General features: G+C 60.1%; 48 protein-coding genes, 1 tRNA gene and 4 pseudogenes (2 of these 53 only partly in view). 33 read left to right on the forward strand and 20 right to left on the reverse strand.

What is annotated here, in order from left to right; translation table 11 throughout:
- Together F3W81_RS16725 and F3W81_RS16730 are read left to right on the forward strand one after the other, a co-directional pair.
- Nucleotides 1-109, forward strand: partial view of a xanthine dehydrogenase family protein molybdopterin-binding subunit gene (locus F3W81_RS16725; RefSeq protein ID WP_193080393.1) — the end only. Its footprint begins 2,258 nt before the window's first position; only the last 109 of its 2,367 coding nucleotides appear in the window; its start codon lies off the left edge, out of view; it ends in the stop codon at nucleotides 107-109.
- 55 nt (nucleotides 110-164) lie between these two features.
- On the forward strand, nucleotides 165-950 hold the full coding sequence (locus F3W81_RS16730; protein WP_193080394.1) for an FAD binding domain-containing protein: 786 nt from the start codon (nucleotides 165-167) through the stop codon (nucleotides 948-950).
- A gap of 35 nt (nucleotides 951-985) precedes the next feature.
- Here F3W81_RS16730 and F3W81_RS16735 read toward each other — a convergent pair whose 3' ends face one another.
- The 3 genes from F3W81_RS16735 to F3W81_RS16745 form a co-directional block, all read right to left on the reverse strand.
- Nucleotides 986-2,194, reverse strand: coding sequence for a winged helix-turn-helix domain-containing protein (locus F3W81_RS16735; protein WP_193080396.1), 1,209 nt, complete (start codon nucleotides 2,192-2,194; stop codon nucleotides 986-988).
- Between the two features lie 8 nt (nucleotides 2,195-2,202).
- Entirely contained in the window at nucleotides 2,203-3,162 is a 960-nt protein-coding gene (locus tag F3W81_RS16740; RefSeq protein WP_264298921.1) for a LacI family DNA-binding transcriptional regulator, read from the reverse strand.
- Between the two features lie 249 nt (nucleotides 3,163-3,411).
- Entirely contained in the window at nucleotides 3,412-5,790 is a 2,379-nt protein-coding gene (locus F3W81_RS16745) for a methyl-accepting chemotaxis protein (protein ID WP_193080400.1), read from the reverse strand.
- 259 nt (nucleotides 5,791-6,049) lie between these two features.
- On the opposite strand from F3W81_RS16745, the gene F3W81_RS16750 reads away from it, so the two are divergent.
- Nucleotides 6,050-6,126: transfer RNA gene (locus F3W81_RS16750), tRNA-Arg, on the forward strand.
- Between the two features lie 307 nt (nucleotides 6,127-6,433).
- Nucleotides 6,434-7,531, forward strand: a complete 1,098-nt coding sequence (locus F3W81_RS16755) for an AAA family ATPase (protein ID WP_193080401.1) — start codon at nucleotides 6,434-6,436, stop codon at nucleotides 7,529-7,531.
- A 7-nt stretch (nucleotides 7,532-7,538) separates the two neighbouring features.
- On the opposite strand, the pseudogene F3W81_RS21170 reads toward F3W81_RS16755, so the two are convergent.
- The 4 genes and pseudogenes from F3W81_RS21170 to F3W81_RS16770 all read right to left on the reverse strand — a co-directional run.
- A pseudogene (locus F3W81_RS21170) lies at nucleotides 7,539-7,871 on the reverse strand (IS110 family transposase); the annotation flags it as partial.
- Between the two features lie 56 nt (nucleotides 7,872-7,927).
- A pseudogene (locus F3W81_RS21175) lies at nucleotides 7,928-8,104 on the reverse strand (hypothetical protein); the annotation flags it as partial.
- 212 nt (nucleotides 8,105-8,316) lie between these two features.
- Nucleotides 8,317-8,976: an RraA family protein gene (locus F3W81_RS16765; RefSeq protein WP_193080403.1), complete on the reverse strand. Its 660-nt coding sequence runs from the start codon at nucleotides 8,974-8,976 to the stop codon at nucleotides 8,317-8,319.
- Nucleotides 8,969-9,715, reverse strand: a complete 747-nt coding sequence (locus F3W81_RS16770; protein ID WP_193080405.1) for a FadR/GntR family transcriptional regulator — start codon at nucleotides 9,713-9,715, stop codon at nucleotides 8,969-8,971. Before F3W81_RS16770 ends, F3W81_RS16765 begins: the two co-directional genes overlap by 8 nt.
- Nucleotides 9,716-9,881: 166 nt before the next feature.
- Here F3W81_RS16770 and F3W81_RS16775 point away from each other — a divergent pair, with 166 nt between their 5' ends.
- The 6 genes from F3W81_RS16775 (at nucleotide 9,882) to F3W81_RS16800 (ending at nucleotide 17,053) form a co-directional block, all read left to right on the forward strand.
- Complete coding sequence (locus F3W81_RS16775; protein WP_193080407.1) at nucleotides 9,882-10,865, forward strand: Bug family tripartite tricarboxylate transporter substrate binding protein; 984 nt, start codon at nucleotides 9,882-9,884, stop codon at nucleotides 10,863-10,865.
- Between the two features lie 102 nt (nucleotides 10,866-10,967).
- The gene (locus F3W81_RS16780; RefSeq protein ID WP_193080409.1) at nucleotides 10,968-11,435 is read left to right on the forward strand and encodes a tripartite tricarboxylate transporter TctB family protein; all 468 of its coding nucleotides are present in this window, start codon (nucleotides 10,968-10,970) and stop codon (nucleotides 11,433-11,435) included.
- On the forward strand, nucleotides 11,432-12,976 hold the full coding sequence (locus tag F3W81_RS16785; RefSeq protein WP_193080411.1) for a tripartite tricarboxylate transporter permease: 1,545 nt from the start codon (nucleotides 11,432-11,434) through the stop codon (nucleotides 12,974-12,976). The genes F3W81_RS16780 and F3W81_RS16785 overlap by 4 nt, the downstream gene beginning before the upstream one ends.
- Before the next feature lie 12 nt (nucleotides 12,977-12,988).
- The gene (locus tag F3W81_RS16790) at nucleotides 12,989-13,807 is read left to right on the forward strand and encodes an SDR family oxidoreductase (RefSeq protein WP_193080412.1); all 819 of its coding nucleotides are present in this window, start codon (nucleotides 12,989-12,991) and stop codon (nucleotides 13,805-13,807) included.
- A 4-nt stretch (nucleotides 13,808-13,811) separates the two neighbouring features.
- Entirely contained in the window at nucleotides 13,812-15,476 is a 1,665-nt protein-coding gene (locus F3W81_RS16795) for an FGGY-family carbohydrate kinase (RefSeq protein ID WP_193080414.1), read from the forward strand.
- Nucleotides 15,473-17,053: a fucose isomerase gene (locus tag F3W81_RS16800; RefSeq protein ID WP_193080415.1), complete on the forward strand. Its 1,581-nt coding sequence runs from the start codon at nucleotides 15,473-15,475 to the stop codon at nucleotides 17,051-17,053. The genes F3W81_RS16795 and F3W81_RS16800 overlap by 4 nt, the downstream gene beginning before the upstream one ends.
- Nucleotides 17,054-17,354: 301 nt before the next feature.
- Here the strand turns inward: F3W81_RS16800 and F3W81_RS20910 are convergent, their stop codons facing one another.
- Entirely contained in the window at nucleotides 17,355-17,834 is a 480-nt protein-coding gene (locus tag F3W81_RS20910; RefSeq protein WP_226941989.1) for an Ada metal-binding domain-containing protein, read from the reverse strand.
- Between the two features lie 96 nt (nucleotides 17,835-17,930).
- On the opposite strand from F3W81_RS20910, the pseudogene F3W81_RS20915 reads away from it, so the two are divergent.
- Nucleotides 17,931-18,275: pseudogene (locus F3W81_RS20915) on the forward strand (ATP-binding protein); the annotation flags it as partial.
- A 956-nt stretch (nucleotides 18,276-19,231) separates the two neighbouring features.
- On the forward strand, nucleotides 19,232-19,798 hold the full coding sequence (locus F3W81_RS16810; RefSeq protein ID WP_193080417.1) for a hypothetical protein: 567 nt from the start codon (nucleotides 19,232-19,234) through the stop codon (nucleotides 19,796-19,798).
- 70 nt (nucleotides 19,799-19,868) lie between these two features.
- On the opposite strand, the gene F3W81_RS16815 is transcribed toward F3W81_RS16810, so the two are convergent.
- Both F3W81_RS16815 and F3W81_RS21085 read right to left on the reverse strand, forming a co-directional pair.
- Nucleotides 19,869-21,626, reverse strand: a complete 1,758-nt coding sequence (locus F3W81_RS16815) for a TniQ family protein (RefSeq protein WP_264298874.1) — start codon at nucleotides 21,624-21,626, stop codon at nucleotides 19,869-19,871.
- A gap of 379 nt (nucleotides 21,627-22,005) precedes the next feature.
- Complete coding sequence (locus tag F3W81_RS21085) at nucleotides 22,006-22,293, reverse strand: hypothetical protein (protein WP_319022268.1); 288 nt, start codon at nucleotides 22,291-22,293, stop codon at nucleotides 22,006-22,008.
- Between F3W81_RS21085 and F3W81_RS16825 the strand changes: the two genes are divergently transcribed.
- The 9 genes from F3W81_RS16825 (at nucleotide 22,274) to F3W81_RS16865 (ending at nucleotide 36,296) form a co-directional block, all read left to right on the forward strand.
- Nucleotides 22,274-23,821, forward strand: coding sequence for a DNA cytosine methyltransferase (locus F3W81_RS16825; RefSeq protein WP_193080421.1), 1,548 nt, complete (start codon nucleotides 22,274-22,276; stop codon nucleotides 23,819-23,821). The two genes, F3W81_RS21085 and F3W81_RS16825, sit on opposite strands and share 20 nt — an antisense overlap.
- 69 nt (nucleotides 23,822-23,890) lie before the next feature.
- Nucleotides 23,891-25,384 (forward strand): ATP-binding protein, encoded by a 1,494-nt coding sequence (locus F3W81_RS16830; RefSeq protein ID WP_193080423.1) that lies wholly within the window; start codon nucleotides 23,891-23,893, stop codon nucleotides 25,382-25,384.
- Nucleotides 25,381-28,113 (forward strand): Z1 domain-containing protein, encoded by a 2,733-nt coding sequence (locus F3W81_RS16835; protein ID WP_193080424.1) that lies wholly within the window; start codon nucleotides 25,381-25,383, stop codon nucleotides 28,111-28,113. Before F3W81_RS16830 ends, F3W81_RS16835 begins: the two co-directional genes overlap by 4 nt.
- A complete protein-coding gene (locus F3W81_RS16840) occupies nucleotides 28,100-29,074 on the forward strand; it encodes a PD-(D/E)XK motif protein (RefSeq protein ID WP_226941720.1) in 975 nt (324 codons plus the stop codon). The genes F3W81_RS16835 and F3W81_RS16840 overlap by 14 nt, the downstream gene beginning before the upstream one ends.
- The gene (locus tag F3W81_RS16845; protein ID WP_193080426.1) at nucleotides 29,071-31,143 is read left to right on the forward strand and encodes an AIPR family protein; all 2,073 of its coding nucleotides are present in this window, start codon (nucleotides 29,071-29,073) and stop codon (nucleotides 31,141-31,143) included. The genes F3W81_RS16840 and F3W81_RS16845 overlap by 4 nt, the downstream gene beginning before the upstream one ends.
- 185 nt (nucleotides 31,144-31,328) lie before the next feature.
- On the forward strand, nucleotides 31,329-31,919 hold the full coding sequence (locus F3W81_RS16850; RefSeq protein ID WP_193080427.1) for a transposase: 591 nt from the start codon (nucleotides 31,329-31,331) through the stop codon (nucleotides 31,917-31,919).
- A 434-nt stretch (nucleotides 31,920-32,353) separates the two neighbouring features.
- Complete coding sequence (locus tag F3W81_RS16855) at nucleotides 32,354-33,085, forward strand: hypothetical protein (RefSeq protein WP_193080428.1); 732 nt, start codon at nucleotides 32,354-32,356, stop codon at nucleotides 33,083-33,085.
- Complete coding sequence (locus F3W81_RS16860; protein ID WP_193080429.1) at nucleotides 33,085-35,334, forward strand: DDE-type integrase/transposase/recombinase; 2,250 nt, start codon at nucleotides 33,085-33,087, stop codon at nucleotides 35,332-35,334. Before F3W81_RS16855 ends, F3W81_RS16860 begins: the two co-directional genes overlap by 1 nt.
- Complete coding sequence (locus tag F3W81_RS16865) at nucleotides 35,331-36,296, forward strand: ATP-binding protein (RefSeq protein WP_193080431.1); 966 nt, start codon at nucleotides 35,331-35,333, stop codon at nucleotides 36,294-36,296. Before F3W81_RS16860 ends, F3W81_RS16865 begins: the two co-directional genes overlap by 4 nt.
- Before the next feature lie 189 nt (nucleotides 36,297-36,485).
- On the opposite strand, the gene F3W81_RS21250 is transcribed toward F3W81_RS16865, so the two are convergent.
- The 6 genes and pseudogenes from F3W81_RS21250 to F3W81_RS16895 all read right to left on the reverse strand — a co-directional run bounded on the left by F3W81_RS21250 (nucleotide 36,486) and on the right by F3W81_RS16895 (nucleotide 40,743).
- Nucleotides 36,486-37,583 (reverse strand): tyrosine-type recombinase/integrase, encoded by a 1,098-nt coding sequence (locus tag F3W81_RS21250; protein WP_456107208.1) that lies wholly within the window; start codon nucleotides 37,581-37,583, stop codon nucleotides 36,486-36,488.
- 2 nt (nucleotides 37,584-37,585) lie between these two features.
- Nucleotides 37,586-37,738, reverse strand: coding sequence for an excisionase family DNA-binding protein (locus F3W81_RS21180; RefSeq protein WP_193080432.1), 153 nt, complete (start codon nucleotides 37,736-37,738; stop codon nucleotides 37,586-37,588).
- On the reverse strand, nucleotides 37,735-38,388 hold the full coding sequence (locus F3W81_RS16880) for a hypothetical protein (RefSeq protein WP_319022269.1): 654 nt from the start codon (nucleotides 38,386-38,388) through the stop codon (nucleotides 37,735-37,737). The genes F3W81_RS21180 and F3W81_RS16880 overlap by 4 nt, the downstream gene beginning before the upstream one ends.
- Before the next feature lie 28 nt (nucleotides 38,389-38,416).
- Nucleotides 38,417-38,542 (reverse strand): annotated as a pseudogene (locus tag F3W81_RS16885) (GapR family DNA-binding domain-containing protein); the annotation flags it as partial.
- A 462-nt stretch (nucleotides 38,543-39,004) separates the two neighbouring features.
- The gene (locus F3W81_RS16890; protein WP_193080434.1) at nucleotides 39,005-39,943 is read right to left on the reverse strand and encodes an alpha/beta hydrolase family protein; all 939 of its coding nucleotides are present in this window, start codon (nucleotides 39,941-39,943) and stop codon (nucleotides 39,005-39,007) included.
- Between the two features lie 41 nt (nucleotides 39,944-39,984).
- A complete protein-coding gene (locus F3W81_RS16895; protein WP_193080436.1) occupies nucleotides 39,985-40,743 on the reverse strand; it encodes an SDR family oxidoreductase in 759 nt (252 codons plus the stop codon).
- Between the two features lie 97 nt (nucleotides 40,744-40,840).
- Between F3W81_RS16895 and F3W81_RS16900 the strand changes: the two genes are divergently transcribed.
- From F3W81_RS16900 to F3W81_RS16910, 3 genes are all read left to right on the forward strand, one after another.
- Entirely contained in the window at nucleotides 40,841-41,752 is a 912-nt protein-coding gene (locus F3W81_RS16900) for an AraC family transcriptional regulator (RefSeq protein ID WP_193080438.1), read from the forward strand.
- Between the two features lie 283 nt (nucleotides 41,753-42,035).
- Nucleotides 42,036-42,503, forward strand: a complete 468-nt coding sequence (locus F3W81_RS16905) for a GNAT family N-acetyltransferase (protein ID WP_193080440.1) — start codon at nucleotides 42,036-42,038, stop codon at nucleotides 42,501-42,503.
- A 201-nt stretch (nucleotides 42,504-42,704) separates the two neighbouring features.
- Nucleotides 42,705-43,010, forward strand: coding sequence for a hypothetical protein (locus F3W81_RS16910; RefSeq protein ID WP_226941721.1), 306 nt, complete (start codon nucleotides 42,705-42,707; stop codon nucleotides 43,008-43,010).
- An 818-nt stretch (nucleotides 43,011-43,828) separates the two neighbouring features.
- Here F3W81_RS16910 and F3W81_RS16915 read toward each other — a convergent pair.
- Entirely contained in the window at nucleotides 43,829-44,443 is a 615-nt protein-coding gene (locus tag F3W81_RS16915; protein ID WP_193080444.1) for a hypothetical protein, read from the reverse strand.
- A gap of 647 nt (nucleotides 44,444-45,090) precedes the next feature.
- On the opposite strand from F3W81_RS16915, the gene F3W81_RS16920 reads away from it, so the two are divergent.
- The gene (locus F3W81_RS16920) at nucleotides 45,091-45,825 is read left to right on the forward strand and encodes a pseudouridine synthase (RefSeq protein WP_193080446.1); all 735 of its coding nucleotides are present in this window, start codon (nucleotides 45,091-45,093) and stop codon (nucleotides 45,823-45,825) included.
- Nucleotides 45,826-46,386: 561 nt separating this feature from the next.
- On the opposite strand, the gene F3W81_RS16925 is transcribed toward F3W81_RS16920, so the two are convergent.
- The 3 genes from F3W81_RS16925 to uxuA are packed head-to-tail and all read right to left on the reverse strand — an operon-like array spanning nucleotide 46,387 to nucleotide 49,956.
- Nucleotides 46,387-47,292: a sugar kinase gene (locus tag F3W81_RS16925; RefSeq protein ID WP_193080447.1), complete on the reverse strand. Its 906-nt coding sequence runs from the start codon at nucleotides 47,290-47,292 to the stop codon at nucleotides 46,387-46,389.
- Complete coding sequence (locus tag F3W81_RS16930; RefSeq protein WP_193080449.1) at nucleotides 47,289-48,740, reverse strand: mannitol dehydrogenase family protein; 1,452 nt, start codon at nucleotides 48,738-48,740, stop codon at nucleotides 47,289-47,291. The genes F3W81_RS16925 and F3W81_RS16930 overlap by 4 nt, the downstream gene beginning before the upstream one ends.
- A gap of 1 nt (nucleotide 48,741) precedes the next feature.
- A complete protein-coding gene (uxuA, locus tag F3W81_RS16935) occupies nucleotides 48,742-49,956 on the reverse strand; it encodes a mannonate dehydratase (RefSeq protein WP_193080450.1) in 1,215 nt (404 codons plus the stop codon).
- A gap of 147 nt (nucleotides 49,957-50,103) precedes the next feature.
- Between uxuA and F3W81_RS16940 the strand changes: the two genes are divergently transcribed.
- The 8 genes from F3W81_RS16940 to minE all read left to right on the forward strand — a co-directional run.
- Entirely contained in the window at nucleotides 50,104-50,802 is a 699-nt protein-coding gene (locus F3W81_RS16940) for a GntR family transcriptional regulator (protein ID WP_193080452.1), read from the forward strand.
- Nucleotides 50,803-50,836: 34 nt separating this feature from the next.
- Nucleotides 50,837-51,814, forward strand: coding sequence for a TRAP transporter substrate-binding protein (locus F3W81_RS16945; protein ID WP_193080454.1), 978 nt, complete (start codon nucleotides 50,837-50,839; stop codon nucleotides 51,812-51,814).
- A 105-nt stretch (nucleotides 51,815-51,919) separates the two neighbouring features.
- On the forward strand, nucleotides 51,920-52,420 hold the full coding sequence (locus F3W81_RS16950) for a TRAP transporter small permease (protein ID WP_193080455.1): 501 nt from the start codon (nucleotides 51,920-51,922) through the stop codon (nucleotides 52,418-52,420).
- A gap of 1 nt (nucleotide 52,421) precedes the next feature.
- The gene (locus F3W81_RS16955; protein WP_193080457.1) at nucleotides 52,422-53,696 is read left to right on the forward strand and encodes a TRAP transporter large permease; all 1,275 of its coding nucleotides are present in this window, start codon (nucleotides 52,422-52,424) and stop codon (nucleotides 53,694-53,696) included.
- 11 nt (nucleotides 53,697-53,707) lie between these two features.
- Nucleotides 53,708-54,763 carry an L-idonate 5-dehydrogenase gene (locus F3W81_RS16960; RefSeq protein WP_193080459.1) on the forward strand — a complete coding sequence of 352 codons (1,056 nt, stop codon included), beginning with the start codon at nucleotides 53,708-53,710 and terminating at the stop codon, nucleotides 54,761-54,763.
- Nucleotides 54,764-55,509: 746 nt separating this feature from the next.
- Nucleotides 55,510-56,283: a septum site-determining protein MinC gene (minC, locus tag F3W81_RS16965; RefSeq protein ID WP_193080461.1), complete on the forward strand. Its 774-nt coding sequence runs from the start codon at nucleotides 55,510-55,512 to the stop codon at nucleotides 56,281-56,283.
- Nucleotides 56,280-57,137: a septum site-determining protein MinD gene (gene minD / locus F3W81_RS16970; RefSeq protein WP_193080463.1), complete on the forward strand. Its 858-nt coding sequence runs from the start codon at nucleotides 56,280-56,282 to the stop codon at nucleotides 57,135-57,137. The genes minC and minD overlap by 4 nt, the downstream gene beginning before the upstream one ends.
- Nucleotides 57,134-57,235 carry the 5' end (the start) of a cell division topological specificity factor MinE gene (gene minE, locus F3W81_RS16975; RefSeq protein ID WP_193080465.1) on the forward strand. It continues 201 nt past the right edge of the window, so the window shows 102 of its 303 coding nt (coding positions 1-102); the start codon lies at nucleotides 57,134-57,136; its stop codon lies off the right edge, out of view. The genes minD and minE overlap by 4 nt, the downstream gene beginning before the upstream one ends.

Here is a 57,235-nt window from a genome sequence, read left to right on the forward strand (position 1 = left end):
CGCCGTGATCAATGCGGTGCTGGATGCGATGCACAGGGCCGGGAAACCGGTCGCGCATATTGACATGCCGGTCACACCGGCCAAAGTCTGGGCCGCGATGAACCACTGAACCGTCAGGGTGGCGGGCCGAAATAAAGCCCGTCCCCTACTTAGGGAGAAGACCCATGTATAATTTCGACTTCGTCAAACCCTCGACGGTGGAAGAGGCGGTTGCCGCACTTCAAGATGATGAGGCGCAGCCGCTGTCCGGTGGCCAGACCCTCATTCCGTCGATGAAACAACGCCTGAATGCTCCGGGTACGCTGGTCAGCCTGCTCGGGATCGAGGCGCTCAAAGGCATCTCCAGCGCCGATGGCGTACTGACGATCGGCGGCGTGACCAACCACGCAACCGTCGCGGCAGAGGCGGGCGCCTATCCTGCGCTCGCGGCTTTGGCGGCGCAGATCGGTGACCCTGCCGTGCGCAACCGTGGCACCATTGGCGGCAGCCTTGCCAACAACGACCCTGCCGCCTGTTACCCAGCGGCGGCGCTGGCTTCGGGCGCGACCATCGTGACCAATTCGCGCGAAATCGCGGTGGATGACTTCTTTCAGGGCATGTTCACCACCGATCTGGAGGAGGGCGAGATCATCACCTCCGTCAAATTCCCGATCCCCGAGGTTGCAAGCTATCAAAAGTTTGAACAACCAGCCTCGCGCTTTGCCCTGACTGGCGTTTTCGTGACGAAATATGCCGACGGTGTGCGTGTCGCGATCACGGGCGCCTCTGAAGAAGGCGTTTTCCGCTGGGCGGAAGCGGAGGAGGCGCTGACAGCGAACTTTTCTGCAGATGCGCTCGCAGCCCTCGCGGTCCCGTCCAACGCCATGATCACCGATTTGCACGGAACAGCCGAATATCGCGCGCATCTGTGCAAGGTGATGACCGGTCGTGCCGTAGCTGCCGCACATTAAAGTACTTTGCGCGTGGCCTGGCGACTGGCCACGCGTTACTTCGGCTCGGCCAGCCAATCTGGGCCGAAGGCTACGCGCTCGACCCCGGCAAAGCGCGCGACCCGGTCCAGCTCAGCCTCAAGTCTTTGCCGTCGCCCTGCGCCAAACGCGACGCCGCGCTCTGGCCAGAGGCGGGTAATGTTCAGCACTCCTGCCGCACGATCCGCCTTCATGTCGATACGCCCGACCAACCGGTCACGCTCCAACAGGGGAAAGACGTAATAGCCATATTCGCGCTTGGACTCGGGCACGAAAATCTCGATTCTATAGCGAAATCCGAACAGCCGCTCTGCCCGGTTGCGGTCGCGAAGTGCCGGGTCAAAGGGGCTCAATACGCGCAATCTCGCGGGTACTTCCGACAGGGTAGCGGCCTCTTGCGCTACGCAGGGGCGAGCGAAAGCACGGCGGATACTGCCATCAGCGTTTTCCACGTCAATCTCTTCCAGCCTCCCTGCCGCAGATTCGCTCTGGCACCATTGCCTAGCCTCGGTGGGGGTGGCGATGTCCCAAAAGGCAGCGATTTCGCCGCTGGTGGCGAAGCCGAGGCGCTCCAACGCAGCACTGTTCAACCAGTTCAGGCAAGTCTCGTCAGGCAAGATTTCCGGGTGGCCATGGACCCGCTCAACCAGATTGTAATACTTGCGGAAATTCTGGCGACGCGAAATCGCCATTTCGCCGCTGCGCCAGAGATACTCCAGCGCAGCTTTTGAGGGATGCCAGTCCCACCAGCCAGTCGACTTTTCCGCCTCCGCTGACTTTAAATCCGCTGAACAAACATCCCCTCTTTCGGTCACATGAGCGCGCACCTGCTGAAGTTCGGCGAGGAAGGCCTCTCCTTGCCAGCGTGGCCAGCGCGCCTGCATCCGCGCGGCATCTCGGACGAACCGCAGGCGGATATAGGGCAGGAAATCGATGGGAATGATCGCGGCGTCGTGGGTCCAATGTTCGAAAAGGTGGCGATCACGCTCGATCAAGGGCGCAAGATGACTGGGCCTGTAGGCAGGGCGGCGCGCAAACAGGATCATGTCATGCGCCCGTGCCAAGGTATTGACGGAATCCACCTGGATGAAACCCAGACGGCGGATCAGATCAAGAAGATCCTCCCCTCTGCCGTGGCCCTTTGGGTGCGTGCCGAGTTCGTGACGATGCAGAAACAGCCGTCGGGCATGCGTGTTTTCCAGCAAGGGCCGTGCAAGAGGGGGCACCACCGTATTCAGCCCATCCGCAGAGTATCGCCAAAATTGATCCGGGGGGTCAACTCAACCTTTCCGCGCGGTGGGGTGTCGGGGGCTTCGACACGTTCGAGAATGATTTCAGCGGCCTGACGTCCGATCTCAGATCGGCAAGAATCCATGGTCGCCAATTTACGCGGCAAACCTTGCAATAATTCGACATCGTTGAAGCCGGCCAGCCCGATGCTTCCGGGGATATCATAACCTTGCTCCATCATCCAAAGCAGCCCACCAGCGCCGACGATGTCATTGGAATAATAAAGACAATCGAGTTCTGGGCTGCGGGCGAGGATCTGCTGCGTCATCTCGCGTCCTTTGCCCAAAGCGGATCCACGTGTGTAGAATTCGGTATCCGCTATCTCGACGCCGCCCTTTGCCAAGGCTTCGGTAAAACCTTCAAAGCGTTTTCGGGCCCGATGGTCAGCACCCAGTCTCGTGCCGAGGAAGCCAATCTTGCGATATCCCGCGCGCAAAATGGATTTACCCATTTCGCGCCCTGCGCGCCTGTGTGAAATTCCGACCGCAGCGTCGATTGGAGTGCCATCCGTGTCCATGATCTCAACCACTGGGATACCAGAGGCTTTGAGCATTGCGCGTGAGGCATCTGAATGCTCAAGCCCGGCAATGATCACGCCAGAGGGCCGCCATGACAGCATCTCATAGAGGACCTTCTCTTCTTTTTCCGGTTGGTAGTCGGTAATTCCAACCACGGGTTGCAGCGGAGAGGTTTCCAGAACGCGCGAAATGCCGGTCATTACCTCTGGAAAGACCATATTCGACATGGATGGGATGATGACTGCGACCAGATTCACACGCTGGCTGGCCAGCGCCCCTGCGATCTTGTTGGGTACGTAACCCATGCGTTTGGCGGCTAGGAGGACTTTTTGACGCGTCGCTTCGGAGACATCTCCGCGGTTGCGCAACACACGGCTGACCGTCATCTCCGAAACGCCCGATGCTTCTGATACGTCGCGCAGGGTCAGGGGGCGGATTGGCGGTTTTGACAAGGGGCAATTCCTGCTGATTTTTCACGATGCTATCCCGCGCCGTGCCTCCTCTTCAAGTTGCCATTGCCTACAGGCGCACCAAGAGGTGTGATCTGCTCCTCAATCAACCCTAGTAACTTCGGACAAGACACTCAGACAGATCTCTCGGTCCTGGTTCTTTCACTTGTATCTTTGGTCGTGCGGTCAAAATTCGTTCCAGTCGTCACCAGCCGCCGATCGTGGACTCGCGGCAGGAGCGCTGTTCACCACCGCACTTGCTTTGGCAGTTACTGCGGGAGAGGCGCTGGATTGAACAGTCCGTCTTACAATGGAGGTGTCACAGTGAAATGACTGGGAAATTCTGTTCAGTTTGGCGGCTTCCGTGACCATTACGCGGCCAGTGCCATGTACTTGTGAGGCAACCGCAGCGTTCTTTTGTGTGACACCGTCGAGCTGATCGACGGCAGTGTTTATCTCGTCCAGACCGACGGACTGTTCGCGTGCAGCTGTTGCGATGGAGGAGATTGAGACAGATACCTTGTCGAATTCACCGATCAGACTTTCGAAAGACTTGCCGGCGCGGTCAACCATTTCGACGCCGCCTGTGACATTTTCCGCAGATTCTTGGATCAGCGTGTTGATCTCCTTTGCAGCGTCGGAACTGCGTTGTGCGAGAGCACGAACTTCGGAAGCAACGACGGCAAACCCCCGACCAGCCTCGCCTGCGCGCGCGGCCTCGACCCCTGCGTTCAGCGCCAGAAGGTTGGTCTGAAATGCCAAGTCTTCAATAACCGACGTGACCTGAGAGATTTTTTTGGAGGACGATGCGATCTTGTCCATGGCTCCCATCGCTTGTGTGACCACCGCTCCGCTGGTCTTGGCGTTTTCCTTGGCCCTGCGCATCACATTATCGGCCTCGGTCGCGGATTCCGCCGTCATCTTCACCGAGGCTGACAGTTGGGTGATGGCCGCAGCCGTTTGTTCAAGGTTGGCCGCCTGTTCAATCGCCCTTTGGCTCAGGTCGTTGGACGCGGTTTCGACATCATGCGCATTGCTGTCGATCTCCCGCGCGGCTCCGACCAGCTCTGAAATAGTTTCATTCAGTTTTTGCAGGGCAGCATTGAAGCCACGGCGCAGACTTTCATACTCGGCCGCAAATTCTGTGTTGATCGGGTTGGTCAGGTTGCCATCCGCAAGCATCGCAATCGCGCTGCTCAGGTGCTCAACCACTTCTCGCTGTTGTTCCGTCTGATGCTCCTGCAGGCGTTGCTGATCCTTGGCGAGCGCGAGTTTGCCGCGAAGATTTTCAAGGTTTCGTGCCAGATTGCCGACATCTTCGCGGCGCTCGGTCATGGGAATCGGGCTCGTGAGGTCGCCATCTGCGACGCCGCGGATTGAGTCCCCGATTATAACGAACGGCCGCGCGATCGAACGGCCGACCAAGAGACCGATCAGACTGATCATTAGGACAAGACCACCGACCTGCATCATCAGTGCTTGGCGAAGATCTTTGATCGGGCGCAATACCTCGTCGGAATCCTGTTCAATCAGGACAGCCCATGATGCACCATTATAAGTCAGCGGTGCGATGATCGTGTGCACCATATTTCCACTCAACCCCAGCATTTCGAAAAAACTTTTCCGATTCTCGTCAAGAGCAGCCTTGATCGGCTCTGCATTAGGGATAACGCTTAGAAGATCGGGGCCATCTTCCATCCTTGGCGTGCTGCGCAGTCGCATATCCGTGCCGAGCAAAACGGCCTCGCCCGTTTTGCCCAAGCCGGACGGGGCGTTCATCACGTTGGAAATATTGCTCACCGACATCTGGAAGATCAAGGCACCGATGGGCTCATTATCACGACCGACGATCGGCGTTGAGATGAAGCTGGCGGGGTCATCGTGACTGGGTGGGTAGGCCGCGAAATCCCGGAAGGACAGCGTGCCGGGGCTGCTGTTGATCGCTGCACGATAGGCGTTTGCCAGATCCGTATCGCGCCAGGGCCCATTCTCAAGGTTTGTAGCGAAGTCGACCTCTTTGGTTGTGCCGTAGAGGACGTTACCCTCCAAGTCGACTAGGAAGATATCCTTCAGGCCGAGGGCCGTCATAAACCGCATGAAATAGGGGTGATACTTGCTGTGAACCTTGTCGTATTGGCTGTTGTCGCCTGCAGTCTCTAGCTTTTCGCGTTCGCCTGCCGGAAAAGGATTGTTCTCGATATAGGTCAACTGAAGCAGGCTGGTCTGATTTTCCCTCAAGGCCGCCCAAGACAATTTGAAGCTGTTCAAAGCGGCGACCACGACCGGGTTTTCGGCCTGTGTCAGAAGAGACTGATCAACAGTGTGAAGCAGATTTTCAACGCCGCTTCGACGTGTTTCAATCGTCAGCTCAAAGTTGCTTTGCAGTTGCTCTTCCATGATCGTCTTGGCGTCTTGATACGCAGTGAAGGTCAGGATGATCCCTAGGGTCAGGCTGACAACTGTCACCAAAAGCGGCAGTTTGATCGCCAATTTCGTGTTGCCAAGTATCCTGAAGCCTGATCCCTTTGCCTGCACCGATCCGCCAGATCCCGCTAGTGCCTTCATATCATCAAACCTCTTGGACATAGTCGGCCGGAGCACGGCCACGCGTGTGCATGAAAGACCCGGCGAGAGAAGCGCCGAACCCTTGTCTTTGTAAGCAGGGATGACATGGACGTTTTAAAGACAGCTTAAACTCTAAGCAGGTCACGCCTGAGAAGTGATTGCCAATTTAGCTAACCTTCGACCGACCGAGGCTGGCATTCGACCGATGACAAGTCGATTTTCACCCGTTAAGAGAGGATTGCTGGCCGATCTCGGTTCAGGCCCCGTGGCTCAACTGGATAGAGCAGCCCCCTCCTAAGGGGCAGGTTACTGGTTCGAATCCAGTCGGGGTCACCAATTAAATCAATGACTTGCCAACGAAAGGGAATGTCTGCGCAAAAGCAAGCAGAAGTCTGCGCATGACGAAGCCCAAGCAGCGACAAAAATCTGATTTTATCTATTGATTTCAGACCTTTAAGCCTTGTGTTGGCCGGTAAAAGACTTCGCCCGTACCGGCCTCTTTTGCGCCGATTTGACAGGCAGATCCATTTCCTTTCACTGAGTGGCACCAAGGTTCCGGAACCTTTCATCCCCCGTCTTTCAGGCCTGGCCGGCCCGAGAGCACCGCCGCGGCGTTGGTCCGGCGTATTGAAAGGACTAAGCCATGACCCGTGCGACCACCACGATCCCGTTCAGCACAATCAAATTCATCGACAAGATCCCGCGCCTGTCTGATCTGGCCGAACGGCTCACACAGAAGCTCCGCGAGATCCGAATGGAGCTGAACCAGAGTGAACCTGACAGAATGAGCGCGGGAGGAGCGCAGAGCAGATATGATCTAATCACCGACGTCGATACCATCAGGATCAAGCGTCGGGCCATGCGGTATCTTGAGCGCCTGCACAACTCGACAGGGACTCAGCATCTGCCTCAGCGTGACCAGGCATTATTGACGCCGTTGCGCGGCGGTCTGCCGGTTGCCCGGATCGTGACCGAACATGAGGCGGACGAGATCGCGGCGGCGCTTCACGCAGAGATGCCTTGGATGGCCCCGGCGACGGAAGCGGTCTGGCATGGCCTGAGAGCTTCCGCCCGCAATGGGCTGCCCGGCCTGCGGTTCGACCCGCTGCTCCTGGTCGGCTCTCCAGGGATCGGGAAGAGCTTCTGGGCGCGCCGCCTTGCGCATCATCTCGAGGTGCCCACAACGTCCATTGATGCCACGGGTGAGCCAGCGGCCTTCTCCCTGGTCGGCGCGCAACGTGGCTGGGGCAGCGCGGCCCCTGGCAAGCTGATGCTGACCGCTCTGCGCGAGAGGCATGCAGGGCCCATTGTGATCATCGACGAAGTGGAGAAATCCGGGAATGTCCAATCGACTGAGGGATCCCGTCACACTCTGACCGATGCCTTGCTACCGCTTCTGGAGCGGATGACAGCCGAAACCTGGGAATGTCCCTACTATCAAATCCGTGCCGACATGTCCTGGGCGAACTGGGTCATGACGGCCAACAGCAGGTGGGGGTTGCCCGCACCGCTGCTCAGCCGCTGCATTGTACTTGATATGCCGGACCTGACAGGATCGCAGCTGCAGGTCTTTGTCGAAGAGCAGGGCGCAAAGCGGAGCCTCCCGCGACCCGCGATCGACGCTACTTTGGAAGCCATCCAGCGCAGGATGGCCGCTGCTGGTCACACACCCAGCCTGCGGACTGTCAGCCGCATGTTGGATCGCGTCGTATTTATGGCGCAGAGGCCGGTGCTCCAATAATGTCCCTAATCTCTTCGATCTCGCCAGAGACATCCTCAATCCGTTTGTCCAGCCAGAGCCGGTCGCCATAGAGCCCGATCAGAATGCCGTGCATTCGAGACGATATCTCATCCCTTCGCTGGTCGAGGATCGTCTCGAAGGAATTCTTCAGCGCCCGCAGCCCCGACCTGACGTTGATACCCTGTTCGATCAGAAAGGCCCGGATCTGGTTGATGGTGGCGGTGCGCCGCGAAACCAGTCGTGCCCGAACCCGATGCAGGGCCTGAAGGTCGAGCTGATCCTGATTTTTCTCCGAGACGGTCTGAAGATTGGGCCGCAGCGCGGCTTCTGCGATCGCCTCAGGCCAAAGCTCAGCACCTGGCCCACCTCAGGCTGGGCGGTGCCCGGCAGTTGCAGTCGCAGGGTCTCTCCGCTTTCCGCGACCGTTACATCGGTGAAACCGCCCTGAAAGGCGGTTGCTGTGACCCGGCCCGACAGGCTACCCTGAGGTTGCGCCGTCTCCGGCCGCCAGCAGATTGCGGCGTTTGCGGCATCGGGGCCCGCCACTGGGATCGCGCCGAAAGGCGTCTCCATGCAACCGCTGCGCGCTGCGCCATCGTGGATATTCGCTGCGCCGATGACCGTGCTGTCCAGCGACCGCTTACGGCTGAGTGTCGGGAAATCGGATCTGAATCTGCAAGTGGCGGGGCAGTGCCTCGCCACAAGGTCTGTATCGCAGAAAACGACATGGTCTTTGCCGGAGTCCGGCCAAATCGTTGGCGCGGGACGTCCGGTAGAAGACTGGATCACACCGGCCAAACCGCCTGAAGCTTCTCTCCGTCAAGGATGCGATCACGCGCGCTAGCTTCGTCAGCGCCGAGGTGGTCGGCCTGATCCGCGACAGCGATCAGGTGTTCGCGTGGAATAGCAACGACGCCGTCGATGTCACCGAAAATGATGTCGCCCGGCTTCACCGTCGTTTTGCCGAATGTGACGGGTACCTGGCTTTTCTTCGGTTCTTTCTTGCCAGTTATCCCGACTGGGCTGGGGTGCGTGCCGAACAGAGGGTAGCCAAGCTCTCGTACTTGGGCGATGTCACGCACGGTCGAGTTGACCACCGTGGCCGCTAGGCCGGCCGTCTTGGCGCCTGTGCTCATCAGCTCACCCGAGCAACTTCCGTCGGCGCAGGCGGCATCCACCACCATGACCGACCCTGCCGGAGCGTTGTCGATGGCGTTGTGGTAGACGTCCTGCGGTTCACCCTTGCGATCCGAGGGTTCGAAGAGAACGGTAACGGCAGGACCCACCACCACGGCACCCGGTGCCAGCGTTCCGAAAAGCGAGATGCCTTCCAGAAAACCCCAAAGTCCAAGCGCTTCCATACTGTCATGAACATCGCCCGAATACCATTTCTTCAGGCGTTCGATGGCGCTCTCTTCGTCCTGACTATAGCTATAATCAAACATTTTTGTCCTCCATTTCTTTCTCAATAGCGATGCGAAGATATTCTCCGGATCGTGCGATCTGGTCGCGCATGAGATCCTTGGCGCCCGGCCCGTTATGGTCGCGAATGCGGGCGAAGATCTCCTCGTGCTCCGTATAGGCCTCGTCCAGCGATTTGGTGGGTACACGGCTGGACACCTGGATCATGTCGCTGATCAGGTTGGCAAAATTCTCGTACATGATGGCCAGGATGCGATTTCCCGAGCAGCGCACCAAGGCCAGGTGAAAGGCGGCGTCAGCATTGACGAACCCGTCGAAATCGCCCTCGTCGCGCGCGGTGCGCATCCCGGCGAGCGCCGTCTCAACATCTGCATTCACCGGTGTCTCGCTTGCGACGAGCAGGTCGATCACCTCGGTCTCGATCATCTGTCGGGCCTGTATCAGCTCGCGCAGGTAGGCGGGATCACCTGCCAGCTGTTGGCGTACCGTGACGGCCAGAGACCCGATGAATTCGTTTACGTCCCGCCTCACGACAGTCGTGTTGCCGCCGTGGCGTCGCTGGACAAGACCCTTCGTCTCCAGCGCCTGAATGGCTTCTCGGACCGAGCGGGTGGAGACGCCGAACTCCTGTGCGATCCGACTTTCGGACGCCAGTTTGTCGCCTACCTTCAGATCTCCTCCGAGGATGCGTTCTTCCAGGGTCGCCTGCACTGTCACGTGGAGACGTTCGCGATTGCCGTTGGGCGGTGGAGTCAAGCTCATGTCCGATTGTCCTTGTTTTGCGGCCAGTTTGGATGAGCCGAGGGAATTTCGACAAGAGCGGTTGACGCGTCGCTCCAATATTGACTACGATACTCATGACATAAGTCATATGTCAACTGTGAGTCTGCTCGGGAGAGGCGCTCACCGGAGTTAACGGGAGGAAACCATGCTTAAAGATGTCATCAAGACCGGTCGCCGGGTCTTCTGCGCCACGGGCCTTGCCCTGGTCGCTACTGCAGGGGCTGCCATGGCCGACTGGCCAGAGAAGGCAGTGACGCTGATCGTGCCATGGTCCGCAGGCGGCGGTACCGATGCAACGGCCCGCGCCGTGGCGTCTGAGCTGGAGGAGGCCTTTGGGCAGCCCTTCAACGTGGTAAACCGTACCGGTGGTGGCGGGCTGGTGGGCCATTCGGCCATCGCCAATGCCAAAGCGGATGGCTACACGCTTGGCATCATCACGATCGAGAGCACCATGTATGCGGCGCAAGGTCTCTCGGGGGTCACGCCTGACGATTTCACCTATATCGGCCGCTTCAACGCGGATCCCATTGGCATCAACATCGCGGCCGATGCACCTTATGGTGATGCGAAGGGTCTGATCGGTGCCATGGAAGAGGACCCGATGTCGATCGCGGCATCCGGCGCAAACCGGGGCGGGTTGTCACATCTGGCCTGGGTCGGCCTGCTGGACAAGCTGGGGATCCCGGCGGATCAGGTGAACTGGGTCGCGTCGGACGGGTCGGCACCGGCGTTGCAGCAGCTTGCTTCGGGCGCCATCGACGTGGTCTCGACCTCGCCAGCCGAGGCGCAGTCTCTGGTAGATGCGGGCGAGGCCAAGACCGTTGCCCTGATCTCCTCCGAGCGCAGCTCTCTCTATCCGGATCTACCGACCACCTCCGAGATCTTCGGCACCGACTGGTCGCCGCTGCCCTTCCGCGCCGTCGCCGGACCCAAGGGTATCCCGGACGAGGTCGTGAGCAAGGTCGAAGCGGCCCTGAAGGACATCACGGAGGATCCCGAGTTCATCTCGCTGATGTCCTCGCGCGGGTTCTCGGTTGCTTATCAGGATGCGGCCACCTTCGAGCAGACCGTCAAGTCCTCGGCCGAGGGGCTGACCGCCGCGATGAAAAGTGCCGGTCTGACCCAGTAAGCACGCACCCTTCGGGCACGACCTGTCCCGAAAGCCTGCCGGCGCACGACCCGGCAGGCTGCACCAGCCCAAATCTCGCACGCCTAGGAAAGGATCCTGAACATGAGGATCGGAGACCGTCTCTTCGGCCCGCTGCTGGCCGTCTTCGGATTGCTGGTCATCTGGGGGGCCAATGGCCTGCCCAAAGTGCCGGGAGTCCGCTTCGGCGCCGACCTGCTGCCCATGGGTATCGGGATCGCGCTGGTTCTCTTCGGCGTGCTGATCCTGGTCGCCGGGTTGCGGGTTCCGGCGGCATTTCTCGACCTTGACGACTGGCAGGGTCGGGGGCGCGACGGCTTTGCTGCGCTCTGGGCTTTCGTCGGCCTTCTTCTCGGGATTGTTCTGTTCGACCCCCTGGGCTTTCCGCTGTTCGGTATCCTGTTCATGGCGATGATGATGGCGCTGATGGGCGCCCGCTGGCCGGTGATCGCGGTGGTCGCGCCCGGCTTCATCCTGCTGCTCTACTATGTTTTCTCCGGCTTGCTGCGCGTCGCGCTGCCCGCCGGACCGCTGGGGGCGATCCTACCATGACATTCGCAACCCTTGCCGAAGCCCTGACGCTTGTCTTTCAGCTTCAGGTGCTGCTGGCCATCCTTGGCGGCGCCGTCTACGGCCTGTTCATTGGCGCGCTGCCGGGCCTCACCGCTACCATGGCCACGGCCCTGCTGGTGCCGCTGACTTTCTATATGGCGCCTCTGCCGGCAATCGCGCTGATCGTGTCCTCCACGGCCATGGCGATCACCGCGGGCGACATCCCCGGTGCCCTGCTGCGTATCCCCGGCACGCCCGCCTCGGCCGCCTATACCGAGGAAAGCTATGCCATGACCCGCAATGGCGATGCCGTGCGGGCGCTGTCCATCGGCTTCTTCTTCTCGGCCACCGGTGGGTTGATCGGGGCCCTGGTACTGCTGATCACCGGGCCAGCTCTGGCACGCCTGTCGCTCAATTTCTCGAGCTTCGAGTTCTTCTGGCTCGCGCTTCTGGGCCTGCTGACCTGCGCGCTGGTCTCGGGGGCGAACCCTGTGAAGGGAGCCGTTTCGCTGGCGATCGGGCTGCTGATCGCGACCGTGGGCCTTGACGTGACCAGCGGCCAACCCCGGTTCACCTTCGGCTCTATCGAGCTTTCGGGCGGTATCAGCTTCATACCGGTGATGATCGGCATGTTCGCCTTTTCCGAGATCCTGCGCGGCCTCTCCAACGCCAGCACGGGCGACCTGCCCAAGGCCAGCGCCGAGAGCGGTAAACAGAGACCTTATCAGGGCATCTGGCCCCTGCTGAAGACATACCCCTTCAGCCTGCTGCGCGGCACCGCCATCGGTTCATCCCTCGGGGCGCTGCCCGGCGTGGGCGGAGACCTTGCGGCCTGGATCGCCTATGGCATCTCGGCGCGCTTTTCTAAGACGCCAGAGAAGTTCGGCAAGGGCCACCCCGAAGGCCTGATCGAGGCGACATCGGCCAATAACGCCGGTTTATCCTCGGCCTGGATCCCGGCGCTGGTCTTCGGCATCCCCGGTGACGCCGTTACGGCCATTGCGGTCGGTGTGCTCTACATGAAGGGTGTGGCCCCCGGTCCGCGGCTTTTCGTTGAGAACCCGACGATGCCGACCGCGATCATCATGAGCTTCTTCGTCGCCAACCTGCTGCTGTTCCCGCTCGGCTACGTGGCGATCCGCTGTGCCCGGATGGTGCTGGCCGTGCCGCGCAACGTCATCGTACCGATGATCCTCGTCTGCTGCTTCCTTGGCTCCTATGCAATCAACAACACGCTGTTCGGGGTCGGCATCATGCTGGTCGCGGGGCTCATCGGCTACGTGATGGAGCGCAACGATTTTCCCATCGCCCCTGTGATCCTGGGGCTGGTTCTGGGCCCGGTACTGGAGCGGAATTTCATCATGTCGATGCAGATCTCGCGCGGCAACCTGATGGGCTTTTTCGACCGGCCTGTGGCCTGCGTCCTTGGCATCTTCGTGATCGGAATGATCGCGCTGACCATCTTCAACTCCCTGCGCAAGCTGGCACGCTCCTCCGATGGTGGTGGTGGCGGCGACGCGCAGAATGCATTCAAACCGTAAGAGGACCCTATCATGATCGATTTCTTCTCCGTCGAGGGCAAGGTGGCTATCGTCACGGGCGGCCTGGGACAGCTTGGCAGCCAGTTCACCAAGCAACTGGCCGAGAACGGCGCCAAGGTTGCGATCTTCGCGCGGCGCGACCGCACGAAGGACGAGGTCGAGGCTCAGTTTCCCGGCCTGTCCGACCGGATCCGCGTTTACAGGTCCGATGTCCGCGACAAGGACAGCCTGATCGAGGCCACCGACCGCGTGATTGCCGACTGGGACACGCCGCACATCCTGATCAACAACGCCGGTATTGATTCCAAACCCGATGGCGACGCGGACCAGAATGCGCCGTTCGAGGTCTACCCGAAGAAATACTGGGACGATGTGATCGAGACGAACCTGACCGGCTGCATGCTGTGCTCGCAGGTGATCGGAACGAAGATGTCCGAGGCCGGGCGCGGCTCGATCATCATGGTCGGCTCGATGTACGGCATGGTCTCGCCCAATCAGGCGCTTTATTCCTACCGCGAGGAACGCGACGGCAAGCCCTTCATCAAGGCGATTTCCTACGCGGCGTCGAAGTCCGGCCTGCTGAACATGACCCGTTATCTGGCTACCTATTGGGCCAAGAAGGGCGTGCGGGTGAACCTTGTCACCTTCGGCGGCGTCAAGACCGGCTCCTTCGACAAGGAATTCATCGAGGCCTTCCTAGAACGCGTTCCCATGGGCCGTCAGGCGGAGCTCGAGGAGTTCGGTCCCATCGTGCAGTTCCTCGGCTCTGATGCCTCGAGCTACATGACCGGGGCGAACCTCGTGCTCGACGGCGGCTTTACCAGTTGGTGATGCGATGACCCATTACATAGGCATCGATGTCGGAACCGGATCGGCGCGCGCTGGCGTCTTCGACGGCGTGGGGACCCTTCTGGGTGCCTGCAGCGCCGAGATATCTACCGTCCGGCCGCAGCCCGATTTCGCGCAGCAATCCAGCGCGGAGATATGGGTCGCCGTCTGTAGCTCTGTCCGCGCCGCATTGGCACAGGCGGAGGTCTCTGCGTCGTCTGTGCGCGGCCTTGGCTTCGACGCCACATGCTCGCTTGTGGTGAGTGACGCGCAAGGCGGTCCTGTTTCCATCGATACCCAAGGGAGGGCGGGGCAGGATGTCATGCTTTGGATGGATCATCGCGCGATGTCAGATGCAGACGAGATCAACGCCATTGGCGGGGCTCCTCTGGCCCATGTTGGCGGGCGCATCTCGCCAGAGATGGAGCTTCCCAAGCTGCGCTGGCTCAAGAGGGAGCTGCCTCAGTCCTGGGCGCGGGCGGCGCAGTTCTGGGATCTGCCGGACTGGTTGGTACACCGCGCCACCGGCGGGCAAACGCGCTCGCTTTGCTCGACCGTCTGCAAGTGGACCTATCTTGGACACAAGGGAACGGCAGGCGAGGGTTGGGATAATGATTTCCTGACTGCCATCGGCTTGCAGGAACTGACCCGTGACAATCATGCCGCCATCGGTGCTGAACTGGCCGCCCCCGGTGCCTTCTGTGGCGGGCTGACAGAGCAGGCTGCGACTGAGCTGGGCTTGCGGGCAGGCACTGCCGTTGCCGCGTCGATGATCGATGCCCATGCAGGGGCGCTTGGGACCTTGGGACTGGGGATTGAGAGCGGTCAGGCGCTGGAGACCCGCATGGCAGTGATCGCGGGCACTTCGACCTGCCATATCGCCGTCTCGTCGAAGTCGCGCTTCGTCCCGGGCGTCTGGGGGCCTTACCATGGTGCCGTGCTGCCAGAGCTCTGGGCCTTGGAAGGCGGCCAGTCTGCAGCGGGTGCGCTGATGGACGCGGTCGTCGCACGTCATGCGGCGTCAGACGAGCTTGTTCAGCAGGCCCGGGCCGAGGGCACACGGACCGCCACTCTGATCGAACAGCACCTGCACAATATGGCCGAAGAAACCGCGACGCTGACAGCCGACCGACACGTCTTGCCGGATTTCCATGGGAACCGTTCCCCGCTGGCCGAACCCTGGCGCAAAGGGGCGATCTCTGGCCTGACCCTCGCGAGCGGCACGGACGACCTTGCGCTCGATTACTTGGCGACAGTACAGGCGCTGGCGTACGGTACCCGCCACATCCTTGAGGCGATGCGTGCCGAAGGCGCACAAATCGATACCCTTGTGATGAGTGGCGGGCTTGCGCGAAACGCGCTCTATCTGCGGGAACATGCCGATGCCACGGGATGCAGCGTGCTGGTCCCGGACGGAAAAGAACCCGTCCTGCTGGGCTCGGCCATGCTGGGTGCCGTGGCTGCGGGCGACCTGCCAGACACGAAGGCAGCGATGGCGGTGATGTCTGGCGGTTTCCGCACGATCGCCCCTCGTGGCGGCCAGATCGCCACCTACCATGACCGCAAGTACAGCGTCATGCGCCGCATGCAAAATGACCATGCCGCGTACCGCGCCCTGATGGCCGAGCCTTGCGAGGAAAAAATGTCTCATACCGAAGGACCCCGTTCATGACGTCTATCTACCTTGTCGCCAGTGGCGACCTCCGCGAAAGCGCTAACCTGCAATGCTGGCCGACCCAGAAGGCAATGGAAGAAAAACTGGGCGAAGTCCTGACTTCGCTGGGTCATGACCTGAAGCGCGCTCACCCTGAGAAACCTTCGGGGCATGGCTTCATTGCAAGCCAGCGTGAGGGTATGGACGTCTTCGCCGAGCTGGACCCCAACGCCCCGCTGATCGTCGCTGAATCGGTCTGGCAGTACTCGCACCATGTCCTTCCCGGCCTGACCACCCATCGCGGGCCGATCCTGACGCTTGCCAACTGGTCCGGGCAGTGGCCCGGCCTTGTCGGCCTGCTCAACCTGAATGGTTCGCTCACAAAGGCTGGTGTTCCCTATGCCTCGCTCTGGAGTGAGGATTTCGGGGATGAGTTCTTCCTGAACGGCCTGAAAGAATGGCTGAAAACCGGCACCATTTTCCACGATCTCTCGCATGTCCGCGCCTTTGACAGCGCAACGGAAGATGGTGATCTGGTCGCTGAGATCGTGAACGATCTCAAAACACGCAAGACGATCCTTGGGGTGTTCGACGAGGGATGCATGGGCATGTATAATGCCATCATTCCGGACGAGCTGCTGATGCCGATGGGGGTCTTCAAGGAGCGGCTGTCGCAGTCGGCGCTTTACCACGCGACAAAACAGGTGCCCGAGGCCGAGGCACGCGCCATTTACGACTGGATGCTGGCCAAGGGCATGACCTTCCATCTTGGCGAGGATCCCGCGACGGAACTGACCGAGGACCAGGTCATCGACCAGTGCCGGATGTACATTGCCGCAGTCCGTCTGGCGGATACGTTTGGATGCGAGGCGATCGGTATCCAGTACCAGCAGGGTCTGAAAGATCTGCTGCCCGCATCAGACCTGGTGGAGGGGATGCTGAACAACGACGACCGCCCCGAGGTCCGTCGAGCCGACGGGTCTGTCATCCGCGAGGACGAGGCCATCGTGCATTTCAACGAAGTTGACGAATGCGCCGCCCTCGATGGCATCCTGACCAATCGCATCCATCGCGCTCTTGGCCAGCCGGTCGAGACGACCCTGCACGATCTGCGGTGGGGAGGGCCGGACGCGAGTGGCGATACGGATGATTTCATCTGGGTCTTCGAGATATCCGGTGCCGCTCCGCCGGCGCACCATGTGGGCGGCTGGGCCGGATCGGAGAGCCTGCGTCAGCCTGCCATGTTCTTTCCCGCCGGGGGCGGTACGTTGAAGGGCTATGCAAAGCCGGGAGACATCGTCTGGAGCCGGATCTTCCTGGAGGGTGGCCGTCTGCATATGGATCTCGGCCGTGGCCGCGCGGTGGCTCTTTCACCCGAGGAGCAGGATCGCCGGGCGCGGGCCACGAATTACGAATGGCCGATCATGAATGCCGTCCTGACCGGGATAAGCCGTGACCAGATGATGGCGCGTCACAAGGCAAATCACATCCAGGTCGTCTATGCCCATTCGGCAGCTGAGGCCGACCGCGCGATGGCTGCTAAGGCAGCGCTCGCTCAGGCTCTTGGCATGACGGTCTCGCTCTGCGGAATCTGAAGACAGGTTCTGAAGTCCTCCGCCTGCCAGCTGAGCAGGCGGAAGAAGAGACATTGCGCCCCCTCGCGGCAATTGGGGCGCAAAAAGGCGCAAGAAGCGGTCAGGCATAATACGACCGGGGAGACCTGCGGAGCAGTCGAGTGTCATGTGGTGCTTGGTGAGCGATTTCGACGAAGGGTGTCAAACAGCAGACCGTAATGGTCGACGAGTAGCGGGAACGAAGCACACTCGCGTCAGGTCATCCGGACCTTTCGATCGGTCAGGAGTGCGCGCTGCCACAGATCCCGCGGTCGTCGTTCTACTACACGCCGCAGGGTGAGACGGAGCAGAACCTCGCGCTGATGCGGCTGATCGACGTGCAATTGCTAGACACGCCGTTCTTTGGTGTCCGCCAGATGACGTGGCACCTAACAGTTTCCGCCACCTGCGTCGGAGTGGCCCCAGCGTGTCTGGCCAAGAGCCGTGACAAATGCCGCCAAGCTATCCCGAGCGAAGCCGCCAGTTCCTCCACACTTCTCGAATCTAAAAATGCGGCCTCAATGAGGCGCATGGCCCGACCCACTGTCGTCTCGGTGCCTTGCCACGCGGGGCTACCCGGAGCCGTTTCAGGGCGACAACGTAAGCAGGGCCTGAAGCCTGCGCGTTCCGCCGCTGCAGCGGTTGGATAGAAAGTGACATTGGCCGACTTCGCCGGACGAACGGGGCAGACGGGACGACAATAAATCTTCGTAGATCGAACCCCCGAGAAGAAAAGCCCATCAAACCATGGGTCGCGTGCCAGTCATGCCTTGTCGCATGTTTCGGGATCGGGAAACGAGATCGGTACTTCTTCCATGGTCAATCTTCGCTCGAATGGTTGGGGTCGGTCTAGCTGAAATCAGGCAAGGCCGGGCAGATCGCGGAAGCCATGACCAAGCTAGACCTCGTGATCCTCGACGAGTTCGGATACCTGCCGTTCAGCGCCTCAGGTGTGGCGCTGCCCTTCCACCTGCTCAGCAAACTTTACGAGCGCACCAGCGTCGTGATCACCACCAACCTTAGCTTCAGCGAATGGGCCACGGTATTTGGCAACGCCAAGATGGCAACCGCGTTGCTCGATCGCCTGACCCACCGCTGTCGCATCCTTGAAACTGGAAATGACAGCTTCCGCTTCAAAGCAAGCTCAGCTGCGGCATCTGCCGCAAAGAAAAAGGAGACAACACATAGCTTGACCCCAGCATGAACCAAAATCCATAATCAGAGGTGGCTCACTTCCCGGTGAAAAACCGGCTCAGTTCTGAGTGAAAATCAACAACCAGCGATGCCAATGGTCCCTCACCCGGCCAGACCCGAGGAACCTTCACGATTGCTTGCCTTGCAACCTGAGTGGCGTACCGCAACACTGACAGACCGGGCGCTTCGCCTTCAGCTCCTCGAGCAGATGTAAAGGCGCACTTTCCACAAACCTCTTAACACGTTCGGGGTCAACACGGACACGCCGGACAGAATCCCGGTAGACTAACCAGCAATGGATGGCGCCCACGACGTTGATCAAAATACCAGCTATGCAGATCGACGGACCGATCATGCGCTTCCCTTTCTCACTGCGGATGCCGTCATACTGAGAGCATGCCTTAGGCAAAACACTCGCGGTAGCAGGTTTCAGAGTCAAGCTCGCGCCGTTCGTGGGGCGGTTGTTCCGAAACGTGCGGCTTGCGCCGCAGGTTAAGGGCCCTCTCACGTATTATCTGTGTCACGTATCCAACCCGCAGACCGCGCGCCCGGATGATATCTCCAGTGGTCGGGTCAGACATGCCAGCTAGGCATTCTAAGAGGGTCGTTTTCCCGCGCCCATTTGCGGCTTAAAACGCTCTTCTGGGGTATCAAGTTAGGTCATCTGAGGTGGCGGCTGTTGGACAGCCAGCGTGCTGAACGAGTGAGCCACTCCCATGGTTTTTTTGCGCGTGCAGCGAATGCCTGGTTTGGCGAAGCTGCACTGCGGCGGTCTACTGACGCGGTGAAGGTCCGGTCAGGGCCGATCGATGCGGTGGACACTGCCTAGTAAATCAGGGCTGTGCTCCATAGGTAATGACAAGATCGTAATGTCCCCCACACGCTCCGACGTCCCTGGCAGATCCCGTTTTCAAGTCTGGGGTCGTGTGCTTTAGTCTGCCGCGAAGCCTTGAAAGGAATACCGGCATGGTCGACAACAAGAAGACATCCGCAGAGGCCCTAAACAGGCATGTCGCAATGGCCATGCAGCGCATAGCCGCAAGTCAGGACGCGAAGTCCCTTCGCAATCTGTACGAGAATATCCAGCGCCATCCGGATCTCGACGACATCCGCAAGGAAGAGCTGACAGAAGCCGTCATGCAACGCATGAGGGTAGTGTCACCTGCATTGGCGACTCGCCTCGGCGGCGCCAAGGATTCGCTAGGCCGGGAATATCTGCAGTCTGTATTCGACCGGGTTTCCGATCGCTTCGATCTTTCCGGAAACAAGGTCGGGCAGGGAGTGAAGACCGGCGGTTTCATGATAAACGGAACTAGGCACGTTGATGTCTACCTCTCCTACAAGACATCTGACAGGCGAAACCTTGGTTTCGCGTGGATCCAGGAGACCGTGGAAAGCGAACCGTTTCTCGAACTAAAACTGAGAGATCTTGGTGATAGCGGCGCAGCAGAAGCTCCGAGGGAAACCCTCACCGACAAGGAGTTGGCTGCAGCTAGGTTCGAAGAGGAATTGGAGCGCCTGCTTGGGCAGTAGTTCTGATTCCGCAGGCCCCGTGGATTATCCACTGCAGGGTTTTTCACGGGCGTTCATACAACAGATCGATCTACAATAATGCTCCTCGGACATCATCCAAAAGGTAAATTGGGCCGAAATCCTGGCCGTCTGGCGCGAAGCGGTAAACGCCTACTTCCCGAAGCCTCCGTGTCAGCACCCGGCCATCCATCTTCTTGCGCATCGACAACAATTTGAGCGTTGTGAACTTTGCGTGGAACGCCGCAATGTCGGCGTCTGTCACATAGAGCCCGTTCCGGCGTGTCGCCGGATTGAACAACTCGGTTGCCGAGATGTGACCGGCATTGAAAAGGGCAGGCATAGCACCGTTCTCATTTAGTCCGACCTCTCGTGCAAACACACCGAGGGTTTTGACGTCCGGTTTGTCTCCGCGCAGCTTGTTCATGTCGCTCCACAGCACATACAAAGATGTATATCCGACTAGACCCGGGTGTCGCCCGACTTGGACCAGACCCTTCCGCGCCGCATAAATGGCTTGCTTGATATCAACGCGTGCGCGTCCGGCAGCAACGCCCAGAGGCAGCCAGTTCGCGTCATCGACGTCGACCGTGATGGCATCTTTGGTAAGTTCATCAAGCAGAGCGTCGGCATCGGCGGTATCCCATTGGAGTTTCGAGACTGCTTGAGGAACTACCGGTTGAATGACGTTCTGACGTATGAGGATCTCGAATTGACTGGATGATACGCCTAATCGTTTTCTCATCGCGGTTGCAATGACCAGGCGCTTGGCTTGTGCGATCGCCGGTCGAGCAAGCGTTGCATCAAAGGTCAGGCGGGCGTTATGGCGATCATCCCCGAAATCCACAATACCGACATGCTCCAGAATCTGCCTGGTGGTTGGTGCGGACCGCCCAATCTCTTTCGCTGCAGTCAGTACGGAATATAGCCGTGGCGTGGAGAGGGACGTCCCCAGAATGGTCTCGCCCGCGGGAATAGCCCAAGTCTTAAAAATGACTTCGCGCAGGATATCCCGATAAGGATCACATCTCGTGTCGTTCGCCATTTCTTGTGACAGCCAACGATAAAGCCGGCCGAACGCCTTCTGGGGACTGAATTGCGGTCCATCGACCTTGCCTGCAACGTCGAGCAATGTTTCGGTCAATGCATCAGGGCCCTGACGCGCGCAGTCAAACCCGACCTCGCGGGCCGACCGTTTGCTGTCTGACCCGCCCGGGATGAACTGGATTATCTCAGCACCCAAAAGTTGGCAGAACTTAGCAGCTGTATCGATGGGATGCGTCGAGAGCCACGTCAGATCTGTTCCTGATGAAAGGCGGTCATCCAGCCATAAATCATAGCTTGTGATCGGCTGGTGGGGCTGATCCAGCCTTCCTGTCACAACGTCATCGGTGATACTACGAAGGCACGTGGCAAAATCATAGCGTGTCAAGGGGGATGCGATGTTCCAGAGCGGAACGAGAGCCTGTCCATGGCGGAGGCACACCTCCACATATCTCAGCTGCCAGTCGCCTCGCATGACCATCTGGCCCTGTGGCGTTACCGTGGAAGAATCAATGTCTTCCCGGAGACAAGCGGGGCATCCTCTGACTACTGGATTGATCAGGGCGCGAGAGACGAAGTCCTCCTCTCTGAACCGGACCTGAACACTCGCCAAGGGCTGCGGTGACCAGGACAGCAATTCCTGAAGCGCCGGATCCTGGAGGCCAAACATTTCTGCGATGACTTTGGTCTGACGATCATCGAGGTTGATCAGCCTCTTGGTTGATAATCCGAGCTCATTGCAGAAGCCGGAAAGCGATAGGCCCCGAATACCTGCTGCGCGTGACACGAACGATACCACCCCCTCACGGGGTTGAGGCTCTGGTCTTATGGAGATTGAATTAGGCAGGGAGCCGCTCCAGATTAAAAGGGTAGATCAACGATGAACTAAGGCTCAAAGAAATATCAGGACTCAAGGTCGTTCTCGCCGATTTCAAAAATGGTCCTCTGTCGATCATCCATTCCGTCAGTTTTTCGTCGGCCGTCTGTATATTGGCCGGTTTCCTCAGTGCGCATTCCCATACGATAGCGATCCGCCATCCTTCTTTTGAAAGCGTTGCCAATACCGCCTGATCGCGCCGGACATAGGCAGTGAACTTGTCTGCCCAGAACTAAGCGCGTGTCTTTGGCTTGGACGCATATCGGCAGCATTCATGCTGATGCCAGAATCATCCATGCACAATTATTGCAACCCTGTGCTTTGGCAAAACCAGATTCGGTCGCCCGCTCACGGGCTTGACTTGAAGCCGGTAACGGAATCCTCGCGCGTGAAGGGCGCGGCGCGGCAACAGCTCAGGCCGGGTGTCCCTGCCGCATATTCCGGACATCATCCGGGACCGGGTCTCCTTGTTGACAATATCCGTCATTTGGCTCCTGGCATCGCCCGGCCCACTTGGTATACAAGCAAGCAATGGTTCATCCTGTGAGGTATCTGATTTGTCAGCCAAATTCGGCATTGTCGATCTGTTCGCCGGTCCAGGTGGGCTGGGAGAGGGGTTTTCTTGCCTCAAGGTGGGTGACCACACACCTTTTCACATCGGCATTTCGGTTGAAAAGGAAGCGTCAGCGCATCGGACGCTCAGGCTGCGGGCTTTTCTCCGGAAGTATGATGCCGAGCGCGGGAAGCTACCGCAAGCCTTCATCGACTTCCACGCAGGGTTGACCCAAGAACCGATATGGCACGAGGTTGACACACACGCGTGGTCACATGCTGAAGCCGAGGCGCGCTCTCTCGAGCTGGGTAAAGGGGATGCCAGCCGGGCTGTCGATGCTGCCATCACTGCGCTGCGCCGGGACTTTGACGATACGATCCTGATCGGAGGACCGCCCTGCCAAGCTTATTCTCTGGTCGGCCGTGCTCGCTCAAAAGGGAAGGTCGGCTATGTGCCCGAGCAGGATGAGCGACACTACCTATTCCGTGAATACATTAGCGTTCTCGACCGCCTGCGCCCGGCGGCCTTCGTCATGGAAAACGTCAAGGGCATGCTGTCCTCGACCATCGAAAGCCGTCTCGTATTCGAGATGCTGATGGAGGACCTTGCATCGCTCGGTACGGGTAAAGGCCACCATTACGAACTTAACGCGATCCATCTCCAAGATGGCGAGGCAAGCCTGCGCGAGGCGGTGAAGCCATCCGATTTCATCGTGCGGGCCGAGCGGTTCGGTGTGCCGCAGCGCCGTCACCGAGTCATCATCGTCGGGATCAGATCCGACCTTGCCAAGGGTGCAACCGGAGCAAAGATCCCGGTTTCCGATGTGGCCCGGACGGTCAATGATGTGATCGGAAATATCCCGATGCTCCGCAGTGGGATCAGCCGCGGGCGGGATGACCCGGACGAATGGCGGATTGTCGTTACCGATGCGGCGCGGCTATTGGCCAGACTGCATGGCGGTAAGGCGAATTCATCGATGAGGGATGCCTTCAAGGATGTCGCGAAACAGCTGAAGGCGGTGGGGCCGCGGGTGCGTTCGGCGTCAAGGCTGCCGGTTGGGTATGGCGGTTCCAGCGACGCGCTGCTGCAATGGCTGGAGCGGCCGGGTATGCGCGGGCTGGCGCAACATGAAACGCGCGGGCACATGGCCTCAGACCTTGGACGCTACATGTTCGCCGCCGTCTTCGGAGCTGCGAAAGGCTACAGCCCAAAGGCGGCTGATTTTCCGCAGCTCATCAGCCCGGACCACAAGAACTGGGACAGCGGTAAGTTCAACGACCGGTTTCGGGTCCAACTGGCAGCCGAGGCTTCCACGACAGTTACCAGCCACATCTCGAAGGATGGCCATTACTTCATTCACCCTGACCCCCTGCAATGCCGTAGCCTGACCGTCCGCGAGGCTGCGCGGATCCAGACCTTCCCCGACGACTATCTGTTTCTCGGTAACCGGACTCAGCAATACGTTCAGGTAGGGAATGCCGTACCACCATTCCTTGCCCGCCAGATCGCGGCTCTCGTCCACGCCTCAATTTCGAACAAGGGCAAACTATAGTCCTGAAAGCGTTGCAATATCGTGACCTGAACGCCATGCTACGGCAGGCATCAAGGCAAGAAGGATCACATGCAGGAAATTGTTTCGTCACGTCGCGCCGATGCAACTCCGCATGCCGCATCGCTGATCGAGGGTTTGAGGGATATTGGTTATTCCCTAGAGACCGCAATTTCTGATGTTATCGACAATTCGATAACGGCCCGAGCACGGCGAATTCGGATCGTCACAGAGACGTTCGCGGAGGCGCCCCATATCGCAATCCTCGATGATGGCGAGGGAATGACGGAAGAGGAATTAATTGCGGCCATGCGTCCTGGTAGTCGCAATCCCCTCGAAACACGAGACGACCCGGACCTTGGCCGTTTCGGTCTAGGCATGAAGAGCGCAAGTTTTTCTCAATGTCGTCGGCTGACCGTTGTGTCACGGAAGGGCGGCAGGACATCGGCGGCGGTCTGGGATCTGGATGAAGTCGCCGAGCGGAACGAATGGGCGGTGCGGTTGCCCGATGACATATCCGGGATTCCGGATGCCGAAAAGCTGGGCGAATCCGGAACCCTCGTTCTTTGGGAAAAGCTGGATCGTTTGTCGGGTGGATACGCTCACAACGCAGCAAAGCGAGCCGAGGTCATCAATCAGCGCATTGCCGAAACGGAGCGGCACCTTCGCCTCGTCTTTCATCGTTTCATGGAAGAAGCAAAACCGCTTTCGATCTCGCTGAATGGTCGGGTGCTTCCGCCACTTGATCCATTTGCCCGAAAGAACCCGGCCACCATTGCTGACCCAGAAGAACGGCTTTCGATGATCCGGGGTGATGTCGAAATCCAGAGTTTTACGTTGCCGCACCACAAACAGATGGGCAAGATGGATTGGGATGACATTGCTGGCCCTGAGGGACACTTGAAGTCACAGGGTTTCTACCTCTATCGCGGCAAGAGGCTGATCCTCTACGGAACGTGGTTCGGACTATGCCGCCAGTCAGAACTGACCAAGTTGTCGCGCGTCAGGATCGACATTCCCAACAGCATGGACGCCGATTGGAAGATCGATGTGAAGAAATCCTCGGCGCAGTTGCCGCCGATCGTCAAGGATCGTCTCAAGAGGGTTATCGAGCGCATTCAGGACGGATCGAAGCGCACCTACCGCAAGCGCGGCCAGAAGCTGGTCGATCATGAGCGGCTTCCGATGTGGAACCGCATCCAAGCTGATGGGCAGATCCGCTATCGACCGAATGCCGAGCATCCGGCCTTTTCGGATTTCGCCGAAAGCCTGCCACCGGACTTGCGACGCGGCTTTTACAACTGCATTGCACTCGTCGGTGCATCGCTTCCTGTAGAGACCCTGCATGCCGATATGGCCGGAACGGCGGAGGAAATTGTACCCGATCGGGTGGATGAGGATACTCTCGTTCAGGCCGTGCAGGCAACGTTGTCCGTACTCATGAGAAGCCGGAAGGATATCAAGGAAATCATTGCATTGATGAAAGACGTTGATCCGTTCCGTTCAGCCTGGGATGACACGCAGCGCATCATCGCGACGACACTGGAAGCGAGCGAGCAGCAATGACTCCACTTCTCAGCAGTCTCGAAGGCATGACCTCGATGTATATGGCCTCGCAGGCAGGACCACATACTGCACAGTCCATCCGGGACATCATCGCGCAGCTGCGGGACACGCCCATGTTTGTCGGCAAGATCGAGGATGCGGACGCCGAGGAGCTGGCTCGCCTGATCGAGGAGAAATATGGCATCAGCATGGGACTCGGGGCTATCGTGGATGCCGAAGATTTCAAGCCTTGGTTGCATGACGCGAGGATCAATGGGGAAATCAAAGACTTCTACTGGGGCCGCTATCGCAGGCTACTGGGCCTGAAAGGGCTGCCTAAGTCTGTGATCGACGGGACGGACGAGGTGACATACCGCGTGCTTGATCGCCTTGGTAACCCGAACAACCTGAACCCGTGGAGCCGCCGGGGTATGGTCGTGGGGCATGTCCAGAGCGGCAAGACCGCGAACTACACCGGCCTGATCTGCAAGGCGGCAGATGCCGGCTACCGGCTGATCGTGGTGATCGCGGGCATCCACAACAATCTGCGCAACCAGACTCAGGCGCGGATTGACGAAGGCTTCATCGGTCGCGATACCGGGCGTCTTGCCCACGCCAACAAGGCGCAACGACAGAAGATCATCGGCGTCGGGCAGTTCGATCAGCGCGAGTTCCCAGTCTCGCTGACCAACACGTTGCGCGATTTCAACAAGGCGACGGCAACGACCTTTACCGCACAGCTGAGCCAGATCAATGTTCCGGTCGTTCTGGTGATCAAGAAGAATTCCAGCACTTTGAAAAACCTGCTGGAATGGCTAAAGGAACATTCCGTTCACCAGAGCACGCAGATGGTCAGCCAGCCGATGCTGTTGATCGATGACGAGGCCGACAACGCCTCGATCAACACGGCCTATCAGCGGGACGAGGTGACACGTATTAACAGCCAGATCCGCGAGCTGCTGTCGCTGTTCCATCGCAGCTGCTACGTCGGCTATACAGCGACACCATTCGCCAACATCTTTATCGATCCGGACACCGATGACGAGGCCTTGAAACAGGACCTGTTTCCGCGGGATTTCATCATCGGGCTGGACGCACCCTCGAACTATTTCGGCGCGCAAAAGATCTTTCTCGACGCGCGGGATCAGCACATCCGGCTGATCGACGACAACGAGGATGTGATGCCGATGAAGCACAAGATCGACCATTCGGTCGATGTGATTCCGGGTAGCTTGGTAGAGGCTGTGCGCGCGTTTATTGTTGCCCGGGCGATCCGGAATGCCCGCGGTCAGCAGGCCGATCACGCGTCGATGCTGGTCAATGCTTCGCGGTTTACGGATGTACAGGGGCGGATTCGATCGCGGATTGCCGACATGGTGGCGCATATCCGTGACGCAGTTGCCGTAGATGCCGGAAAGGGTCCGGCTGCGCTTCGTAATCCCGAGATCGCGGCGCTGCACGCAACATGGAAACGGGAGTTTGCCGACGCCGAGGGGGCAGACTGGCCATCGGTGCAGGCGCGATTGCACGAGGTACTGGTGGCGGCCCGCGTGGTCGAGGTCAACGCCTCCAAGCGGGCCCAAGCGCTGGACTATGACCATGTGGGGGAACACGGGATCACGGTGGTCGCGGTCGGTGGCTTTTCGCTTTCACGGGGGCTGACCCTCGAAGGGCTGACGGTCAGCTACTTCCTGCGCAATTCGATGATGTACGACACGCTGATGCAGATGGGCCGTTGGTTCGGCTACCGGCCAGGGTACGAAGACCTTTGTCGGGTCTGGATGCCTGCAGATGGCGTCGGCTGGTACGCGCACATCCATGAGGCAATGGACGACCTTCAGATACAGCTGAAGCGGATGGAGCTTGCAAAAGCAACGCCGGCGCAATTTGGCCTCGCCGTGCGCAGCCACCCCGAGGCGCTGATCGTGACGGCGCGTAACAAGATGGGGACCGGGAAAGAGCTGCCGGTCAAGGTTGGGCTGGCCGAAAACCTGATCGAAACCACCCGGATCGTTCTGGACCATGTACAGCTTGATGCAAACCTTCGCGCGGGAGATGACCTATTGAACTCTGCCGCAAGCATGGGAGTGTCGCGCTCGGAACGGCCGAGGGGTTATCTACTCTCGGGGGTAGACGTTGAATTGATCAAGGACTTTCTTCGAAGATATCGAACGGAACCGGGCCTTCGCCCGGCAAACCCGCTCACGGATCCGAAGTTGATCAATGACTACATCGACGCGCGAGCTGCCGACGAATTGGCTAAATGGGACGTCTTCATCGCCAGCTCTACACGTAAGGATATGACCCCCCTACATTTTGCAGGGCTCGATATCGTGCCCTACGAACTTTCCGTCGATCCGGACATGGCAAGGGGCGACGTTCTTGCCTTCAGCGGTGCAAGCCGTCGGATTGGCTCTGCCGAGGACGAAACCGAAGGCCTGACCGCAACACAGATTGCCGATGCGCGTGAAGCGTTTCGCCTTTCCCGGCCAGATCAAAAACTGCCCAAGACCGTCAACCCGAGAATCTACCGGCAAGTGCCCGGTCGCCGCCCGTTGCTGATCCTCCGTCTCGTCAAGCCGAAACTGGACGATCCAGTCATGCCGTTAGGGGTGCTTGCGTGGGGCCTCTCGTTCCCGTCCAGTAGGATCGGTGGTGGCACCGTCGAATACGTCGTGAACACCATCCGCATGCGCGAGATGTTCGGCGAGGAAGAGATAGAACAGGAGGCGCTTGGTGATCCCGAATGACACACCTTGGTCCGGTCTCGAGGCGGGCAAGGTCGACACGCGCCGGGTCGATGCCGCGGCCCGATGGAACTGGTTCTGGGCCGTGATGCCTCGGGCAGATGCAACACTGGTTCTGCAGCTGAGTGACCTGCCACGTCCTGCCCCGGACCTGCCCAAGCTCAAGAGCCTCGAAATCCGTTTTCAGACCCTGCCGGGCGGCCCGATCCTGTACATCCGCCTGAAGGACAACGCCCAGATGGAGCTGTTCGAAACGCTTTGCCGCGACGTTATGGCGGCGGGGGAACTGGCTGAGACCGAATCCGAGGCCTTGGAGCGCGCTATCGGGCGCACTTTCCGTTGGCACTACCTTCTGCGCGGCGGCAAGCTGGAGGTCCTGTCGGAGGAGGCACAGAAGGGCCTGATCGGCGAGATCGAGGTTCTGAAGCTTTTGATCGCTGAGCTTGGGCCAAAGCCCGCACTTTCCGCATGGATGGGACCGTCTGGCGCGCCTAAGGATTTCGAGCTCAAGGCGGACTGCATCGAGGTCAAGGCCCGTCGCGGCGCGTCCCAGCCATTCGTTAAGATCACGAGCGAGCATCAGCTGGCCGATGTGCCTGATCGCCGCATCTGGCTGGCAGTGCTGGCCGTCGACAAGGTGCAGCCGCCGCATGGACGGACCCTGACTGAGCATGTAGACACTGTCACGAAGCTTCTGGAGCGCACCGAACCATCGTCGGTCATGGATTGGGAACTGCATTTAGCAGACGTAGGTTACGATGCCCTTCATGACTACTCGGCATGGCGCTGGATCGTTTCCGCACCCGAGTTTTTCGCGGTGACGGAGGACTTCCCTCGGATCGCCGCTCCGGTCCTGCTCGGCGTGTCCGGTGTAACCTTCGCGCTCGCGCTTTCAGCGTGTTCCCCATTCCTCAAGGCTTGGAATGATGTACGGGCTGGATTGATTGAAGGTGGGCAGGCATGAGTGAACTTCAGGAGTACCACAAGAATCTGATGGCCGATATCCGGCGCGAAGCCGATGCCAGCGGGATATTCCCGGTCGAGGCCTTCTTCGATCGAATGACCGAGCGCCTGACGGAAGCGGGCGAGCTCGAGGTGGCAGATCGTGCCTACTACCAGAGCGGCGAAGGGGGGCAGAGGCTCAGGGTTGACGGGTATGCGGGTGACCCTCGAGACAGCGCGGGAGTGTTGGGCCTGATCGTCTGCGACTTCATCGACAGTGAGGAGGTTCAGACCTTTGGAAAAGGCGATGTTCCGCCCATTCTGAACCCACTGATCCGTTTTCTGAAAAAGGCCCGGTCAGAAGATTTCCGCGATGCTCTGAACGAGGTTAGCCCCGCGTTTCAGGTCTCCGACCTGATCATCACGACGTGGTCACAGGTTACCAAGGTCAAGCTGATCCTCGTATCGAACCGCCAGTATATTGGACGGGACGATGCGGTGAAGCTGCAGGAGCTCGACGATGTGCCGGTGACCTGGTCGGTTTGGGATCTGGCGCGTTTCGAGCGGTTCGACCGTTCAGGTCAGGCCCTCGAAGATATGGTGATCGACTTCGCCGGGGACTTCGGTGGGCCCCTTCCAGCGCTAAAGGCCTCGCAGAAGGGCGCAGCGCTAGAAAGTTATCTCCTGATCGTACCTGGTGAGCAGCTTGCAGCGATATACGACCGCTGGGGCGCCCGTCTTCTCGAGGCCAATGTTCGTTCGTTTCTCCAAGCGCGAGCAAAAACCAACAAGGGAATCCAGAAGACGATCAAGGAAGAGCCGGAGCTGTTCTTTCCCTACAACAACGGGCTGTCTGCGACGGCGGATGATGTTGCCTGCGTGCGCACGGATGATGGTCTTGCGATTGCATCGATCAGCAACCTGCAGATCGTGAACGGCGCACAGACTACCGGTTCGATCCACACTGGGCTCAAGAGTGCCAAGGAACAGCTTCCACAGGTTTTCGTCCAGATGAAGTTGACCGTTGTCGCGCCCGACCGTTCCGAGGAGATCGTCCCGAAGATTTCCGAGTTCGCGAACACCCAGAACAAGGTGAACGCGGCGGATTTCTTCTCGAACCACCCGTTTCACATCCGGATCGAGCAGTTTTCGCGTAGCGTGATCTTTACGGCCCGAGACGGCGAGCGTCATGACAGCAAATGGTTCTATGAGCGGTCCCGCGGTCAGTTCATCAATGCGCGGGTTCGCTTGACGCCTGCCCAGCAGAAGAAATTCGACCTCGAGTTCCCCAAGTCTCAGCTCTTCATCAAGACTGACCTCGCGAAATTCGAGTACTCGGCCGCCGGGCATCCCCATATCGTTTCACGAGGCGCACAGAAAAATTTCGCCGAATTCGCCAAGGAGATCGGCGAGGCCTGGGCCAAGAGCGATGCTCGATACGATGAGCTCTGGTATCGACGCCTGATCGCCAAAGCAATTGTTTTCCGGAAGCTGGAAACCGAGGTGCCGAAACAGCCTTGGTACGAAGGCGGCTACCGCGCGAATATCGTTACCTACGCCATGGCGAAGGTCTTCCACGACGCCACCAGCGACAAGCAGGTTCTGGACGTTGACGCCATCTGGCGGCGTCAGGCTGCCCCGGCGCCCTTGCTGCGTGCGCTTCTCGTCGCTGCGGCAGAGGCGAACGACGTCATTACCCATCCACCGGCCGGGGTTCGTAACATGTCGGAGTGGGCCAAGCAGCAGGCATGCTGGAATGGATTGAAAGGCAGGAAGCTCGACTATGACGACGACTTCGCCAGCTGCCTCACGCTGGTCGAGAGCGTACGAACCGCAGTAAGGGACGCGCGGGCGAAGAAGGCCTTGACCGCCAGCATCAACGCTCAGACCGAGGTGGTCAAGCTCGGGGCCGAGTTCTGGGACAGGGTTATGGATTGGGGCAGAGCTGAACGGAAGTTGTCACCCAAGGACTTTCAGATCCTGCAGATCTGCGCCTCGATGCCGCGACGGATACCTTCGGACTTTCAGGCCACGCATGCAATGGACCTGCTGCAGAGGATGAAGGATCAGGGATATGAGGTTGTTGCATGATCCTGATCGGCCGGATCCGTTAGGTCCAGATTAGATCGGCCTCGGGCACTGGAGCACCGGAGGTGGCTTGCAACCTCCACCGTCCAAGTCGATCCGTGAAAATCTGGACCGGAAAGGATATCGGAAATTTCCGTTTGCGTTATGACCTCGCGCCATGACTTAACCTGTTCATTCGAACGAGGGGGATGTGCTATCGCCCCCTCATGACGCCAGACCTATTCCCAAACAAGACTCTGGAACGGATACACTGGATTTCACTGTATCTCGGCCTGCCCGATGCCGGTCTTGATGCCGCCTTTCCATCAGAGGCAGCCTGCGAGGCTCGGTTGTATCAGGTTCGGTGGCCAGATGGACCGGTATGTCCGGATTGCTTTCAGACGAATGTCCAATTTCTTGATCTGCGAAAAGTTCAGACCTGCCGGAAATGCAAGAAGCAGTTCAGCCTGACATCGGGAACGGATCTGCATGGCATCCACCGGGGCTTACGGTTCTATTTCGGGCTCGCCGAAGAGATCATCCAGTACCGGCAAAGAGGCGCGATGCCGACTTTGCGTGAGCTCCAGGACGATCATGGCATGGCCTATGCGACTGCCATCCGGCTCCGGAGCAAACTGACCAAAGACTTGGCAAAGTTCCATGGCGGCCTGCTTGGGCGCTGCATCTGCATCGATTTTCCAAACCTCCCCCCAGATATGGTGTTCGGGAGCGAAAGCCATCTGCTGCATCTCGAAGGCGAAATGCAGCGGCGGCGCTGGCAATCGGTCGGAATTGAGTAAAGTAGATACTCTGTCCACACCTCAGCGCTCCCCCAAGCTTTCATTCGCAAAAGCCGAAACCTAAATCCTCATCACAAGGCGCAAACAGAGCTGGGCCAACTGATGAGATGACAGCCATCACGGACGTTAACATGGCGATCGGGCGTGCGAGTTTTGAGGAGGGAATAGAAAGCTAATGTGCTGTAATAAAATAATAATTGACTCGAATCGCATGGGGCTGAACGGTCCCGCCGAACCGCACCGCGCGGGTTGGAGAACATTGAAAACCGCGTTCCGCATCGCCATGCGCACCTGAACATGCACCGCTAGAAGAGGGCTGTTGGCCGCATAATCTTGCCTAGGAAGGACTTCAGAGAGTTCAGGCAACCGCGATCAAAACCCGGAAATCTTAACTCAAGACCTCACTCGCATGAGCGGATGAGAACGGAGACGTCATGCCATATCCTCTTGAATGGGACACATCGACAGGAAAGCAGAAAAAGCTTCCCGCGCTGAAAGTGAATCCGATCCACGGTGTCCTGCCCTATGACGGCTACCGTAATCCGCTGACCCGCAGCAGCTCGGCCTCCCGCGTCTCCATGACGTTCGCCACGCCAGCAACGAAGGGACAGCGCAAGGTCTATCACTTCGATGGTCAGCGGGAGATGGCGGTTGGTATCGAGGCGATTCTGACGCCCGAACTTTACGGGCTTGAGGTTCAGCTTCCGCCCATCTTCTATCCGTACGGCAAGAAGAAACCCAACGAACATAGCTTCGATCTGCGCATCACGTTCAGTGATGGCTTCAGGCGTGCGGTCTTCGTGCGCAATGGCACAAGCCTAGCGCGGCAAAAGACCCAGGACGAAATCACGGCGATCTTCGCCGCAACCCCAGCTTCGTTCGCGGACGACATTATCGTCGTGAACGGCGATCACTACACGCGCGCTTACCGGGACAATTTGCTCCGGATCTACAAGTCGACCTTGGCAGCCGACGAAGATGCCGACCGGCACGTCCTCGACCGTGCCCTGACCTGCCACTATTGGCTCATGCGCGAATTGCTGGTGCAATGCGATGTCGCCTGGGGCCGGGCATTGAATTCGGTTCTGCGTCTCGTGGGTCAGGGCGCGATCAAGGCGAACTGGAACACCGTCATCAGTGAATACTCCCGGATCTGGGTCGCCTGATGTCCGCCAAGGCGACATACAGGATCCCGCAAGGGTCGGAGTTGGTGCTTGAACGTCGCCGCTGGCGCGTGGTTGGCAAGGATCCCGAAGGGTATGCCGTCGAGGGGATCGACGATGGCGAGTGCATCGTACTGCCGTTCCGGCGCGTCACCGAGGCCCTGACTGTCGGTGACGGCGAAGTCATCACGCCCGTGATGGCCGAGACCCGCCGGAAGCTTCTGGACTACACGGGCGGCCTTGAAAAACTGGCTCATTTGCCCGCGCCCGAGCAGCGCGATGTGCGCGCACGACTGGGGCTGATCCATGCGATGGATGCCCTTGAAGCGGAGGGCAGAAAGCTTACCCAGCGGCATCTTGCCCGGCGTGATGTCCGGCAGCGTCTTCGCGAAATGGCAAAGGTGCTCACCAATGACCCGAAACTTTTTCATGACGTCCACATCGGCAGTGCCAAGCGCCCGCACTCATTGCCAACAGGTCGCGTCCTTCAGGAAATGCGCAACACCTTTATCAGTTTTGGTCGCGAACCGATCGTGCTGGCACGCCGTCATCATCTGAAAGGTCCGCCAGAAGATCAAAGGCGGCGGATGTGTGCGACGCAGGAAAGGTTCATTGCCTATGTTGCCAACCTGTATCTAAGTACGCAGCAACCGGAAATCGGGCCTCTTTACGAGAACGGAAAGGCAGCGTTCGAGCTTTCGGAGCAGGATATCCTCAGGGGCGTAAAACTTCCTTCTGTGACGACGATCCGGACGCGCATTCGAGAGTTGCCTCGCCCGCTGGTGGAAGCAGGGCGGAACGGCAAACGACACGCGCAGAACAAGTATGGCGCCGGATCGACGGACATTCGCGCCCTGAAATACGGTGAGACGTGCCCGACCGATCAGTACCTCATGTCGATCTTCACGAATTCAAAAGGCGAGATCTTCGTCAAGAAGATCGACCCTGCGAAAGCAACTGAGCCCCTCGAGAAAGGGGAAATCAGGCGTCTGTGGCTGTTCTTGATGATCGATCTGGCGACCCGGCTGCCGCTGGCGTGGCTCCTGTCCGAGACGGCTGACGGTGATCATCAGAAGAAGCTGCTCCGGATGGCCCTGCGCGACAAGACCCGTGAAAAGGTCCGTTATGGCTGCAAGCACGATCCCGCACGCCCAGTGAGCTTGGCTCTGGTCAAGTCGGACAATGGCACGGCAGCCCGTAACGCGGAAGTTTATGCCAGTCAGCTCGGGCTCGGCACGTCGGTGATGACCGGCCGGGCATACAACTCGACCGACAACGCCTATGCAGAACGCCCCTTCGGGACTCTGCAGTGGAAGGTCCTTAACTTCCTGCCAGGCTATACCGGCAGCCGGCCAGGTGAGTTGAACGGATACGACGGTCAGAAGAAAGCTGTGATCACGTCCGACGCTCTGATGGGGATTATCACCCGCTACTTCGTAGACGAGTACCCGTACAACCCCCACAACGGCACGGGCATGTTCGGTGCGACGCCTTGGCAGAAATTCGAGGAAGTCAAAATGAGATCGGACGGGATTGATGCCCCGACACCCGATCTGGTCCGCCTGCACCTTGGTGAAGAGGTGCAGGCAACGGCGACATCGGAGGGCGTAAAGGTCTTCGGCATTCCGTACAACTGCTCGGAATTGCAAACTCTTGCGGCCAAGCGGCAAGTGAAATGCACCGTCATGCTGGACCCTGACGACCTGCGAAAGGTGACCATCCTGAATGCTGAATGGAAGGACGTTATCATCGCCGACCTGCAGATGACGACATTCGCCGATCTGACGCTGGATGAGGCCTTGGATGTCAAGCGTGCAGCCATCGAGGCAAACCCTGAATTGCGAGCATTGCATCAAAGACATCTTGAAGAGGCTCGTCGGCGTAGGGTTCGTGAGTCAGGCTTTTTTCCGGATTCGAACTTGCCTTCGTCGTACGTGCGGATCGACAAGCTTTGGAAAGACGCGGCTGACATGGCGAACGTCGAGGTCGTATCGATGAGCAGGTCGGTCACGACAGTGGAACCCGGGTCGATCATGGACCGCCCCGGTTTTACCGCGCCTCGTACTGACGTGGCGGCCCAGGATGAGATGTCTTCACCCGCCGCACAAGACGCCCTGCCCTCGGAAGCATCGCCACACCTCATCGAACCCGACGCGATGTCGACGGACGCGACGCTGCCGGAGGCGGCAACCGACGAAAAGATCACGATCACGAAACCCATGTTCAGTCCCATCACGGAGAGTAAGGTATGAGCGAGTTCATCATCGAGGCCTACAGGGACGCAGCCGCTGACGCGGGCAGTCGGATCTATCCCCTGGTCCGTGCCGCTAAGCTGAAGTCGGACTTTGCCCGGGTGTTCAGCGCGCACTTGGGACACCTGATCAACGGCGACCGTTTCGAAACCCAAGGGCTTCTGGTGACGGGCCCTTCCGGGAGCGGCAAAACGACGGAGATCGGCGCCCTGATCCGCCGCTTCAATGACGACGCGATCATCCTGCCGGATGGGTCACGCGCGCGGTTTGCCGAATGCGTGCTGAAGGGCATCGGCACGTGGAAGGATCTCGGAAAGGCCACGGCGAACGCCCTCGGCTACCCGGTCAGCGCCAAGGCCAGACTGACGCAAAGCGATATCTGGGACATTGTGGTGCGCGAGGCCAAGCTGGCGGGCATCGTCGGTATCCACTTCGACGAAGCGCAGCACATTTTCCGGGCGAAGAGCGACGCTGACAGGCTGGCAGTCCTCGACTCGTTCAAGACCTTGATGAAGTCCCATGACTGGCCGCTGATCCTGATCTTTTCGGGGGTGCCTGAGCTCAATGGCTACATGAAGTCGGAGCCGCAGCTCTACCGCCTCCTGCACCGCATCCGCTTCAGCGACATCAGCGTCCCGGAGGACTATCAGACCATCCATGAAATCGTCGGCAGCTACGCGCTACGGGCCGGGGCCCAGGTGGACCAGGATCTGATGACACAGGACTTCTTCGACCGGCTTGTCGCCGCCTCGGCGTCGCGGTGGGGCCTGCTGCTGGAGGTTACCAAAGGTGCGGTCGCCGTTTCACAGCATGCCGGCGCCGAGACCCTGACCCGGGATCACTTCGCGGATTGGTGGGTTTCCAAAACCGAATGCGCGCGGGTCGCCACGCCTTTCATGCATAGCGGCTACCTGACGCTGTACCGGAAAGACCACCCGTTCGTGAAAGCCCTCGACGACTGATACCAATCAGATCCGACCACCACGACACCATGACCCGCCTCTTCGAGGCGGTTTTTTTCATGGGCGAAGCCAGTTAAGAGACACTGAAAAAAGATCAAAAATAGTTTGCGCAGACTATACCTTTCTTGCGCAGGGTATTGCTTTCGATTCGTTTTCGGCACCGTATAAGACGCTGTTTTTATTGTATTTTTAAGCCTTCATTTTGCGGCCGATTTTCGGTTTGCGCAGACATTCCCTTTCGTTGGCATGACTTAAGAATATTTTAGGGTTTTCTTTTTGGTCTGTGGACCGAACCTGCGCTGCTAAACTCCAGAGAACCAGCTGCGCGACGCAGAAAGTCGGGGCTGAATCAGGCATAGGTGCTGCGCGTGATGTTCGGATTGGTGTGGCCAAGGTATTCAGCGATTTCTTCAATCGGAACAAAAGCTTCGGCCATAAATCGACCCGCTGTGCCACGCAGGTCGTGAGGGGGGTGCAGTGATCAATTCCGGACCTGACGACAGCAGCATTGAATCCGGTCTTGATCGACCCAACCTGACGACCGCCCCATTCGATCACGAAATCAGACAAGGCACCTTCGCGAGCGAAGGTGAGCGCTACATTCAGCGTGTCATTTATTGGGATGGTCGCGCGACCTTTGCGCGGTCCGGTGTCATTTGCTGCCAGCCGAATGATGCGCCGATCTAGGTCGACGCGATTCCATGTCAGTTCCAGAAGCGCCCCGATGCGGCCGGCGGTGGTCAGCATCAGCAGCATGGCGAGGCGAATATGTGGGTCGATAGCAGCGGCTAGCAGACTCTCAGCCTCTGCGCGTGTCAGGTATCTATCGCGCGGCGGGGGCGTCTGGGGAAGTTCTATCGCGGGTGCTGCGCTGATCAGCTTGGTCCTGTGTGCCCATCTTAGGCATGTCCTTGGGCACCCTAGCTCGGTCCTGATCGTGGCATCCTTTCGGCCTGCCTCTCGCCGCTTGGCGATGAAGCTGCGACAGTCCGCAATCGTGATCTGATTTGGCGATAGATGCCGGAAGTCGGGCAGAACGTTTCGCCCGGTTTGAACCATCTTGGAAGCTTGGCGGCGTCCCCCGACCTCGATCTGGTAAGACTCCCAAATTTGACCGACCGTCATGCCGGTGGCGGGTGCGGTTATTCCAAGGATTAGGTCCCGCGCTTCGCGCTCGGCTTCCTTGGGCGTGTGTGCGTCAAGACGATAACGTCGACGTCTTCCGCCCGGTTCGTTCCATGTGACGACAAATCGCCCGTTGAGGCGTCCGATTCTGTATTCGCGCATTCTTATCCCTCAACAATCTCTGGGCGGATTCGGTACATTCGTCTGACGCGGAAAGCTGGGAGCATTCCGTCTCGGATCATGTTTCGAACTGTTTCGCCGCTACAGCCCCATCGTTCGGCCAGTCCGTCGGGCGTGAATGGTCTGGTGCCGATCATGCCGCATTACCCCTGCTGATGGCATATCTGCCCCATTGGTCGGCCCAAGCCTCGGCCATTCCAAGGAAAGTCTTGCTTCTGATTTTCCAGCGATCTGGGCCGGGTGGCGTGCGCCAGATCATTTCCCAGTGCTTGCGCTCTGGTGCGTCCTTTGCAGGCGGATCAAGGCGGTTGGTTGCAGTCAAGGCGGGAAGGTTGCGCAAGTACAGGCCAGTTGCTTTCAATGCCGGATCGCCAAACCACCATGGCTGAACGATCTGCGGCCGTGGCAGATCGGGCATGGCTTCCCGTGCGTGGATATTCATTTCGGGGTTCTCGACAGCGACGTGCGGGACCGGGGCGTTGTAGCAGGCTTGAAAGATCTCGACGCCCAGCTTGAACTCCTCGATCATGCTTGCGTGGCTGCGGCCCTTCGGCAGCTTTTGGGGGTGCGATTTACCCGGCCCATACAGCCATCGCTGTCCAGACCGGCACAGGCGGGTGCAGGGCGGATTTGACACGATCAACAGATCCCAGCCCCAATGCAGGACTTTGCGAGTATCGGCCTGAATATGCAGGTTCGTCTGTTTGTCGGCGGGCAACAGATCGCACTGCCACGCGCCGTGACCTCTGGCAGTAAAGGCGTCCAGCGGACGCAGGAAGTCGCGCAACCGTTAAGAATGCGTGGTGAACTTGTCATCAAGCCATCCCTAGCGCTTCTTTGTACATCTCCAGCACCGCCTCTTCCTCGGCAATGTCGTCAGGCTCTCGCTTGCGCAGGGCGATAAGCCGGCTGATGATTTTGGTGTCGTAGCCGCGGCCCTTGAACGCGCCCTATTTCCTGGTGAGCATGTTGGTGACGAGCACCGTGCTCTTTCTAGTGCAGCAAGCCCATTTTGCGCACGGACGCAGACGATCTGAGGATTGTCGCGGGGCCAGAACAACGGCAGCTTTGGGTTTATGATAACTACGCCGCTCGGTTGCAAAGGTGCGGGATGTCGGCCTTTAAATCCTGCGACTTCAGCAAGTCGGACACTGCGGCATGCAGAGGCTACGATCCCGACAGCGGAGGCTCAGCAAAGCGGCGCTGCTCGCGATGATGCTGCAGAGTACTCGACCGTCAGGGGGGGCGCAGGACGCGGGCTTCGCAAGCTCTGCCTTTTCACCTGATCAGCTGCGATTTCACGCCGCGCCTCCGCGTGCTGAAGCTGTCGGTCGCTGCGGTTGCATTACCCCCTCACAGCCGACGGTCAGAACTGCGGACAAAGCCAGCACTGAAATTCATCTCTATCTCAACGTGATTTTCGCGATGGCCGCCGCGCTTTCTTTGAGTGCGGACTGGCTTAGTGTCCAAGCGGCGGGCTCTATGCCAAATGTGCTCCTCAACCAGGCCAGGGTCAGCCGCCGCGTGGCTTCCAGCGCGTCGGGGTCTTCTGCTTCGGTTTCGCGCGCGTCCCACCCTGCGATACCGCCAAGGCCATGGCCGACGCCGTTGATCGTCAGCAGGGCATCGGCGCCGGGTGCATCATGAAAGGGGTCCGCATGCCATTCGGGGCCACGGGGCGTGAAATGCGGATCGTCGTCAGCACCGCAAACCACGAGAGTCGGGGTGCTGATACCGCTGAAGTCCACGTCGAAGAAGGGAAAGCGTTCGGCGTTTTCGGGGGTCAGGTCCGCGCCGCCACGGCCCGGAGCGGCCAGCAGGATACCGGCCCGGATGCGCGGGTCGGAAAAGTCCTCGCCCTGCAGGTGTGCTCCGAGCAGCAGGGCGCAGGTGAAACCGCCGAAGGAATGCCCGGCCACGGTAATCCGGTCATGGTCCAGCCGCCCGGCCACGGCGGGTGCCTGCCGCTCGACCTCGGCCAGCTGGTCGAGGATGGCGCGCATTTCCGCCACCCTCTCGCGCCAGAAGAACGGCCCATTGGGCAGTTCGGGGTCCAGCCCGCCGACCCGGGAGCTGGCCTGGGTCGGCTGGACAACTGCGATGCCCCGTTCGGCCCAGAACTGGGCAAGGGGGGCGTAGCCGTCCTTGGAGGGGAGGTAGTTCGAGGGACCGAAGCCATGTGACAGGATCACGATGGGCAGGTCACCCCCGGCTGCCGGGGCGGTCAGGCGCAGCTCAAGTGGTTGGCGACCCGGCATGGGCAGCCGGATCGGCGTATAGGCGACGGTGATCTGTGGCTCTGGTGTCGGCAGGGCGCGGGAGAGGGTGATCAGTCTGTTCATGGGGGTGTTTCCGTTGGAAAGGGATCGTCTCATTGTGAAGGTCAGGCCGTGGCAAAGCCTGCTTCGCGGAACCAGGTTTCGGCGTCGGCACCTGCGGGCAGCTTCATCGGCGCGGTCTCGTCCGTGACGGCGCGCCAGACGACCTGCGCGACATCGCTCGCCTGGGTCTTCTCTGTCGCGGACATATGGCTCTGGAAATAGGCCTGCACGAAGGCCCCATAAGCCTCGGGCACATCCATGCCCATCCGCGCCACGGCATTGCGCCCAAAGGATGTCGATGGCGCGCTGCCGGGCAGGACCAGACGGGCGCGCACACCGAATTCCGCCGCCTCAAGCGCAAAGCTTTCGGTAAAGGCATTCAAGGCGGCTTTGCTCGCGCTATAGATCGACAGGGCGGGCAGAGGGCGCAGCGTCACGCTGGAACTGACGTTGACGATGACGCCGCTGCGCCGCGCGCGCATATCTGGCATCACGGCGCGGGCCATCGCCATGGCACCCAGCACGTTGGTCTCGAACAGCTCGCGGGCCCGCCCGATGTCCGCGCCTTCCAGCACGTTGAGCATGCCGACACCGGCGTTGTTCACCAGCGCGTCGATCTGCCCCGCCGCTGCAATCGCGGCAGCGATGCTTTCGGGGTCGGTCACGTCCAGCGGCAGCACCTGCAGGCGGTCGGACTGCGGCAGCCCTTCGGCAGAGGGATTGCGCATCGTAGCGATGACCTCCCAACCCTGATCGAGGAACTGCGCGGCGATGGCCTGGCCGAAACCGGAGGAACAACCGGTGATGAGAATACGAGGCATTTCAGATCTCCTTGTCTGTTGTGATAAGGAGATAGACGGTAGGCTCCGGTCATTCTATATTCAGAAATCCGCAATAATTCATCAAGCGTCCAAATCCATGCTCGACACCCCTGCAGATCCTCTTTCCAGCGTCGTGACCCTGCTCAAGCCTGCCGTCTCCATCTCAAAGATGGTCGAGGCGGGTGGCCAGTGGATGGTGGAGCGTCACGACATGGCCAGCCCGTTCTACTGCGCGATGGTCGAAGGGCAGTGCCGGCTGCACGTCACCGGGCGCGATCCGGTCACGCTGACGGCCGGGGATTTCGTGCTGATCCCCCACCTGCAGAGCTTTACCATGTCGAGCGAGGTGCCCTTGCCGCCGTATGTGCCGCGCTTGCCGCTTGAAACCGGTCCCGGGCGCTTCCAGCTTGGCCTGTCAGATGCCCCGGTCGATGTGCGCGCCCTCGTCGGGCATTGCCGCTTCGATACGCCGGCCAGTGACCTGCTCGTGTCGCTGCTGCCCGAGATGATCCATGTCTCGGGGCAAAGCCGCCTGACGGCCCTGGTGCCGGTGATCCATGAGGAAACCCGTGCCGACCGGCCGGGCCGTGGGATGATCCTAGAGCGGTTGCTGGAGGTCCTGCTGATCGAGGCCTTGCGCTCGGGGCCCGCAGCGACCCTGCCGCCAGGGCTGCTGCGTGGCCTGTCAGATCCGCAACTGGCCACTGCATTGCAACGTATCCACGCCGAGGCGGGCGGGGCCCTTTCCGTTTCAGAAATGGCGAAAGAGGCCGGCATGTCGCGCTCTGGCTTCTTTGAGCGGTTCCGCAGGCAGGTTGGCCGCGCGCCAATGGAATACGCGACCGATTGGCGCATGGCCGTCGCCAAGACCTTGCTACGGCAAGGTGGGCTGACCAATACCGAAATCGCCCTGAAGGTTGGTTACGGCTCCGCCAGCGCATTTGGACTGGCTTTTGTCCGGCACGAGGGCCAGTCGCCTGGGGCGTTTGCAAACAAGGGCGGAAGATAGGATTGGAAGCGGATGCCGAGAATAATGTGCGTCAACAATCCTTAGGCAATGTCAAATTTGGGCTCTGAGCGGCACGTCGCTGCGAGCAGCACCGATGTCCACGAGGTCCGCTCGCGTCGGGCCTGTGACGAGGTGCAGAGAGCCAATACATCTGCGATTTATGCGAAACCTCTGGAGACGCGGAGAGCACTCTGTTTGACCCAGACGAGGCATCTGTGCAAAACACACACCTTTCAGAATGCACCCGGTGCGCTGGCGCCGGGCCCAGCCCAAGGAAGGACCCATGGCATTCATTTTGCGTTGTAACCACGACTGCGATCTCACTCCATTGGCATCGATGCTGCCGGATGTGGAAATTCCGCTGCTCAATCCAAATGCGAAAGTTCCCTTCGATGAGGTGGAATGGCACCAAAAGTGGCTTGGAGAGCCTGAGGACGTCTCTTTTTACCTTCAAGATCCAGCGGGACGGGACGTCGGGTTCTTCGCCCTAAGGCAGGGTGTGGGGCCCGAGGTGCGGCACCTCACCTATGCCTATGTCACCGAAGAGGCGCGCGGCGGTGCTGCTGCGGAGATGACGGAGCACGTGGAGCAGGCGGCGCGGGCACTTGGCGCGCTGGCGGTGACCTTGAAGGTGGAAATCGATAATGCGCCAGCTTTCAATGCCTATCTCTCGGCCGGATACGAAGAGCTCTCCCGTCGAAAGGGCATGGCGACCATGCGGCTAGATCTCGAGGAACGCCTCGCAACATAAATTTGTCGGACTGCCCGGCCCACATCAAGCTGCCTGCGATCATTTGTTGCGACAGCGATGAATGTCGGCACTGGGCCGTTCGCTGCGGTCGACACGGAGCATGGGAAGCTGGCCTGGCGTTTCCTGCCTGAGAGCTCGCATGGCACAAGGTCGCTCCGGATCAGTCTTTTCGCGCTGCGCGAAAACGGTGTGATCCCCGGCATGGCTGCGAATCTTCTGGTGGCAAACCTGGTGATGGCCACATTGCTGGTGGGGCCGTTCTATCTCGGCTTTGCGCTTTGGCTGAGCCCCGTTTCCGTGGGCTTGATCATGTCGATCGGCACGTTCATCTCGATCTGCATCGATGTGCCCTCTGGCTATCTGGTTGATGCATGTGGAGCACCTAGAGGCCTTCTGCTCGGGCTTGTCGCATTGGCCGCTGGAGCATTTGCCTTGTCGGCCATGCCGATGATGTTAGGTGTCTGGGGGTACATCGCGGCCATCACAATCCTGACGCCGGGATACTAAATGTTTCACCCCCCCAATAGCACAATGGCCATGGCGAATGTGCCTGATGGCGAACGCGGAGCGGTGTCTGGCTTGCTTGCGTTATCACGCAATCCGGGGCTCGTCGGTGGGGCCTCGGCAATGGGGGCGGTTTTCTCTCTCGGCGTCGGAACCGGCACCATTGATACGGCTCCACCCAGTGCGATTGGCCAAGGTATGCAGCTGACATTCGCGATTGCAGGAGCTTCGATAGTCACCGCGGTATGGTTTACTCGTCTCTCGAAGGATGGTGTCAGCTTGTAGCCAACCCTCTTCAGCAAAGCTCCAGAGCCGCCATTCGCTCTGCTGTAAAATAGTGGAGTTTGGGCTCAAACCTGCCTTGCGGCAGCGCAGCACTAGGTCATCCGCATCAAACCGCCTCGGCGATCACCACAACAGGCCGCACCAGCCCTTCCACGCCATTCGCGCCAGGCGCAGCAAAATCGTCGTTGCCGGTGCGAGGCCCAGAGGCCGACTTTCCGGAAGCAGACGTTCGTCGAAGCGATGCGGCACTTTCGATTGATGCAGACTTTTAGACCGTCAGCGGCGCGCAGTTAGTGACCTTTGCAAAGTCCTGCACTTGGGACCTGGTCGAAGACGCGACCGGACCTGAGACGACAGTTGTGCACTACGTACCTCGTGCAGAACCGCGCTACGTGTCGGTCATGACGCGCGGTGAGTTACCATTCGCTGGGGCATCAACTTCAGCGAAGCAGCATGCGGCAGTCCAATCGGATCGCGAGGGTCTTGGCGTTTCAGTCGGGTGACTGGTATTCCGGACACGCTGATCTGAGCCACCCTTATTCGATTTGCTCTTCCAGCATCGAGACAATCTTACGACGTCTGAATAGACTACGGATCTGGTGAGTTATCACGCGCTTGGGAACGAAATAAGGTTTGCCGTCATTCCATTGTGCTTTGAACTGGCGCCGCGCAGCCACGAGATAGGTGGCATGTCCGTCGACAGCGGCGACCGTCAAGTCCATCTGCAGCACTCTATCAAAGATACCGTCGGAGCCAATGCGCACGTCTGCACGGCGTAGGAGGTCGGTAAAGGAGCCGATGTCGATGAACTCGCCGCTTTTGATGGGGCCTTGGTTCGTGCGGGCTAATGGGTCCTCGAATTCGCTAAAGGCGACCTCCTCGCGTTCGGTGACCTTAACGACGTAGGTCTTGTCTTGGGTGACAACTCTCGCCATGACTTCCATCAAATAGATCGGTTCCGCCCCCATATTGGTGACGAAGCAATGGGCGTTCTCGTCATTGGCGATGGAGCGATTGATCAAGATTACCGTCTGCCGTTGGCGGCGAAAACTCAGCCAGAGAATATGGAGGTAAGCGAGCCAGACAACCGCCGTAAACAGGCTGATAGCTAATTGTAATGTGCCTGAATTTTCTGCGATCCAGTCAAGCATGCTGCCAAATCCTTTCTCAAGCTAACGCGTTCTTTAGCCCAACGTGCGGAGGGCGCAGTTCGTTGCAAGCGGGGAAGCGCGGAAAGGCCTCTTAGGAATTGGGCCGAGCACAGGAAGCCAGCACGCTGTCCTCTGAGGTTATTTCATGTCCAGCCCATACCTTCCAAAGCGAACGCATAAGCAGGAGCATTGGGCGAGTCGCGGCGGTGACGTATGGGACATAAATTGGGGCAGTGAGCCATCGTTCGCTAAGGCGGACACCAAGGTCGGCAGTGCGCAGAAAGCCAACAGTGCAAAGTTGCGGTCGCAGCGCCTGCCGGAGCGACATGACCGGCCCTAACCGGACGTTCGGCGCTTCAAAAAGGCGACCTCAAAACAGCGATTCATGCTGGGTTTAGCGGACCACAAAATCTGATATGCTACCTCTACTTGTGATGTAGATCACAGGACTTTAGGAATGGAAACAGTCGAACAATTGCCATGAGAGGCGAACGATGAAAGGCAGCGATCGAAATGCTGCCTTGTGGCGATAAACCCATGTCTCTACATCCCCAGGCTAAAAGTCAGGCTTGGCATATCTTGAGCATTAGATCAGCACTTGCGATGCTGCGGGCGGGCCCTTTGAGCTACTTGAGAAACCAAAAGTAATGGCTAAGATTCCCACCTCCCGCGTCGACAAGCTCCTGTCCTCCATGGGCTATGGTTCGCGCACCGAAATGGCGCGAATGGCCAAGGCTGGCGGTATCACTCTGGACGCTGCCGAGCTTCTTGACGTCACCAAACGCATCCCTGTCACTCCAGATTTGCCGACCCGCATGGAGATCGACGGCGAGGCGCTCGATCCCGTCGCGGGCATGGTCATTCTTTTGAACAAGCCTTTGGGCATGACCTGTTCGCACAAGGAAGACGGTGCTCTCGTCTACGACATCCTGCCCAAGCGCTGGAAACGGCGTGATCCGGCGATCTCGACCATCGGCCGGTTGGACAAGCAGACGTCCGGTCTTCTGTTGCTGACCGATGATGGCGGCCTGCTTCACCGTGTCATCAGCCCCAAGCGCCACGTCAAAAAAACCTACCGCGCCACGCTGGCCCGCCCGCTCGATGGCACCGAAGGCGAGCTGTTTGCCTCGGGCCAATTGATGCTGGACGGCGAGGACAAGCCGCTGGCTCCTGCCGAGCTGGACGTGGTCTCGGAAACCGAAGCCCTCCTTAGTGTTACCGAGGGCCGATACCACCAGGTGCGCCGCATGTTTGCTGCCACAGGCAACCACGTCGAAAAACTGCACCGCGAACGTCTGGGCGGTCTGTCACTGCCTGAGGGCATGGCTCCCGGTCAGTGGAAGCTGCTGAGTGCAGAAGAGATCGCCTTGATCTTTCAGTAAGCCGAAGGTGGGGTGATCTGAACGTGTGTGGTTAAAGGACATCCATCTCTGTGGGGGTCATGCCCATAGTTTTTCTGTGGTTTGAAAAACATAACATAATTAGGCGTTTGCACACAGTTTCCGTCCTTGCGCCAACTGTTGCCAGAGCCGAGTGTCGGTCGGCTGAATGTCCGCTTCCACACAACGGGGAGTTTGAAGGGCCGCGCCTGCGGGGGGCAGCTCACCGCCCTTCATGCCCGACGCGCCGCTCTACGCTGCGCCGCGCGCTAAGGTCGCAAATGGGCTTGGAGCGGTCGAGCGTCATGCAGTGTCTGCCGTCGGCGATGCACAGCGAGCAGACATGTCTCCCGGCGCATCTGCTCCCGCATCGCCAGACGCTTCGGGTCTAAACCAGACGAACGTTTGCATTTCGTGAGCTGTCATGCAGCTGCGCCGAACCGGCCATGCGCGGGTTGTGTGAAGTCAGCGCCCCTGGGTGCCAGGCCTTCCAGCCGACCCAGTTCGGCTATCCGAATCTGGTTCAGGCTGGCGCGACTGGCGATCGCCCGCCGGCTCCTGCGTTCAGCCGATGTCCTCCATTGGAACAAGGGCGCCGCGGCGGGTCACCACCTTGCCGGCCACGGCATGGCCGGCGGCGATGGCATGGGGCAGCGGGCTTCCGGTTGCCAGAGCGGCGAGGCAAGCGCCATTGAAGCTGTCCCCGGCACCGGTCGTGTCGACAGGCGTCACGCGGCCAAGGTCCCCAAATTCGTGCGTCTGTCGGTCATGCAGGGCAAGGATCTCGCCGCCGCCGTTCTTGACGATGACCGTATCCGCTCCGAGGGCGGCGTATCGCGTCAGCGTTGCGCCGGGTGTCGCATCCCCAAAGCAGGCATGCTCGTCATCGAAGCTTGGCAGAATGACCGTGGCGGCACGGGCGGCTTGCGTGAGCACCTCTGCTGCCGTGTCGAGGTCTTCCCACAGGGCCGGGCGGATGTTCGGATCGAGTGAGACGGTGACTCCTTCGGCCCGCCGCCGCGCCATGACCTGGATCAGCCGCTGCCGTCCTTCAGGCGGCAGGATCGCAAGCGTTATGCCCGAGACGTGGATCACCTGCGCATCAAGAGTCATGGTCTCGAGCTGTTGCAGATCATCGGCCAGGGTCCGGGCGGCCGACGCACTGCGCCAGTAGGCGAAGCTGCGCTCGCCCTTGTCCAGCGATATGGCATAAAGGCCCACGGAGCGGGTTGGGTGGATCTGGATACGGTCCGTCTCGATCCCGTTCGCTTGCAGAAAGTCAGGGATGCGCGCGGAAAAGGGATCGCGCCCGATACAGGTGCCATAGGCCACCTGCCAGCTGCCGGGCAAGCAGGCGCGCGCGTACCACGCGGTGTTCAGCGTGTCGCCCGCGATGCCCATCCGCCAGAGGTCATCCCCCGCGCCGGACAGCTCCAGCATGCATTCACCAATGGACAGGAACCGGCTCATGTTGCCTCTCTGGCGATGACGTCGATCATGGGCTCGAACAACATTTCGGCTAGGATGCCTTCAACCGTGGTCCAGAACGCCATGTCGGCAGACAGGGCCGCCGGGATGAAGGACGCCGCACGCAGGGCCGTGACGATCGCGTCCGCCTCCTTGCCCTCGGCCATGGTGCGCAGTTCCTTGGCGCGCGGATCGCGCAGCTCGTAGGGCGTGCAGTCATGCGTCGCCATCGAGATATGCCGTGCCCATGCCGCAGTGGCGAAGGCAAAGGGGCGGATATCCACGCCGCGGGTCCGGGCGTCTTCGACCGCGGCAAAGATGCGTTGCGGCATTTTCTCGGACCCATCCATCGCGATCTGGAAGGTCTCATGCGCGATGCCTGGGTTCTCGAACCGCGCGGCGAGCGCTGCCGCATAAGCAGCAAGATCAATGCCCGGAATTGCTGGCAGGGTCGCGGCGGCGGCGGCCAAATGTCGGTGCACCAATGCGGCCAGAGGCGCATGGGCCATCACGTCACGCACGAGCGGCAACCCGGCATGAAAGCCTGCATAGGCCAGCATGGAGTGCGCGCCGTTCAGCATCCGCAGCTTCATCGCCTCGAAGGCCGGGACATCCTTCGTGAAGATCACGCCAGCGGCTTCCCATGCGGGACGCCCGAGCGGAAAATTGTCCTCGACGACCCATTGCACGAAGCGCTCGGTCTCGACTGCGGCATGGTCCTCGGTGCCGGTCAGGGCCTGTGCCTCGGCAAGGGTGGCGTCCGTCGCGGCGGGCGTGATGCGGTCCACCATGGTCGAGGGGAAGGCCACAGTCGCGGCGATCCAGTCCGCCAGCGCCGGGTCGACCTTGCGGGCAAAGTCCACCACTGCACCGCGCAACAGGGTGCCGTTTTCCGGCAGGTTGTCACAACACAGCACGGTGAACGGCGCGAGGCCGGCCGCATGACGGCGGCGCAGCGCTTCGGTCAGCAGGCCCAGCACGCCTTGGGGCGCCTGCGGGTTTGCCAGATCAGCCGCCACGGCGGGGTGCTTTGGATCGCAGCCGAGGGTGGCGCGGTTCAGGCCGTAGGCCTTTTCCGTGACTGTCAGCGAAACGATCTTCGTGCCCTCGGCGGCCATGGCGTGCAGGGTGGGCTCGGGATCTCCGGCAGAGCAGATCGCATCGGCGATAGACCCGATCACGCGGGCGCTAGAGCCTTCGGCCCCTTTTTCGATCAGGGTGAACAGGCCGTTTTGCGGGGCCAGTTCTTGCGAGGCCTTGGGCGAGCGGAGCGATACCCCGAGGATGCGCCAGTCACCGCCCCCGGCGGTCAGCGCGAGATCGGTGAGCGCCGCCTGGTGCGCCTTGTGAAAGGCGCCGAGGCCGAGGTGAACAATCCCCACGCCATGACCCGCAGGGTCATAGCCGGGGTGCAGGGCGTCGGGCACCTGCGCAATCGAGGTCAGTCGCATTTCAGGCGCCTGCGATCAGCGGGTGCTGAAACGCACGGTAAAGCCCGCGCAGCTCCGCCAGCCCTTTCAGGCGCCCAATGGCCGGATAGCCCGGCTGGGCCTCGCGGCCGATGTCATCAAGGATGTCCTGACCGTGGTCCGGGCGAAAGGGAATCGACCAGTCCGCACGCCCCTCGGTCTTGCGGCGGGCTTCCTCGGCAACAACAGCCGCCACCATGGCCACCATGTCGGTGTGGCCAGAGAGGTGCTCGTCCTCGTAGAGCGAATTCATGACCTCGGTGCCCTCGATGCTGACATTGCGCAGGTGCAGGAAATGCACGCGATCTGCCAGCGCCTTGAAGATCTCGACCGGGTTGTTGTCGGGCCGCGCCCCAAGGCTACCAGTGCACAGCGTCACGCCGTTTGATGGCAGGTCCACGGCATCAAGGATTTTCCGGTAATGCGCTTCGGTCGACATGATCCGCGGCAGGCCCAGCAGCGGGAAGGGCGGATCGTCAGGGTGGCAGCAAAGGCGCATCCCCAGATCCTCGGCCATGGGTGCGACTTCGGACAGGAAGTCGATCATGTTCGATTGCAGCTGCGCCTCCGAGATCTTGTCGTACTCGGCCAGATGCGCCTTGACGTCGTCCAGCGTGAATTTCTCGGCAGCGCCCGGAAGGCCGAAGACCACGTTGCCCGCCAACTGTTCCTTGCGCGCGTCGTCCATCCGGGCGAACCGCTCTGCCGCCTCGGCCACCACCGCATCGGGAAAGCCGTTGGCAGCATCGGGGCGTTCTAGGATGTGGATATCGAAGGCCGCAAAGTCGATCAGGTCGAAGCGCATGCAACGTGCACCGCTGGGCCGTTCCCAGGCCAGATCGGTGCGCGTCCAGTCCAGCACGGGCATGAAGTTGTAGCAGATTACGTCGATCCCGGCATCCGACAGATGCTGCATCGAAGTCTTCCAGTTGGCGATGTGGTTTTTCCAATCACCCTTCTGCTTCTTGATGTCCTCGGACACCGGCAGCGATTCCACGACGTCCCAGGTCAGGGAGGACGGGCGGCCATCCCGCCGGGTGGCGATCAGGTTCTGGCGCGCCGCAATCTCCTCGGGGGTCCAGACGGATCCGGTGGGGACGTGATGGAGCGCCGAAACCACGCCTTCAACGCCTGCCTGCATCATGTCGTCAATGCTCACGCGGTCCTGTGGACCAAACCAGCGCCAAGTCTGTCGCATGGTATTTCCTCCCCTTGAGACTTCGGTCGGGCCACGCCGCAATAAAGCGAGCGCGGCGGACATTACGGCTGTGATCGATAGCATCCAATTGGTATGTTGACTAGTATGGAAGTATGCAGTTATGCATTTCCTCGGTAGGAGACAGAGATGAGCATCGAGCTTCTGAATAGTGCGCAGATCGACTCAACGGCCCCCGTGGGGCCGCAGTTGACCCGCATTCTGCGGCTCTGCATCGTGCGCAATCAGCTTGAACCCGGCATGCGCCTGTCTGAATCCGAGATTGGGGCAACGTTCGGCCTGTCCCGCCAGCCGGTCCGCGAGGCGTTTATCAAGTTGGCTGAAGAAGGCCTGCTGGAGATTCGCCCACAACGGGGCACCTATGTGCGCAAGATCTCTCAGGAAGCCGTCATGGATGCCCGCTTCGTTCGGGAGGCCGTTGAAGCCGATATCGTCAAGGCCTGTGCCGATTGCGCCCCCGCAGGTCTGGTGCAGGAGCTGCGTGACCAGATCGCGGTGCAGAAGCGATTGGCGGATGACCGCCCTTCGGCCTTCGTGCCGCTGGATGACGAATTCCACCGCACGCTTGCCGAGGCCGCCGGGCATCCCAATGCCTGGACGGTGATCGACGGGTTGAAATCCCAGATGGACCGCGTCCGCCAGATGACGTCGACCAAATTCGCGCTGGCGCACCTGATTGAACAACACTCCGCCGTCGTTGACGCCATCGAAGCCGGTGACAGCGACAAAGCGCAGAAAGCAATGCGTGGCCACCTGCAGATGATCCTGCAGGACCTGCCCGCAATCCGCGAAGCCTACCCCGATTACTTCGACGCCCCACAGGGCTGATCGGGACCACCAAGACGATTAACGGGAGGAAACCATGTTCGTCACCAAAACCCTGAAAGCCCTCATGCTCGGCGGTATCGCAGCTGCAGCTCTTTCCAGCGCAGCCTTTGCCCAAGACATGACGCTGAAGCTTGGCCACCCGGCCAACGAAGATAATATCTGGAACAAGGCGTCCGAGAAATTCGCCGAAGAGGTCGAGGCCCTTACGGAAGGCCGGATCGCGGTCGAGGTCTTCCCGAACGAGACGCTCGGCAAGGAAATGGACGTTATCAACGGCATGCAGCTTGGCACCGCCGACATGACGATCACCGGTGAATCCCTGCAGAACTGGGCGCCGATGGCAGCCCTGCTGGCGATCCCTTACGGCTATACCTCGCTTGAGGACATGGACGCGGTGGCCGGTGGCGAACTGGGTGACCAGATCGAACAGCAGATCATCGAAAAGGTCGGCATCCGCCCGATCGCCTATTTTGCCCGCGGCCCGCGCAACCTGACCTCGAACCGCCCGATCAAGTCGGTTGAGGATCTCAAGGGGCTCAAGATGCGCGTCCCGAACGTGCCTCTGTTCCTGAACGTGTGGCAGGCCCTTGGCGCGAGCCCGACGCCGATGGCCTTTTCCGAGGTTTTCACCTCGCTGCAGAACGGCACCATCGATGCACAGGAAAACCCGCTGGCTCTCATCAAGTCCGCGAATTTCAACGAAGTGCAGGACTATGTGAACCAGACCCAGCACGTGCGGTCGTGGATCTACCTGACGATCTCGGAAATGGCCTGGGGCCAGATGTCCGAAGAAGATCAACAGGCCGTGATGGAAGCCGCTTCGCGCACCCAGAAATGGGAACGTGAGCAGTTCCTGGTGGAAGAAGCGCAGTTGCAGACCCAGCTCGAAGAGCTTGGCATGCAGTTCGTCGAGGTCGACAACGCTGCCTTCGCCGCCGCCGCGAAGGAGGCTGTGCTGAGTTCCGTCGCCGAGGAAATCCGCCCGCAGGTCGAGCAGCTCTTCGCTGACTGATTGCCTAAAGCGGACCAGCCTTTCCCCATTGGCGGCCGCTCCACGGGGCCGGAGGGTTCACAGCGAACCCTCCGGCCTCTTCCTGAAACATGAACGGGGTTTCCCATGCAGCGCATCATCTGGTCTTTGACCGGCCTCGCCCGCATCGCCACGGGGATCAGCTTTGGCGTCATCATCATCGCCGTGCTCTTGCAGCTTGCAGGGCGGTCCGACTTTATCACTTCGGTCGTCTGGACCGAAGAACTGACGCGTTTCGCGCTGCTGTACCTGGCCGCCTTTGGTATTGGGCTGAGCTATCGATCCGGCAACCTCGTGAACGTCGACATCGTGTCCGAGCTGCTGCCTGGTCGGCTGCCTTGGATTCTTCGGCTTGTCTGCGCGGTGATCACCTGTGGCTTCGGGCTGGTGCTGATCAAGGCGACCTGGTTTTACGTTTCCATCGGCGCACGGCAGACGGCACCGTCCCTGGGCGTGCGGATGGACTGGATACATGCCTCCGTGCTGGTGGCTCTGATTTCACTCAGCCTGTTTTCCGCCCTGCGCGTGATCGGCATGTTGACCGGAACCACGGACGGCAGGCCCGAACGCCTGCAAGAGGACCAATAATATGGAACTGACGATCCTTCTGGGCTGCTTCCTTGGCGGGCTGGTCATAGGTCTGCCCGTGGCGGTGACGCTGGGCGTGTCCTCCATGGCGTACCTGCTCTATGAGGGCATGCCGCTCGTGGTGATCCCGCAAAAGATGTACGCGGGGATGGACAGCTTCGTGCTGCTCTGCATCCCGGGCTTCATCCTCGCCGGAAACCTGATGAACGCTGGCGGTATCACATCGCGCATCGTGCGACTGGCACAGGCCATGGTTGGCTGGATGCGTGGCGGGCTGGGCCTGACCAACGTGGCCGCCTCGATGCTGTTCGGCGGCATCTCCGGCACCGCAGCCGCCGACGCGGCCTCTATCGGTGGCATGATGATCCCCGGCATGAAGAAGGCCGGATATCCAGCGGATTTCTCTGCTGCGATCACCGCCGCTTCGTCCACGGTCGGCCCGATCATCCCGCCCTCGGTCCCGATGATCATCGTCGGCACCCTGTCGGGCATCTCGGTCGGCAAGATGTTCATCGCGGGGGCCTTGCCAGGCATCATGATGGGCGTTGCCATGATGATCACCGCCTGGATCATTGCCCGCAAGAAGAACTTCCCCAAGCAGGAATGGCAGGGCTTCGGTGAACTGGGCAGCGCGTTCCTCGGCGCATTCTGGGCCGTTGCCATGACCGCCTTCATCGTGGGCGGCCTGCTGATTGGCTTTGCCACGCCGACCGAGACGGCAATCGTTGCCTCCGTCTACGCCTTCGTCGTCGGCGCCTTCGTCTACAAGGGGCTGAAGGTTCGGGATGTCCCGCGCATCGTCATCGACAGCGCGATCTCTGCCGCGGCGATCCTCGCCCTTGTCGGGTTGGCGAATGTCTTTGGCTGGATCCTCGTGTCCGAGCGCATTCCACAGACCATCGCCAGTGGCGTGCTGTCGATCACCGACAACAAGTTCCTCGTGATCCTTCTGATCAACCTCGTGCTGCTGTTCGTCGGCATGTTCATGGAGACCATCGCCGCGCTGATCATCCTCTTCGCGCCGCTGCTTGCGCTTGCGGTCGGCGTGGGCGTCGATCCAGTGCACTTTGCCGTCTTTGCAGTGCTGAACCTGATGATCGGTCTGACCACGCCGCCCGTTGGTGTCTGCCTGTTCATCTGCGCCGACATCGGTCGCGTGTCCCTGTGGCAGGTGACCAAGGCCATCGCCCCGTTCATCCTGACCAACCTCATCGTGCTGATGCTGGTGTCCTACGTTCCATTCTTCAGCACCTGGCTGCCCTCGCTGCTCAACTGACAGGAGCCTCCATGTCCATTCGTATCGCCCGCCTGCATGGCCAACGCGACCTGCGCGTCGAAACCCTGCCTGATCCCGAACCGGCCCCCGGCGAAGTCGTCGTGGCCATTGGCGCGGGGGGGATTTGCGGCTCGGATATCCACTACTACACCCACGGCGGCATCGGAGAGATGATCCGCGTTCAGGAGCCGATCATCATCGGCCACGAGGCGGCCGGCACGATCACCGCCTTGGGCGAAGGCGTCGAGGGGCTGTCCGTCGGCCAGCGCGTGGCGTTGAACCCGTCGCACCCCTGCGGCAGATGTTCCTTCTGCGAAAAAGGCGCGCATCAGCACTGCCTGAACATGCGGTTCAAGGGGTCAGCCATGTTCATGCCGCACGAACAGGGCTTCTTCCGGGATCGCATCGCCATCGGGGCCGCGCAATGCTACCCCATCGCCGAGGGCGTCCCCATGGCCGAGGCCGCACTGTCCGAACCGCTTGCCGTCTGCCGCCGGGCAATCACCCGCGCGCTGGAGGTTGCGGGCACGCTTGAGGGCAAGCGCGTTCTGGTCACCGGGGCAGGCCCCATCGGCGCGCTCTGCGTCGCGCTGGCCAAGCACTTCGGCGCCTCGGAAATCGTCGTAACCGACCTTCAGGATGCGACGCTGGCCGTGGCGAAGGACGTCGGTGCCACCCGTACGGTCAACGTGGCAACCCATGGCGCCGACCTGACGGAATACGAGGCCGAGAAGGGGTATTTCGACATCGCGTTTGAATGTTCGGCCGCGCAGCCCGCGCTGCGTTCGGCCATCCTTTGCACCCGGCCGATGGGCACCATCGTTCAGGTCGGCGTGATGGGCGATACGCCTGTCCCCTTCAATCTGCTGGTCTCGAAGGAGATCAACCTGATCGGCACGCATCGCTTCGACAAGGAGTTCGGCCAGGCGGTCGAGCTGATCAACACGCAGGCAATGGTTCTCGCACCCATCGTCACCCACAGCCTGCCGATTGCTGATGCCGTGATCGCGATGGAACTCGCCACCGACCGCGGCAAGGCCGTGAAGGTGCAGATCACCTTTGACTGACATCCTGCGGGCCGGTTGCACGAAACGTGGACCGGCCCGCCCAGGGCAAAGGCATTCCCCGACAATCCGGTGTCTGCTTCCTGCGCATGGCACGAGTCTCATGCAAGGGCTGGGAGCGCGACGTGCCTCGGGTTCGTCCCACCCTGATAATGAGAGTCTGCCGGCTTGAGAGTGGTAATCCGCGGGTTGGCTTTGGTCAGGCGTGCAGGGCGCAGGGCCCTCAAATTGCTCCAGCATCCGGCGCGTTCCTGCGGGGGGGGCTCGTCCAGCTATGAAAGGGGTATGCTCTTTGGTTCGTTGAACCTGCCCGAACATGAAATACCTGCGAACACCGGCAAGATCGGAGCAGCGTTTTGGGCTGAGTTCCTTTATTTTCATGGGGCAGATGCCACCTCCCAAGGGGCAGGTGACTGGTTCGAAACCCGTCGTGGTCACCATTTGCTATATGCGCATGCCACTCATTGCGGCGTAGCAAAGCCGTCTGACCCGCCCTGCACGACATGCCAGTTCTTCTGGCGATCAGGCTCAGGTCAGCGGCCTCCACAGCTGATCAGTCTTGCGGCCTGTCACCACGTCACCACGCAGCGCTGCCTGTCTGAGTGATTTTGCCTATTGACGGCAAAGGATTGCCGACAGATGCCAAGGACAAGGAAAACGGGTAGTGCATCGCGCCCATTACCCTAAACCCGAGAAAATCAGTATGCGTGCCCGGCGCGCAGGATTAATGAGCAGGAGCACAGTTTCGCGTGCCAAACCATGATGCAGCCAGCCGCCCCGTCAGCGGCCCGGCAGTGACGGAGCCATTTCAGCTGCGCGGGCGGTTTCTGACTGCGGTCGCGCTCAGGATAGAAATGGCGCAACCGGATGCGAGCTTCTTTGCGGCGCTGGACGAGAAGCTGAGCTCGGCCCCCAACCTGCTGATCGGTGCGCCGATCGTGCTGGATTTCGAGCGGGTGCCAGAGCTTGCGGACCGCGATCTGCTACGGGAAGTGATCGGTGCGATCCGCGCCAAGGGCCTGCTTCTGTTCGGCGTTCAGAACGTCACGGCGCAGCAGCGCGAGCTGGCCGAAGCCTTCGGCCTGATCCCCCTGCAGATCGGCCGGGATGCCCCCCTGGACAAGCAGCGCGCCAGCGCGCCACAGCAGTCTGCCGATGCGCCGAGCCCTGAAATCAAGGATCCGCCACGGGCGCCTGCAAACCGGATCATCAACAGGCCGGTGCGCTCGGGTCAGATGATCGTGGCCGAAAATGGCGACCTGACGATTGTCGGCTCTGTCGCGTCCGGCGCCGAAGTGGTGGCGGCGGGCAATATTCACATCTACGGCACTCTGCGGGGCCGGGCCATGGCAGGGGCACGAGGCGACACCAGCGCCCGGATCTTCTGTCATCGGCTGGAGGCTGAGCTTCTGGCCATCGCGGGACTATTCCAGACAAGCGAGAAGATCGGCGCAGAGTTTCGCAGCCATAGCGTTCAGATCCATCTCGAAGACGAAAAACTCTGCATTGAGAGGTTTGAATGACAAAGACTGAAGACAAGGCGCTAAAAGACAAGGCGCCGCTTGGCAAGGTGATCGTGATCACCTCTGGCAAGGGAGGCGTGGGCAAGACGACCTCGGCGGCGGCCATCTCCGCCGCTCTGGCGAAACGTGGCCACAAGACCGTCGTCATCGATTTTGACGTCGGTTTGCGCAACCTCGACATGATCATGGGCTGCGAACGCCGTGTGGTTTTCGATTTCATCAACGTCATTCAGGGCGAAGCGCGCCTGAAACAGGCGCTGATCAAGGACAAGCGGCTCGACACGCTGTCGATCCTGCCGACATCGCAGACCCGCGACAAGGATGCCCTGACGCAGGACGGCGTCGAGAAGGTGCTGAACGAACTGAAGGAAGAGTTCGACTACATCGTCTGCGACAGCCCCGCCGGGATCGAGCGTGGCGCCCAGCTGGCGATGTATTTTGCCGACGAAGCCGTGGTCGTGACCAACCCCGAAGTCTCCTCCGTGCGCGACAGCGACCGGGTTCTCGGGCTTCTGTCCAGCAAGACCAAACGCGCCGAAACCGGTGGCGATGAGGTCAAGGCTCAGGTGCTTCTGACCCGTCATGATCAACGCCGCATCGACGCGGGCGAGATGATGACCATCGAGGACGTGCTGGAAATCCTCGCCGTGCCGCTGCTTGGTGTCATCCCCGAAAGCCCCGCCGTGCTGCGTGCCTCGAACGTCGGCACGCCCGTCGTTCTGGACGAGCCCTCGGCGGCGTCGCGCGCCTATGAGGATGCCGTGGCCCGCCTGCTGGGCGAGGAGGTCGAAATGCGTATTGGAAACGAGAAGCGACCGGGTCTCTTTGGCCGGATCTTCGGGCGGTCTGCATGAGCTTGTTTGGTTTTTCGCTCAAACCGCGTCGTCCCAAAACCGCGCAGACAGCCAAGGACCGGCTGCAGATCCTGCTCGCGCATGAGCGCAGTGGCAGC

This window comes from Pseudooceanicola spongiae (genome assembly GCF_014899185.1).
Classification (GTDB): Bacteria; Pseudomonadota; Alphaproteobacteria; order Rhodobacterales; family Rhodobacteraceae; genus Pseudooceanicola; species Pseudooceanicola spongiae.

What these genes read in the sequence shown, in the direction of transcription:
- F3W81_RS16950 (WP_193080455.1), top strand. Translation starts at nt 51,920, where the DNA reads ATGCAGCGCATCATCTGGTCTTTGACCGGCCTCGCCCGCATCGCCACG.
- F3W81_RS16845 (WP_193080426.1), top strand. Translation starts at nt 29,071, where the DNA reads ATGAGTGAACTTCAGGAGTACCACAAGAATCTGATGGCCGATATCCGG.
- F3W81_RS16830 (WP_193080423.1), top strand. Translation starts at nt 23,891, where the DNA reads ATGCAGGAAATTGTTTCGTCACGTCGCGCCGATGCAACTCCGCATGCC.
- F3W81_RS16775 (WP_193080407.1), top strand. Translation starts at nt 9,882, where the DNA reads ATGCTTAAAGATGTCATCAAGACCGGTCGCCGGGTCTTCTGCGCCACG.
- F3W81_RS16865 (WP_193080431.1), top strand. Translation starts at nt 35,331, where the DNA reads ATGAGCGAGTTCATCATCGAGGCCTACAGGGACGCAGCCGCTGACGCG.
- minD (WP_193080463.1), top strand. Translation starts at nt 56,280, where the DNA reads ATGACAAAGACTGAAGACAAGGCGCTAAAAGACAAGGCGCCGCTTGGC.
- F3W81_RS16945 (WP_193080454.1), top strand. Translation starts at nt 50,837, where the DNA reads ATGTTCGTCACCAAAACCCTGAAAGCCCTCATGCTCGGCGGTATCGCA.
- F3W81_RS16765 (WP_193080403.1), bottom strand. Translation starts at nt 8,976, where the DNA reads ATGTTTGATTATAGCTATAGTCAGGACGAAGAGAGCGCCATCGAACGC.
- F3W81_RS16900 (WP_193080438.1), top strand. Translation starts at nt 40,841, where the DNA reads ATGCTCGACACCCCTGCAGATCCTCTTTCCAGCGTCGTGACCCTGCTC.
- F3W81_RS16960 (WP_193080459.1), top strand. Translation starts at nt 53,708, where the DNA reads ATGTCCATTCGTATCGCCCGCCTGCATGGCCAACGCGACCTGCGCGTC.
- uxuA (WP_193080450.1), bottom strand. Translation starts at nt 49,956, where the DNA reads ATGCGACAGACTTGGCGCTGGTTTGGTCCACAGGACCGCGTGAGCATT.
- F3W81_RS21250 (WP_456107208.1), bottom strand. Translation starts at nt 37,583, where the DNA reads ATGCGCGAATACAGAATCGGACGCCTCAACGGGCGATTTGTCGTCACA.
- F3W81_RS16925 (WP_193080447.1), bottom strand. Translation starts at nt 47,292, where the DNA reads ATGAGCCGGTTCCTGTCCATTGGTGAATGCATGCTGGAGCTGTCCGGC.
- F3W81_RS16955 (WP_193080457.1), top strand. Translation starts at nt 52,422, where the DNA reads ATGGAACTGACGATCCTTCTGGGCTGCTTCCTTGGCGGGCTGGTCATA.
- F3W81_RS16810 (WP_193080417.1), top strand. Translation starts at nt 19,232, where the DNA reads ATGGTCGACAACAAGAAGACATCCGCAGAGGCCCTAAACAGGCATGTC.
- F3W81_RS16730 (WP_193080394.1), top strand. Translation starts at nt 165, where the DNA reads ATGTATAATTTCGACTTCGTCAAACCCTCGACGGTGGAAGAGGCGGTT.
- F3W81_RS16855 (WP_193080428.1), top strand. Translation starts at nt 32,354, where the DNA reads ATGCCATATCCTCTTGAATGGGACACATCGACAGGAAAGCAGAAAAAG.
- F3W81_RS16800 (WP_193080415.1), top strand. Translation starts at nt 15,473, where the DNA reads ATGACGTCTATCTACCTTGTCGCCAGTGGCGACCTCCGCGAAAGCGCT.
- F3W81_RS16895 (WP_193080436.1), bottom strand. Translation starts at nt 40,743, where the DNA reads ATGCCTCGTATTCTCATCACCGGTTGTTCCTCCGGTTTCGGCCAGGCC.
- F3W81_RS16835 (WP_193080424.1), top strand. Translation starts at nt 25,381, where the DNA reads ATGACTCCACTTCTCAGCAGTCTCGAAGGCATGACCTCGATGTATATG.
- F3W81_RS16915 (WP_193080444.1), bottom strand. Translation starts at nt 44,443, where the DNA reads ATGCTTGACTGGATCGCAGAAAATTCAGGCACATTACAATTAGCTATC.
- F3W81_RS16740 (WP_264298921.1), bottom strand. Translation starts at nt 3,162, where the DNA reads ATGACGGTCAGCCGTGTGTTGCGCAACCGCGGAGATGTCTCCGAAGCG.
- F3W81_RS16930 (WP_193080449.1), bottom strand. Translation starts at nt 48,740, where the DNA reads ATGCGACTGACCTCGATTGCGCAGGTGCCCGACGCCCTGCACCCCGGC.
- F3W81_RS16770 (WP_193080405.1), bottom strand. Translation starts at nt 9,715, where the DNA reads ATGAGCTTGACTCCACCGCCCAACGGCAATCGCGAACGTCTCCACGTG.
- F3W81_RS16755 (WP_193080401.1), top strand. Translation starts at nt 6,434, where the DNA reads ATGACCCGTGCGACCACCACGATCCCGTTCAGCACAATCAAATTCATC.
- F3W81_RS16785 (WP_193080411.1), top strand. Translation starts at nt 11,432, where the DNA reads ATGACATTCGCAACCCTTGCCGAAGCCCTGACGCTTGTCTTTCAGCTT.
- F3W81_RS16850 (WP_193080427.1), top strand. Translation starts at nt 31,329, where the DNA reads ATGTGCTATCGCCCCCTCATGACGCCAGACCTATTCCCAAACAAGACT.
- F3W81_RS16890 (WP_193080434.1), bottom strand. Translation starts at nt 39,943, where the DNA reads ATGAACAGACTGATCACCCTCTCCCGCGCCCTGCCGACACCAGAGCCA.
- F3W81_RS16860 (WP_193080429.1), top strand. Translation starts at nt 33,085, where the DNA reads ATGTCCGCCAAGGCGACATACAGGATCCCGCAAGGGTCGGAGTTGGTG.
- F3W81_RS21180 (WP_193080432.1), bottom strand. Translation starts at nt 37,738, where the DNA reads ATGATCGGCACCAGACCATTCACGCCCGACGGACTGGCCGAACGATGG.
- F3W81_RS21085 (WP_319022268.1), bottom strand. Translation starts at nt 22,293, where the DNA reads ATGCCGAATTTGGCTGACAAATCAGATACCTCACAGGATGAACCATTG.
- F3W81_RS16780 (WP_193080409.1), top strand. Translation starts at nt 10,968, where the DNA reads ATGAGGATCGGAGACCGTCTCTTCGGCCCGCTGCTGGCCGTCTTCGGA.
- F3W81_RS16905 (WP_193080440.1), top strand. Translation starts at nt 42,036, where the DNA reads ATGGCATTCATTTTGCGTTGTAACCACGACTGCGATCTCACTCCATTG.
- F3W81_RS16745 (WP_193080400.1), bottom strand. Translation starts at nt 5,790, where the DNA reads ATGAAGGCACTAGCGGGATCTGGCGGATCGGTGCAGGCAAAGGGATCA.
- F3W81_RS16910 (WP_226941721.1), top strand. Translation starts at nt 42,705, where the DNA reads ATGGCTGCGAATCTTCTGGTGGCAAACCTGGTGATGGCCACATTGCTG.
- F3W81_RS16795 (WP_193080414.1), top strand. Translation starts at nt 13,812, where the DNA reads ATGACCCATTACATAGGCATCGATGTCGGAACCGGATCGGCGCGCGCT.
- F3W81_RS16790 (WP_193080412.1), top strand. Translation starts at nt 12,989, where the DNA reads ATGATCGATTTCTTCTCCGTCGAGGGCAAGGTGGCTATCGTCACGGGC.
- F3W81_RS16940 (WP_193080452.1), top strand. Translation starts at nt 50,104, where the DNA reads ATGAGCATCGAGCTTCTGAATAGTGCGCAGATCGACTCAACGGCCCCC.
- F3W81_RS16920 (WP_193080446.1), top strand. Translation starts at nt 45,091, where the DNA reads ATGGCTAAGATTCCCACCTCCCGCGTCGACAAGCTCCTGTCCTCCATG.